48 protein-coding genes are annotated in these 50,735 nt (G+C 30.5%); 28 read left to right on the top strand and 20 right to left on the bottom strand.

Features of this window, described 5'->3' with window-relative positions:
* Positions 1-170 precede the first annotated feature (170 nt).
* Positions 171-1,502, top strand: a complete 1,332-nt coding sequence (locus B0A78_RS04915; RefSeq protein WP_014166472.1) for a T9SS type A sorting domain-containing protein — start codon at positions 171-173, stop codon at positions 1,500-1,502.
* A gap of 333 nt (positions 1,503-1,835) precedes the next feature.
* On the opposite strand, the gene B0A78_RS04910 is transcribed toward B0A78_RS04915, so the two are convergent.
* The 6 genes from B0A78_RS04910 to B0A78_RS04885 all read right to left on the bottom strand — a co-directional run bounded on the left by B0A78_RS04910 (position 1,836) and on the right by B0A78_RS04885 (position 6,766).
* Entirely contained in the window at positions 1,836-2,666 is an 831-nt protein-coding gene (locus B0A78_RS04910) for a GIN domain-containing protein (protein WP_041253283.1), read from the bottom strand.
* 118 nt (positions 2,667-2,784) lie between these two features.
* Positions 2,785-3,510, bottom strand: a complete 726-nt coding sequence (locus B0A78_RS04905) for a head GIN domain-containing protein (RefSeq protein WP_158308449.1) — start codon at positions 3,508-3,510, stop codon at positions 2,785-2,787.
* Positions 3,511-3,646: 136 nt separating this feature from the next.
* Entirely contained in the window at positions 3,647-5,377 is a 1,731-nt protein-coding gene (locus B0A78_RS04900; RefSeq protein WP_249030945.1) for a PspC domain-containing protein, read from the bottom strand.
* Positions 5,378-5,382: 5 nt separating this feature from the next.
* Positions 5,383-5,712, bottom strand: a complete 330-nt coding sequence (locus tag B0A78_RS04895) for a PadR family transcriptional regulator (RefSeq protein WP_014166468.1) — start codon at positions 5,710-5,712, stop codon at positions 5,383-5,385.
* A gap of 107 nt (positions 5,713-5,819) precedes the next feature.
* A complete protein-coding gene (locus tag B0A78_RS04890) occupies positions 5,820-6,302 on the bottom strand; it encodes a nuclear transport factor 2 family protein (RefSeq protein ID WP_065213241.1) in 483 nt (160 codons plus the stop codon).
* Positions 6,302-6,766 (bottom strand): DUF4870 domain-containing protein, encoded by a 465-nt coding sequence (locus B0A78_RS04885; RefSeq protein ID WP_014166466.1) that lies wholly within the window; start codon positions 6,764-6,766, stop codon positions 6,302-6,304. The genes B0A78_RS04890 and B0A78_RS04885 overlap by 1 nt, the downstream gene beginning before the upstream one ends.
* A 279-nt stretch (positions 6,767-7,045) precedes the next feature.
* On the opposite strand from B0A78_RS04885, the gene B0A78_RS04880 reads away from it, so the two are divergent.
* On the top strand, positions 7,046-7,501 hold the full coding sequence (locus tag B0A78_RS04880; RefSeq protein ID WP_065213242.1) for a DUF4442 domain-containing protein: 456 nt from the start codon (positions 7,046-7,048) through the stop codon (positions 7,499-7,501).
* A 76-nt stretch (positions 7,502-7,577) separates the two neighbouring features.
* Positions 7,578-8,483, top strand: coding sequence for a TIGR01777 family oxidoreductase (locus tag B0A78_RS04875; RefSeq protein WP_097609431.1), 906 nt, complete (start codon positions 7,578-7,580; stop codon positions 8,481-8,483).
* Positions 8,484-8,551: 68 nt separating this feature from the next.
* On the opposite strand, the gene B0A78_RS15055 is transcribed toward B0A78_RS04875, so the two are convergent.
* Positions 8,552-8,737: a hypothetical protein gene (locus B0A78_RS15055; RefSeq protein WP_354019040.1), complete on the bottom strand. Its 186-nt coding sequence runs from the start codon at positions 8,735-8,737 to the stop codon at positions 8,552-8,554.
* Positions 8,734-9,123, bottom strand: a complete 390-nt coding sequence (locus tag B0A78_RS04865) for a hypothetical protein (protein ID WP_014166463.1) — start codon at positions 9,121-9,123, stop codon at positions 8,734-8,736. Before B0A78_RS04865 ends, B0A78_RS15055 begins: the two co-directional genes overlap by 4 nt.
* A 157-nt stretch (positions 9,124-9,280) precedes the next feature.
* On the opposite strand from B0A78_RS04865, the gene B0A78_RS04860 reads away from it, so the two are divergent.
* The 10 genes from B0A78_RS04860 (at position 9,281) to B0A78_RS04815 (ending at position 20,311) form a co-directional block, all read left to right on the top strand.
* Positions 9,281-9,820 carry a nucleotide exchange factor GrpE gene (locus tag B0A78_RS04860; RefSeq protein WP_014166462.1) on the top strand — a complete coding sequence of 180 codons (540 nt, stop codon included), beginning with the start codon at positions 9,281-9,283 and terminating at the stop codon, positions 9,818-9,820.
* A gap of 71 nt (positions 9,821-9,891) precedes the next feature.
* A complete protein-coding gene (gene dnaJ / locus B0A78_RS04855; protein ID WP_014166461.1) occupies positions 9,892-11,007 on the top strand; it encodes a molecular chaperone DnaJ in 1,116 nt (371 codons plus the stop codon).
* A 159-nt stretch (positions 11,008-11,166) separates the two neighbouring features.
* Complete coding sequence (locus B0A78_RS04850) at positions 11,167-12,093, top strand: ABC transporter ATP-binding protein (protein ID WP_077225716.1); 927 nt, start codon at positions 11,167-11,169, stop codon at positions 12,091-12,093.
* 95 nt (positions 12,094-12,188) lie between these two features.
* The gene (locus B0A78_RS04845; RefSeq protein WP_014166459.1) at positions 12,189-13,496 is read left to right on the top strand and encodes an ABC transporter permease; all 1,308 of its coding nucleotides are present in this window, start codon (positions 12,189-12,191) and stop codon (positions 13,494-13,496) included.
* 80 nt (positions 13,497-13,576) lie between these two features.
* Positions 13,577-14,740 carry a sigma-54-dependent transcriptional regulator gene (locus B0A78_RS04840; protein WP_014166458.1) on the top strand — a complete coding sequence of 388 codons (1,164 nt, stop codon included), beginning with the start codon at positions 13,577-13,579 and terminating at the stop codon, positions 14,738-14,740.
* A 99-nt stretch (positions 14,741-14,839) separates the two neighbouring features.
* Complete coding sequence (locus B0A78_RS04835; RefSeq protein WP_065213245.1) at positions 14,840-15,478, top strand: DEAD/DEAH box helicase; 639 nt, start codon at positions 14,840-14,842, stop codon at positions 15,476-15,478.
* A gap of 110 nt (positions 15,479-15,588) precedes the next feature.
* A complete protein-coding gene (locus tag B0A78_RS04830; RefSeq protein ID WP_014166456.1) occupies positions 15,589-16,557 on the top strand; it encodes a Fic family protein in 969 nt (322 codons plus the stop codon).
* A 109-nt stretch (positions 16,558-16,666) separates the two neighbouring features.
* Entirely contained in the window at positions 16,667-18,355 is a 1,689-nt protein-coding gene (ggt, locus tag B0A78_RS04825; protein WP_065213246.1) for a gamma-glutamyltransferase, read from the top strand.
* Between the two features lie 12 nt (positions 18,356-18,367).
* Positions 18,368-18,583, top strand: a complete 216-nt coding sequence (locus B0A78_RS04820) for a putative signal transducing protein (RefSeq protein WP_014165368.1) — start codon at positions 18,368-18,370, stop codon at positions 18,581-18,583.
* 93 nt (positions 18,584-18,676) lie between these two features.
* The gene (locus B0A78_RS04815; protein WP_014165367.1) at positions 18,677-20,311 is read left to right on the top strand and encodes an ABC-F family ATP-binding cassette domain-containing protein; all 1,635 of its coding nucleotides are present in this window, start codon (positions 18,677-18,679) and stop codon (positions 20,309-20,311) included.
* 353 nt (positions 20,312-20,664) lie between these two features.
* Here the strand turns inward: B0A78_RS04815 and B0A78_RS04810 are convergent, their stop codons facing one another.
* Positions 20,665-22,218: a vWA domain-containing protein gene (locus tag B0A78_RS04810; RefSeq protein WP_307725302.1), complete on the bottom strand. Its 1,554-nt coding sequence runs from the start codon at positions 22,216-22,218 to the stop codon at positions 20,665-20,667.
* 299 nt (positions 22,219-22,517) lie between these two features.
* Between B0A78_RS04810 and B0A78_RS04805 the strand changes: the two genes are divergently transcribed.
* The 3 genes from B0A78_RS04805 to B0A78_RS04795 all read left to right on the top strand — a co-directional run bounded on the left by B0A78_RS04805 (position 22,518) and on the right by B0A78_RS04795 (position 25,410).
* Complete coding sequence (locus B0A78_RS04805) at positions 22,518-23,900, top strand: MATE family efflux transporter (protein WP_014165364.1); 1,383 nt, start codon at positions 22,518-22,520, stop codon at positions 23,898-23,900.
* A gap of 20 nt (positions 23,901-23,920) precedes the next feature.
* Complete coding sequence (locus B0A78_RS04800) at positions 23,921-24,148, top strand: hypothetical protein (protein ID WP_014165363.1); 228 nt, start codon at positions 23,921-23,923, stop codon at positions 24,146-24,148.
* 266 nt (positions 24,149-24,414) lie between these two features.
* Positions 24,415-25,410 (top strand): TerC family protein, encoded by a 996-nt coding sequence (locus B0A78_RS04795; RefSeq protein WP_065213247.1) that lies wholly within the window; start codon positions 24,415-24,417, stop codon positions 25,408-25,410.
* A gap of 70 nt (positions 25,411-25,480) precedes the next feature.
* Here B0A78_RS04795 and meaB read toward each other — a convergent pair whose 3' ends face one another.
* Positions 25,481-26,569 carry a methylmalonyl Co-A mutase-associated GTPase MeaB gene (meaB, locus tag B0A78_RS04790; protein ID WP_014165361.1) on the bottom strand — a complete coding sequence of 363 codons (1,089 nt, stop codon included), beginning with the start codon at positions 26,567-26,569 and terminating at the stop codon, positions 25,481-25,483.
* A gap of 121 nt (positions 26,570-26,690) precedes the next feature.
* Here meaB and B0A78_RS04785 point away from each other — a divergent pair, with 121 nt between their 5' ends.
* Entirely contained in the window at positions 26,691-27,278 is a 588-nt protein-coding gene (locus tag B0A78_RS04785; protein ID WP_014165360.1) for a Crp/Fnr family transcriptional regulator, read from the top strand.
* 54 nt (positions 27,279-27,332) lie between these two features.
* Positions 27,333-27,566, top strand: coding sequence for a hexameric tyrosine-coordinated heme protein (locus tag B0A78_RS04780; protein ID WP_014165359.1), 234 nt, complete (start codon positions 27,333-27,335; stop codon positions 27,564-27,566).
* A 146-nt stretch (positions 27,567-27,712) separates the two neighbouring features.
* Here B0A78_RS04780 and B0A78_RS04775 read toward each other — a convergent pair whose 3' ends face one another.
* Positions 27,713-27,925, bottom strand: coding sequence for a hypothetical protein (locus B0A78_RS04775; protein ID WP_065213248.1), 213 nt, complete (start codon positions 27,923-27,925; stop codon positions 27,713-27,715).
* A gap of 203 nt (positions 27,926-28,128) precedes the next feature.
* Here B0A78_RS04775 and B0A78_RS04770 point away from each other — a divergent pair, with 203 nt between their 5' ends.
* Positions 28,129-29,532 (top strand): FAD-binding oxidoreductase, encoded by a 1,404-nt coding sequence (locus B0A78_RS04770; protein WP_065213249.1) that lies wholly within the window; start codon positions 28,129-28,131, stop codon positions 29,530-29,532.
* Between the two features lie 91 nt (positions 29,533-29,623).
* Here B0A78_RS04770 and B0A78_RS04765 read toward each other — a convergent pair whose 3' ends face one another.
* On the bottom strand, positions 29,624-30,220 hold the full coding sequence (locus B0A78_RS04765) for an alpha-ketoglutarate-dependent dioxygenase AlkB family protein (RefSeq protein WP_097609430.1): 597 nt from the start codon (positions 30,218-30,220) through the stop codon (positions 29,624-29,626).
* A 407-nt stretch (positions 30,221-30,627) separates the two neighbouring features.
* A complete protein-coding gene (locus B0A78_RS04760; protein WP_014165355.1) occupies positions 30,628-31,524 on the bottom strand; it encodes an EamA family transporter in 897 nt (298 codons plus the stop codon).
* Between the two features lie 572 nt (positions 31,525-32,096).
* Here B0A78_RS04760 and B0A78_RS04755 point away from each other — a divergent pair.
* Complete coding sequence (locus tag B0A78_RS04755; RefSeq protein WP_077225718.1) at positions 32,097-33,584, top strand: DUF2254 family protein; 1,488 nt, start codon at positions 32,097-32,099, stop codon at positions 33,582-33,584.
* A gap of 11 nt (positions 33,585-33,595) precedes the next feature.
* On the opposite strand, the gene B0A78_RS04750 is transcribed toward B0A78_RS04755, so the two are convergent.
* Entirely contained in the window at positions 33,596-34,360 is a 765-nt protein-coding gene (locus tag B0A78_RS04750; RefSeq protein WP_065213251.1) for a hypothetical protein, read from the bottom strand.
* 113 nt (positions 34,361-34,473) lie between these two features.
* Between B0A78_RS04750 and B0A78_RS04745 the strand changes: the two genes are divergently transcribed.
* Together B0A78_RS04745 and B0A78_RS04740 are read left to right on the top strand one after the other, a co-directional pair.
* Positions 34,474-36,666: a tetratricopeptide repeat-containing hybrid sensor histidine kinase/response regulator gene (locus B0A78_RS04745; RefSeq protein WP_014165352.1), complete on the top strand. Its 2,193-nt coding sequence runs from the start codon at positions 34,474-34,476 to the stop codon at positions 36,664-36,666.
* A gap of 94 nt (positions 36,667-36,760) precedes the next feature.
* Positions 36,761-38,884, top strand: a complete 2,124-nt coding sequence (locus B0A78_RS04740) for an outer membrane beta-barrel protein (RefSeq protein WP_065213252.1) — start codon at positions 36,761-36,763, stop codon at positions 38,882-38,884.
* 526 nt (positions 38,885-39,410) lie between these two features.
* On the opposite strand, the gene B0A78_RS04730 is transcribed toward B0A78_RS04740, so the two are convergent.
* Positions 39,411-39,815 carry a DUF2721 domain-containing protein gene (locus tag B0A78_RS04730; protein WP_014165350.1) on the bottom strand — a complete coding sequence of 135 codons (405 nt, stop codon included), beginning with the start codon at positions 39,813-39,815 and terminating at the stop codon, positions 39,411-39,413.
* A 999-nt stretch (positions 39,816-40,814) separates the two neighbouring features.
* Here B0A78_RS04730 and B0A78_RS04725 point away from each other — a divergent pair.
* Positions 40,815-41,246, top strand: a complete 432-nt coding sequence (locus B0A78_RS04725; protein ID WP_014165349.1) for a cold-shock protein — start codon at positions 40,815-40,817, stop codon at positions 41,244-41,246.
* Positions 41,247-41,258: 12 nt separating this feature from the next.
* Positions 41,259-41,447, top strand: a complete 189-nt coding sequence (locus tag B0A78_RS04720) for a cold-shock protein (protein WP_014165348.1) — start codon at positions 41,259-41,261, stop codon at positions 41,445-41,447.
* Positions 41,448-41,495: 48 nt separating this feature from the next.
* Here B0A78_RS04720 and htpG read toward each other — a convergent pair whose 3' ends face one another.
* Positions 41,496-43,379 carry a molecular chaperone HtpG gene (htpG, locus tag B0A78_RS04715; protein WP_014165347.1) on the bottom strand — a complete coding sequence of 628 codons (1,884 nt, stop codon included), beginning with the start codon at positions 43,377-43,379 and terminating at the stop codon, positions 41,496-41,498.
* Between the two features lie 161 nt (positions 43,380-43,540).
* Here htpG and B0A78_RS04710 point away from each other — a divergent pair, with 161 nt between their 5' ends.
* Entirely contained in the window at positions 43,541-44,017 is a 477-nt protein-coding gene (locus tag B0A78_RS04710; protein WP_065213938.1) for a hypothetical protein, read from the top strand.
* Positions 44,018-44,031: 14 nt separating this feature from the next.
* On the top strand, positions 44,032-44,724 hold the full coding sequence (locus B0A78_RS04705) for an OmpA family protein (RefSeq protein WP_041253206.1): 693 nt from the start codon (positions 44,032-44,034) through the stop codon (positions 44,722-44,724).
* A 44-nt stretch (positions 44,725-44,768) separates the two neighbouring features.
* Here the strand turns inward: B0A78_RS04705 and B0A78_RS04700 are convergent, their stop codons facing one another.
* Positions 44,769-45,914 carry a hypothetical protein gene (locus tag B0A78_RS04700; RefSeq protein ID WP_014165344.1) on the bottom strand — a complete coding sequence of 382 codons (1,146 nt, stop codon included), beginning with the start codon at positions 45,912-45,914 and terminating at the stop codon, positions 44,769-44,771.
* Between the two features lie 94 nt (positions 45,915-46,008).
* Entirely contained in the window at positions 46,009-46,866 is an 858-nt protein-coding gene (locus B0A78_RS04695) for a helix-turn-helix domain-containing protein (RefSeq protein WP_065213255.1), read from the bottom strand.
* Positions 46,867-47,020: 154 nt separating this feature from the next.
* Between B0A78_RS04695 and B0A78_RS04690 the strand changes: the two genes are divergently transcribed.
* Complete coding sequence (locus tag B0A78_RS04690) at positions 47,021-47,956, top strand: ABC transporter ATP-binding protein (protein ID WP_014165342.1); 936 nt, start codon at positions 47,021-47,023, stop codon at positions 47,954-47,956.
* On the opposite strand, the gene B0A78_RS04685 is transcribed toward B0A78_RS04690, so the two are convergent.
* Positions 47,949-48,722 carry a sulfite exporter TauE/SafE family protein gene (locus B0A78_RS04685; RefSeq protein ID WP_014165341.1) on the bottom strand — a complete coding sequence of 258 codons (774 nt, stop codon included), beginning with the start codon at positions 48,720-48,722 and terminating at the stop codon, positions 47,949-47,951. The two genes, B0A78_RS04690 and B0A78_RS04685, sit on opposite strands and share 8 nt — an antisense overlap.
* Positions 48,723-48,952: 230 nt before the next feature.
* Here B0A78_RS04685 and B0A78_RS04680 point away from each other — a divergent pair, with 230 nt between their 5' ends.
* Positions 48,953-49,960, top strand: a complete 1,008-nt coding sequence (locus B0A78_RS04680) for a 3-oxoacyl-ACP synthase III family protein (protein WP_014165340.1) — start codon at positions 48,953-48,955, stop codon at positions 49,958-49,960.
* 127 nt (positions 49,961-50,087) lie between these two features.
* Here B0A78_RS04680 and B0A78_RS14430 read toward each other — a convergent pair.
* Positions 50,088-50,735, bottom strand: a 648-nt coding sequence (locus B0A78_RS14430; protein ID WP_097609429.1) for a hypothetical protein, incomplete at its 5' end; no start/stop codon positions are given.

The following is a 50,735-nucleotide window of genomic DNA, read 5'->3' as shown; positions in this document are numbered from 1 at the left end:
AGGCTATTTCAAAGAATAAAAAAGGAGTTTTTTTATTAGTTAAGATTACTATCTGATTTTAATCTGTCACGATAGAAGTTACAAACTAAATATTGATTTTGAACTTAGAGATAGTCTTCTTCCCTAGATTAAATAAAATACAACTAGAAAATAATTTAAAAACTATATATATGAAAGCAATAAAACTATTTTTATTGATGATTTTCAATTGGTCTGTTTACTCCCAAATAGCTTATAAACCAATTGTTGAAAAAATTAATTTGGGAGAGAACGGAGAAAACAAAGCTTATTATAAGCTAAATTCAGGAGTCATAAAAAACGCTAAGAACGAGATTAATTGGCATCTGGCTTTTCAAATAGATAATGATCGAGGTTTTGGAATTAGAGCTAATACGAGTAGTGCAATATGTACCGTTTATAAAACAGATAAAACAGAATTAAGTCAAGTAACGAAAGATAATTATAATTCTTTAGCAAGAGATAGTGATAATGAGTTGTATAATAGTACAGTAGATTGGAATATAGGAGCCTTAAATAATGATCACTGGGATGATCAATCCAATCCTCACAAATATTATATTGGTTGGGGAGCTTATGATATAAAAACGCATAAGGTTAACGGAAATCGTGTTTTTATTATACGACATTCTATTTTTAGAAATGGAACTTGGCAAGGGGATTATTATAAATTAAAAATTAATTCTCGTTTTAGGAATTACGTCTTCAGTTATTCAAAATTTAATGGAAGTGACTGGGGACCGGAAAAAACACAAGTAATAAACGATTTAGATTATAGATACTCTGGAAATAAATTTGTGTATTATAATTTAGATACTCATTCCGTTGTGGATGAAGAACCTCAATCATGGGATTTGCTATTTACTACTTATGATCAAAATTTAAATAAGGCTGAAATTAATCCTAGCGATAATATGTATACCGTAACAGGTTGTTTGCATAAGTATGGTCTTGTTGTAGCAGAAGTTTTAGAAGAAGATCAAGTTATTAATTCTAATTTCGAAAATTTAACGTATAAAGAAGATATGAATGTTATTGGGTATGATTGGAAGGAATTTAATTTTCAATTTTATAATCCAGGATATACAATGTCTAAAAAGAAATTTTATGTAAAAACGTTAGAAGGAGATTATTATAGAGTTTTTTTGAAATACAAAGTTGTTAATAGATATGAACGAGAAATGGAAATTTATAAACAAAAATTAGAAAAACAGGTATTATCTACTCAAGAATTTAGAAACGATTCTTTTAATATATATCCTACCGTTTTGACAAGTTCAAAAGTGACTATAGAAACATCAGAACCGAGAGTATTTAAAGAAATTGAAATGTTAAATTCTACAGGTCAAATGGTTTATCATAAAAATATTAATTCAACGGTTAATCAATTAGAAATAGATTTACCAGAAAATATGAATAAAGGTATTTATATAGTAAAAATAAACACAGATAACAAAGTTTTTACAACAAGACTTGTTAAGTAATCTTAGAATTAGTTTGAAAACCTTTTGGAATGGTTTATGGTGGTATTTCAGAATATTTATACAATTATAACAAAACTTTATTATTCTAAGAGGAGGCTCTTTTTAGAGAATTCTAATATATAAAAAAGAACTCTGGTGTTTAAATACTTTGGTTATAACAAAGAGAGAGGCTGTCCAAAAAGGACAGTCTCTTTGTTATTATTATTGTAAGAGTGTCTGTTTGAAAGAATCAATTCTAAAGGGGAAAACGACATAATTCTGACCATGGAACGTCTCCTGAGAGTGAAGGTACAACCAACTGCTGAGTTTGTTACCTTTAAGAACACTCAATAATTATTTCGTTTTTTTCATTAAGATCGCTTCGTCTGCAAATTTAATGATTTCAATTTTAGGTTCTCCATAAATGGCTAATTTACTTTTTCCTGATGCAGATATAGATAATTTACCATTTGTAGATACATCACAATCAGTATACCCCTCAACGGTTAATGCAGTACTTTTTGAAGTTAAATTTTTCCCTTCATATTTAGTATTATTGTCTAATCGTAGTTTTAGCTCATTTGTATCACCTTCTATAGTGGCTGAGGATTTTTGATACATATCTATTTTTAAAGAATTAGCATTTATCAAAGCTTTTAAATCAGCATTTTTGCTCATTTCTACAATTGCGTTGGTTCCTTTATAATTTAACTCTATTTTAGATTTGTCATTGCTAATTAAGGTGAAATTAGGAATTGTGGCATTTATAGATGCTTTTGAATAGTCTAACACTTTAACAGTAAGTTTTTTTACATTTAAATCATTAAAAGCGTTAAGTTTTGCATGGTGTTTTACATTGATTAATTTCAGACTATCTGTATAAAAAACGCGAACATCAATTTTTTTGTAAGTAGCTATTTCTTTATTGGTATTCAAACGCAGTGTTTTTCCGTAAATTTTACGATCTATAGCATCGTGTAGGTTATCGTCAGCCTCAATTTCAATAGCATTTTTTTCTGCTTTTATTAAGTATACTTCTAAATTATCCTCTATTTCGATTTCTTCAAATGCTTCGGTTTCGTATTTTTCAGTTTTCACCATTTTGGTTCCCTTAATTCTTTCTTTGTTTTGAGAGAAAGCAAGAGTGGTCATAAGGCTAATAAATAATAAGCTAATTTTCTTCATTTTTGTAGAATTTGGTAAAATACAAATATAAAAAAAAATCATTCTGATCTAAGGAATGATTTTTAAGGTTAATTCTTCTGTTTATTGGCTTTTTAAAAAGTACAGAAGAGATATTAAGTTATTGTTTTTCAATTGTTCCTTCAGAGGAATCCTTTAAAATTTGTATTTTGGGAGATCCAGAATAATAAATACTACTACTACTAGAAGCGTCTGCATGTAATGAAATTAGAGGATGAATTCGTATTTCACTACTACTGGAGCTACTCGCAAGAATATCATTAGCAAGTAAATTACGAGCGTCTACAGTACTACTACTAGATGATTCGATAGTTAGTTTTATGGCTTTACCCGAAACAGTTATATCGCTACTGCTACTAGCATCTATTGTTATTTTTTCAGATTCTATTAAAGCCGTTAGATCAGCGCTACTATCTGTAATTAATTTAATATTATTGCTTTTTATAATGCCTTTTGTTTTTAATTCAGCAGAACTAGAAGCTTCTAATTCTTCAATAAAAGGAAGCGTTATATAAATTTTATTTGATTTGACATCAATGCAGTTACCGTTTTTAGAACTTATTTTTAACGTATTATCTTCTACTTCGGTTAGTATATCGTCATGTATGTTCTGATCCGCTTCTATCATTACTTTAAAGTTAGGACCTTGCGTTATTTCACATTCTAAACCTTCTGAAATACAGATTTTACTAAACTCGGTTATTTTTCTTTCTTTTGTTATAACCTTCCCATTCCCTTTTATAGGCTTTCCACTGATATTTAAGTTACAAGAACCAAAAAGGAAAGCAATTATCGTAGTAACTATTATTTTTGCTAAGTGAATCATGAGTTTTATCATCGTGTTGTTTGTTATTATAAAAATTATATTTCTAGAAATAAAGGCATTGTTTTTTTGATCATAATTTTTTATTGAATACCATTTTTTAACCGAGGCTAAATTCCTATAGCCTCGGTTTTTGATTTTATTCAGTTTTAATGATAATACCTTCTTTACTAAATTTTAATTCTTTTATATCTTTCGTGTTTTTAATAGTAGTATCTTTTTTTATTTGTAAACCATCTTCATTTAAAATGACAGTTGTATTGTCGTCATCTGATTCTTCGTCTTCATCCTCTAATAAAGTAGTTGGACAATTTTTACATTTTATTTTATTTTCCTCAACTTTATAGATATAATCGTTTGAAGACGTGTAAAAACCAAAGTAATCACTATTTGTTATGTCATAATGTTTTAACGAACGATCAGGTTTTATATACATTCCTTTTGGAACAAATAAGAAAATTCGAACTTGATGATCACGAAACTTATATTTTGGATCTATTAAGAAATAGTTGTCAAGACTTAAAGTATCTGGATTTGTATCGTCATTTCTGAATTTATAAGTTATTCTATCTGCATTTTTTCTAGCTTCAGATAAAGTTTTACCTTTGGCTGTATACTCAATTTGTATATAAGGTTTCGTTTCATCAGTAGGCATTAATTCTAATTCAACATTATTAGAGTAAATGTATTCATGACCCAAAGAATCCTGTACCAATTCAAAGTCTGTCCTATCATCTACATCTTTAGAAAAATAGTCATTGTTTTTAAATTTAAGAGTCAAAGTATCATTGGATCTAAAAGCTTTATTTAAATAACTTTTGTAAACAACTTTGTTTTCATAGGCCAATTCACTAGAAGTAATAATTCCTAAAGTAATTAAAGCTATAATAGAACTTAACCAAATGGCAGATAAAGTTAGTTTTGCTACGTTTCCAATTGAATTAATAGTAGGAACTAATATTTTTAACCCTAAGATTAATAAAAAGAAAAAAGGAATAGCAACAGCAAAAAAGGATATCAAACAAATGATCCATAATGATGTACCAGTATAATTAAATGATTCAAAATATTCAATCCAAGGGAGTTTCATAAAAGACGTAGAACCCAAAGTAAATACCCCAACTAACAAGCCAATTATAGTAATTCCTCCAGTAAATACCATTATTGCACCTATGAACTTAGCAAATATTTTCATGATGTTTACAATAATATCGCCTAAAGAACTTCCTACCTTTTGTGCTCCTGATCTTACGTTTTCGCCCATTTGAGTGTAGTCCGCACTTTTAAATTTATCAGAAACCGACTCAAATTCTTCTTTTACTTTTTTCTCAATATTTGAAATCGTAATAGGTTCACCTTTCATTTCTAACTTTTCAGAAGTAGTTATCGCTTCTGGTGTAACAAGCCACAAGATAATATACGCTAACAACCCTACACCAAAACCAGCAAAAACCAATAGAACTAACGCTATTCTAATCCATACAGGATCTAGCCCGAAATAATGCCCTAAACCCGAACAAATACCAGCAACGATTCCAGTTTCTTTATCTCTGTATAATTTTTTGGTTTTTCCTGTATAAGAATAATTAGAACTTTTTGAAGGCTCTTCTTCTATCTTATAGTCTTCAGGTTGCCCCATAATATCAATAACATCATCTATATCATTTAAACTTAAAACTTGTTTACTACTGCCTAGTTTTTCAGAAAAGAGTTCTGCAATTCTACTTTCGATGTCATTCATGATTTCGTCTCGTCCTTCAATAGAAAGAGAGTTACGTATAGCACTGAAATATCTATTTAATTTTTGATACGCATCTTCATCAATGTGGAAGAAGAAACCACCTAAATTCATATTTACTGTTTTGTTCATAAGTCTTAGTTTTGTGATGTTATAGTATTTACTGCTCCTGCAAGTTCATTCCAGGTTATGCTTAGCTCTTTTAAAAAATTTTTTCCTTCCTCTGTTAAACCATAGTATTTTCTTGGTGGTCCAGAGGTAGATTCTTCCCATCGATAAGTTAATAAGCCGTCATTTTTGAGTCTGGTTAATAGAGGGTATACCGTTCCTTCCACAACTAATAATTTGGCTTTTTTCAGTGTATCAAGGATTTCCGAGGTATAAGCATCTTTTTCTTTTAATACCGATAAGATGCAAAATTCTAAAACTCCTTTGCGCATCTGAGCCTTTGTGTTCTCAATGTTCATAAGATTTTTTTTTTGTTGTTAAACTGTTCATTTCTGATTGATTGATTGATTGATTGATTGATTGATTGATTGATTGATTGATTGATTGATTGATTGATTGAAACTCTTTATTGTATGGACTGATGATCATAACTGTAAATTCTTTTCATCTTCCATTGGTTGTTTTCAAGTAACCAAAGATGCACGAATTTAGCTTTCCCATCAGCATATTCCTTATTGTTGTTGATTGTTAATAAAAAGAGATGTTCTCCACTGTGTAAGAGACCATAAGGGGTTCCTTGTTCGTATAATATTGAAAAATGTTCTGTTCCTTTAATCAATTCTCTTCTTATTTTGTAATTTTTATTTGAACACAAATTGGTTTTTATTGAGTTTATTAAATTTTTTTTCCCCAATGTAATTCCTCCTTTGTCGTGATAAAATTCTATGTCGTTACAAACATACTTTGTCATGTTTTTTGTGCTACAAGAATTGTAACTTTTCCAAAACTCAGCGTCTAAAGTTTGTATTTCTTGAAGGATCTCTGTTTTTGATTGACAATAAAAAGAAACATAAAAAAGGCTTAAAAATAGTGTTATTATAGCTCTCATTATTTAAAAAAAGAAATAGTTAACGGATATCTAAAATAAACACCTTCATTAGCCATAATTGCGCCATATATAATATAAAAAAATTCTATTATTTTTAACAAAATTATAACTCCAAGACATATTATCCCAAAAATACCGAGACCTAATAAGTGGTAGAAATCTAAATTTTCTAATAGGATATGTCCTTTTTCTATTTCTTCCCAACTAAAAGTACTTACTAAACTAGCTATTATGGAAGGAATAGCAAGAATAGCCATTATAATAGTATATAATAAAATGCTAAGTTGAAAATTAATGATTTGTTTACCATGAAAATTAATAAAAAAAGATTCCTTCTTTTTAGATCCCCATAGAACTATAGGTATAATATAATTTCCTAAAGGAAATATGAATTTACTAAAAGCGCTTAAATGTGTAATTGAAGCGTAATTTTTCTCTTGTTTCGTGATTGATGATGGTTCCATGATCGTATGGTTTTTGATTAATGATGTTTAAAATAGTTGTGTAATAAGAACAATACTCTTTTTTACTTATTAATTTCCTATACAAAGATAATGTAAAAAACAGGTACTATGTAAAACAAAGTAATGTAAATTAACAAAATATTAACATTTTAAAAAAAATAGGCGTGCATAGTATTTTTTTGTAGATTAGCAAAGTCAATACTCTAAGAAAGAGCGTAATCTTTATGAGTTTTTTTAAGTTTAAGAATTTACAGTATAACACTATAAGTCAAAATTGATATGAAATTTACACCAGCTAAATTGAATTTGTTTCTTTTTTTTAAATTACCTTCCGCTTTTTGGAGTGGAGTTAGAGTAAAATTAATAGACGATTGTATATGCCAAGCAACTGTTAAACATAGGTGGTTTAATCAAAACCCATTTAATTCTATGTATTTTGCAGTTCAGGCTATGGCAGCAGAATTAACAACAGGAGCTTTGGTTATGAAACAAATCAAAGAAAGCGGGAAAACCATCTCTATGTTAGTCGCAAACAACAAAGGGACTTTTACAAAAAAAGCTACTGGAAGGATTACATTTACGTGTAACGATGGACATTTAATTAAAGAAGCAATAAAAAAAACAATTGCTACAGGTGAAGGACAAACTTTTTGGATGAAATCTATTGGAACAGATCAAAAAGGCGATCAAGTTTCAGTTATGGATTTTGAATGGACAGTTCGTGTAAAGAAATAACCCCCTAAAGAGTTAAACTAATCCTAAATAAGATGAAGTACCCTTTTCCTATTGTTAAATTTGTATAAAAAAGATAGTGAAAGTTTTAGTTACAGGAGCTACAGGTTTAGTAGGTAAAGAAATTATAAAGATTTTGCATGCAAAAGGTATTTTTGTGCATTATCTAACGACTTCTAGGAATAAGTTAACACATTCGGATAATACCAAAGGTTTTTATTGGAATCCCCAAAAAGGTGAAATAGATTCAGCTTGTATAGAAGGAGTACATTCCATAATTCACTTAGCTGGAGCCTCTATAAGTAAAAGATGGACCTCAGGGTATAAGCAAGAAATAATAAACAGCCGTATACTTCCTATGCAAATGTTGTATAAACTTTTGCAAAACACCCCTAATGAAGTGAAAAATATAGTTACAGCTTCAGCTATAGGTGTTTATCCATCGTGTATTGAAAAATATTATACAGAAGATTTTCTGGATTTTGATGATTCTTTTTTGTCCAACGTAGTAAAAAAATGGGAAGAAAGTGCAGACAAGTTCATTCATTTAGGGGTAAAAGTTTGTAAGTTACGGATTGGTTTAGTTTTGTCTAAAAAAGGAGGCGTATTGCCCGAAATACTTAATCCGTTGCAAGTAGGTTTGGGAGTCCTGTTTGGATCAGGTCAGCAGTGGCAGTCTTGGATACACATAAAAGATTTGGCGAGGCTATTTGTTTTTGCATTAGATCTTCAATTACAAGGAATTTATAATGCTGTAGCACCAGATCCTGTAACACATAAAGAATTTATGTTTATATTGAATAGATTTTTAGAAAAACCTCTTATAGTAGTTAATCTGCCAAAATTTTTAATGAAATTAATACTCGGTGAAAAGCACGTACTATTATACGATTCACAGCGCGTATCATCTCTAAAAATTCAACAAAAAGGATTTCAGTTTTTATATGCAAATCTTGATGACGCACTCAATAATCTATTAAAGTAAATCAATTTCTTATCTTCTTAGCGACAATATTTACCTGTATCTGAATTTGATTGCTTATAAATTCGTCTTTAAGATTGTTGAAAATACTTTTTGAACCATAATTTTACGTTCCAGTATCTCCTATTCAGTTGCAAAGTATCGCTTCTTAAACTTATTTGGTTATCATCAATATGGATGCTAGTTGAAAAATTAACCGATTTTGTAATGCCTTTAATTGTTAAGTTTCCACAAAGAATTGTTTTGTCACCTTTTATTTCTGAATTAGTAATTCTAAAGTCAGAAACTGGAAATTTGAATACATAAAAAAAAGATCCTTAATATTTTTATCAACAAAACCCTTTAGGTGGCTTTCTAATCTATTTTGATCTTCCTTATTTTTTAAATCAGTCACTGTTATTGAACTCATATTCATATAAAAGCGTCCTAAGACAATAGAATCTTGATTACAAATAAGTATTCCTTCTCTAAATTTTAAAGTACCAGTATGTTTTCTAGAAGATTTAAAACCAGTCCAATAGATTACAGAATTTACTGTATCTACTTGATATTTTTCACCTTTAATTTTAGGCAAATGAGTTAGGTAACTATTCGTAGTAGTAGAGTCTTTTTTACAAGAAATAAATGAAGAAATGACAATCAAAGAAATGGAGGCTAGTAATTTTTTAATGATAATTAACGTATTGATTACTAGGTACTAATTTGTAAATTGTCTTGTCGAAAATAAAAAAAAAGTGACAATTTGGCATTTTTGATTTTTTGGCAATACTTTTGCAATCGCAATTCAAAATGATAAGACAATGAATGCCGAAAATACAGAAAAAGAATTAGAAATAAACAATACAGAAGAAACTCAAGAGCAACAAAAAGAAACCGCTCCAGCAACCGAAACAACTATTGAGGAAAAACTGCAAGAAGAGTTAGCAAACGAAAAGGATAAATTCTTACGTCTTTTTGCTGAATTTGAAAATTATAAAAAACGTACCTCAAAGGAACGTATTGAATTATTCAAAACAGCAGGGCAGGAAGTATTACAAGCTATGTTACCCGTTTTAGATGATTTTGATAGGGCTTGGACACAAATTTCAAAATCAGAAGATGAAGCATTGGTAAAAGGAGTTGAGTTAATTCATGAGAAATTTAAATCAACACTCATCTCAAAAGGATTAAATGAAGTAGAAATAAAACAAGGAGATCTATTTGATGCTGATTTTGCAGAAGCAATTACACAAATTCCCGCTGGAGAAGATTTAAAAGGAAAAGTGGTAGATGTAGTTGAAAAAGGATACAAATTAGGTGATAAAATTATTCGTTTTCCTAAAGTAGTAATAGGAAATTAATAATTTGAAATTAGAGATTTGAGATCAGTAAACAGTTTCAAATTTCAAACTTCAAATTTGAAATAAAAATTATGAGCAAGAAAGATTTTTACGAAATATTAGGCGTTAGTAAAGGAGCTTCGGAGTCAGAAATTAAAAAAGCATATCGTAAAAAAGCGATTGAATTTCATCCAGATAAAAATCCAGGAGATAAGGCCGCTGAGGAAAAATTTAAAGAAGCGGCTGAAGCTTATGAAGTATTAAGTGATGCTGATAAACGAGCAAAATACGATCAATACGGTCATGCCGCATTTGATGGAGCTGGAGGTTTTGGAGGACACCACATGAATATGGATGATATCTTTAGCCAATTTGGAGATATTTTCGGAAGTGCTTTTGGAGGAGGCTTCGGAGGTTTTGGTGGCGGTGGCGGTCAGCGTCGTGCAAAAGGAAGTAACCTTCGTATAAAAGTAAAGCTAACACTAGAAGAAATTGCTACTGGTGTTGAGAAAAAAATAAAAGTAAAAAGAAAAACACAAGCGGAAGGAGTTACTTACAGAACATGTTCAACCTGTAATGGTTCAGGTCAAGTTGTCAAAATACAAAATACCATTTTAGGTAGAATGCAAACAGCTTCACCTTGTCCTTCTTGCGGTGGTTTAGGTCAAATGATTGATAAAAAACCTTCTAATGCAGACTCACAAGGAATGATCTTAGAAGACGATACCGTATCTATCAAAATTCCTGCGGGGGTAGTAGATGGAATGCAGTTAAAAGTAGCCAGTAAAGGAAATGATGCACCAGGTAATGGAGTGGCAGGTGATTTGATTGTGGCTATTGAAGAAATTGAACATCCAACTTTAAAACGCGAAGGAGAAAACCTGCATTATGATTTATATATTAGTTATCCCGAGGCAGTATTAGGGGTGTCAAAAGATATAGATGCAGTTACGGGTAAAGTTCGTATCAAGCTAGAAGAAGGCATTCAGTCAGGAAAAATCTTGCGTTTAAAAGGAAAAGGAATCCCGAGTCTGAATAATTATGGTAATGGAGATATGCTAGTACATATCAATGTCTGGACTCCTAAAAACCTTTCAAAAGAACAAAAGAAATTCTTTGAAGAAAACCTTGAAAACCCAAATTTCAATCCAAAACCAGAAAAAACAGATAAGTCCTTTTTTGAGAAAGTAAAAGATATGTTCTCGTAATTTACAAATTCTTTAACATTGTAAATGAAAGATTCAAAAAAAATCCCAACTTTTACTGTCAAAAGTTGGGATTTTTTGTAACATGTTCTATTTATCAGAAACTAATTATTTACTTTTACAACTCTTATATAAAAGCAAAAAACAACTCAAACTCGCATAATGAACAATATTCTTGAAGTAAATAATGTAGTGAAGCAATATGGCGATTATACCGCGTTGAATTCTGTTTCATTACAAGTTCCAAAAGGGAGTATCTATGGTCTCTTAGGGCCCAATGGAGCAGGAAAAACCTCCCTGATACGTATTATCAATCAAATTACAATGCCTGATAAAGGAGAAGTGTTTTTAGATGGTGAAAAATTAGCACCTCATCACGTATCATATATTGGTTATATGCCTGAAGAACGCGGTTTGTATAAAACAATGAAAGTAGGCGAACAAGCTTTATATTTAGCTCAGTTAAAAGGAATGCCTCATGCCGAAGCAAAAAAACAACTCAAATATTGGTTTGAGAAATTTGGGATTGAAGGATGGTGGAACAAAAAAATACAAGAACTATCCAAAGGAATGGCGCAGAAAATTCAGTTTATTGTAACGATATTACATCAACCCAAATTACTAATATTAGACGAACCTTTTTCTGGCTTTGATCCTGTAAATGCTAATTTAATTAAAGATGAAATTATAGAATTAAACAAACAAGGAACATCTATTATTTTTTCTACCCATCGTATGGAAAGTGTAGAAGAAATGTGTGATTATATAGCACTTATTCATAAATCAAATAAATTAATTGAAGGAAAAGTAAGCGATGTGAAAAAAGAATATCGCACACACAAATTTCAAGTAGGTATCTTATCAGATAATGTAGAAGGATTAATGTATGATTTGACACAAAAGTTTACCGTTGGAAAAACAACTTTCAAATCGTTGAATAACGATCTTAAGTTAGAAATAGATCTAGGGCATAAAACCCAAAACGAATTATTGGAAGTTTTGATTAAAAACGGACAAGTAACCCATTTTGCAGAAAATATTCCATCAATTAATGATATTTTTATCCAAACAGTAACTAATAAAAAATAACAAAGACAAAAATTAAACAACAAATAATTTTCAAAATAAGATTTGAAACACATTATTTATTTGTTTTTACGATTGGAAATCGAAATTCACGAAATATGAATATATTGAGTTTAATCATAAAAAGAGAATTTATTGCTAAGGTTCGCAATAAATCATTTATTGTAATGACATTCTTGAGTCCTTTACTGTTTTTAGGAATGTCACTTTTAATTGGCGTTCTAGCCAATATAAATAAAGGAGAAATCAAAAAAATAGCTATTCACGATCAAGCGGGAATTTTAAAAAAAGACTTTAAAGATAAAAAAGATGTAAAATATACGGATTTGTCTCAAATGACTTTTGATATGGCAAAGAACACTGCTTCAAAAAGTTACGAAGGCTTGATTTTTGTTCCAAAAGTTGTAAATTCAAAAGAATTAATACAAAAAGTCCAATATATTTCAGACGAAAGCCCCAGTTTAGAATTTGTATCAGATATTGAAAAAGTAGTAGATGCACATTTAACTAAAGAAAATCTGAAAATCTTAGGATTTGATTCTGATAAGATTGAAAAAGCAAAGGTTGAGTCAGAACTCCATATAACGAAATTTTCAGGTGAAGAAGGATTAAAATATTTAAATGAAATAAAAGTATTCTTTGGAGGTGCTTTTGGATATTTAATAATGATGTTTATTATCATTTACGGCAACTTTGTAATGCGCAGCGTGATAGAAGAAAAAACATCAAGAATTATAGAAGTAATCATTTCTTCTGTAAAACCATATCAATTAATGATGGGGAAAATTATAGGTAATTCATTAGCAGGAATTTTGCAATTTACTATCTGGGTAGTATTAGGTTTATTGCTATTGTTTGGTTCTTCAATATTTTTAGGTAATTCAGCCGATGCCTCAACGGTACATAATGCAATGCAAGAATTGCCTTCACAAGCAGGAAATATAGCTTCTTTGATTGAAAAAATAAATCTTTACTACAATGAAATACCTGTATTGACTACGGTTATTTTCTTTTTAGTTTATTTTATTGGAGGTTATTTCTTATATAGTTCGTTGTATGCAGCCATAGGAGCTGCTGTTGATTCAGAAACGGATTCACAACAGTTTTTGTTACCTATTATTATGCCCTTAATGTTAGGTATTTATGTAGGGTTCTTTACAGTGGTAAATGATCCACACGGTACAGTGGCAACCATATTTTCTATGATTCCATTTACATCGCCAATTGTAATGCTAATGCGTATTCCTTTTGGAGTACCTATTTGGCAATTGGCAGTTTCTATAGTATTACTTTTCGGAACTTTTTTAGGTGTCGTTTGGTTTGCTAGTAAAATATATAGGGTCGGAATTTTGATGTATGGAAAAAAACCAACTTGGAAAGAGTTATATAAATGGCTTAAATACTAAAATTAGATGATTTGATTATTTCTTAATTTGATTTTGTAAATTCCGAATAATCATATAATATAGATCTTCAAATAAATAAAATGAGTAAAATATTAATAGTAGAAGATGAAGCGGCAATTCGTAGAGTTTTAGTGAAAATTCTTTCGGAAGAAAATGATTCATATAAAGTGGACGAAGCAGAAGATGGAGTACAAGGTCTTGATAAAGTTAAGAATGAAGATTACGACTTAATTCTTTGCGATATCAAAATGCCTAAAATGGATGGAGTAGAAGTCTTAGAGTCTATAAAAAAAATCAAACCTGAAATTCCTATGGTTATGATTTCAGGACATGGCGATTTAGAAACAGCCGTTAATACCATGCGTTTAGGTGCTTTTGATTACATTTCAAAACCACCAGATCTAAACCGCTTATTAAATACAGTACGTAATGCTTTAGATAAAAAGAAATTAGTCGTAGAAAATAAAATTCTAAAGAAAAAAGTTTCTAAGAATTACGAAATGATAGGAGAAAGTACAGCTATATCTCATATAAAAGAAATGATCGAAAAAGTAGCTCCTACAGAAGCACGTGTATTAATTACAGGACCTAATGGAACAGGAAAAGAATTAGTAGCACATCAAATACATCAACGCAGCGAACGTTCTTCTGGACCTATGATTGAGGTAAATTGTGCCGCTATTCCATCGGAGTTAATAGAAAGTGAATTGTTTGGTCATGTAAAAGGAGCTTTTACTTCAGCAGTAAAAGATAGAGCGGGTAAATTTGAGGCTGCTGATGGAGGAACTATTTTCTTAGATGAAATAGGAGATATGAGTTTATCAGCACAAGCCAAAGTACTACGTGCGTTACAAGAAAATTTAATCCAACGGGTAGGGGCTGATAAAGATATAAAAGTCAATGTACGTGTGGTAGCAGCAACCAACAAAGATTTAAAAAAAGAAATTGAAGAAGGACGTTTTCGTGAGGACTTATACCATCGTTTAGCCGTTATTTTAATAAAAGTACCAGCGTTAAACGAAAGAAGAGATGATATCCCAGCACTAATTGAGCATTTTACGAATAAAATAGCCCATGAACAAGGTAGTGCAACTAAATCTTTTTCTAATTCAGCAATTAAGTTATTGCAAGAATATGATTGGACAGGTAATATTCGCGAATTACGTAATGTTGTAGAACGTTTAATTATTCTAGGAGGTAATGAAATTTCAGAAAATGATGTGAAATTATTTGCTTCAAAGTAATAAAGATTCTTTAACTAATAAAACCATAAGCTCTTTTAACATGGTGCTTAGTGCTTCGTATTTAGTGCTTTGTACCATTAACCAAGTACTAAATATATTATGAACTTAAAAAAAATAAATCAAAATCTTCAAAAAGCCCTAATAGAAAATGATCTTATAGAGGCAAATGAAGTACAATTAGATTGTTGGGGAACTTTAAAAGGGGGGGCTGATGCTATTGTGATAATGAATGAAGGAGAAGGTAAATCATCTACTATAGCTTATACAGTTATTCAAAAGTTAGAAAAACCCATAGGCGAATCTACACGAGCATTGATTATTGTTAAAGACAAAGAGTCTGTTTTGCAAATGTTAGAGTATTTTGCAAAATTTGGAAAATATACAAATCTTAGGGTTATTGGAGTTAACGATAAGACGGATATAGACGAAGAAAAGAATACTATTTCGGCAGGAATGGATGTTTTAATAGGTACCCCCCATAAAATTAATGCTATGTTTTCGGGGGCTGGATTTAATATGAATACCATTAAAATTTTTGTTGTTGATGATGCAGATGTTATTTTTAAACAACGTTTGGATCCTATAGTTCAACGTTTGTCCTTGAGTGTGGAAAAAACACAACGCCTGTTCTTTACTACCGAATTAACAGAACGGGTTGAAATTTTAGCAGATAAGACAATGATTGAACCGTATCTTTTTGGATTAGAAGATGAAGAAGATGAGTATAATGAAGAATAATTTGATCATAAATTAAAATAAGCATCTGTTTTGATGCTTATTTTTTTATTCTAAATTTTAATATCGGATAATTTTTTTTTAATTTTAAACGATATTAATAAGTTTATGGTATGTGGGATATAGATTTGTCATATAGAAAAGAATTTCAATCAACTTTTGAAAGATTGTATGAAAAAAAGGAAATATTGGTAAAAGCCAGACCATTACCTAAAATGGCCATTGAAAAAATTAAAGAATCGCTTTCGATCGAATGGACTTATAATTCTAATAGTATTGAAGGAAATACTTTAACTTTAAGAGAAACACAAATGGTACTCCAAGAAGGAATTACAATAAAAGGAGTTTCACTTAGAGAACATTTTGAAGCAAAGAATCACGAAAAAGCAATAGATTATTTGTATGAAATAGTAAATGAAGAATATATTTTTAGGAGTATAGATATGCTTACCTTACACGGGTATGTTTTAAGATCTATAGAAGATGATTTTGCAGGACGTTTACGTAACGGAGGTGTTCGTATATCAGGTGCTAATTTTATTCCTCCTAATGCTAATAAAGTCTCATATTTAATAGATGAGTTAGTAGAATTTGTTAATAAAAATCCATTAATTTTAAATGACATAGAATTAGCTGCCATATTTCATCATAAATTTGTTTGGATACACCCATTTTTTGATGGTAATGGGCGAACGGTTCGTTTATGTATGAATTTATTATTAATGCGAAGAGGTTTTCCTCCAGCTATTATTTTAAAAAATGACAGGAAGAAATATTATGAAGCCCTAAATCAAGCTAATAAAGGAAACTATCAAAAGCTTGTCTTATTGATGTGTCAAGCTTTAGAGCGTACATTAAATATTTATTTAACCGTATTACCTAATAATGATAATCAATATGAGTCAATAGCTAATATTGTTAATGAGCCATCGTCATTATATGGATTTAGTCAAGAATATGTTAGTTTATTAGCCAGACAAGGAAAAATAGATGCTCATAAAGAAGGTAAAACTTGGTTTACGACTAGAAAAGCTCTCGAAGAATATATTGAAAACAGAAAGCGTAAAAGAACTTTAAGGTGATAGATGTGACGATGTTTGTTTGGGGATTTATTATAAAATCTCTTGTTTTTTTAGGAAATATTCTGTTTTATGAATAACTTGGGCTAAAAATGTAATAAATATTTAAAAAATGCAAAAGTATAGAGTAGTTCTGGTAGGCTTTTTCTTATTTAAAGGAATGTGCTTTTATGGGCAAAATACAAAAGGACTGGTGTCAGAGCAAGCAATGGTTGTATCCGCAAGGGAAGAAGCTTCTAAAATTGGTGTTCAAGTATTAAAGAAAGGAGGGAATGCTTTTGATGCTATGGTGGCAACTGAATTAGCATTGGCTGTCTGTTATCCGCAAGCTGGAAATATTGGTGGAGGCGGATTTATGGTATATAGAAAAGCTGATGGTGCTATTGGAAGTCTTGATTATCGAGAAAGAGCTCCAGCCGCAGCGCATTCAGAAATGTTTTTGGACAAGGATAAGAATGTAATAGAAGGATTGAGTACGGCTTCTGGCAAGGCTATAGGTGTGCCAGGAACAATAGCAGGGGTGTTAGAAGTGCATAAAAAAATGGGTTCTTTACCGCTAAAAGAAATTTTTAAACCCGTTATAGAATTAGCTGAAAAGGGATTTGTTGTTACAAAAAAAAATGAGGCTACATTTGCTTATTATAGGAACGACTTTATAAATGCAAATGGAGCTCAAAGTTTGTTTTCTAAACTCTATAAGGTTGGAGATACCATTAAACAAATACGGTTAGCTACAACCTTAAAAAGGATTCTTAAAAACGGGAAAAAAGAGTTTTATGAAGGAGAAACGGCTAAAAAAATAGTCGATTTTGTTAAAAAAAGGGGAGGTATAATTTCATTAGAAGATTTAAAAGAATATACTCCAATTTGGAGAAAACCAATAGTTTTTAAATATAAAGATTATAATTTAATAACGATGGCTCCTCCAAGCAGTGGAGGGATTACGTTATCGCAAATTCTTAAAATGATAGAACCTTATTCGTTAAGAGAATTTGGTTTTAATTCAGATAAAACAATTCAACTAATTGTAGAGGCAGAACGAAGAGCGTATGCAGATCGTAATTATTTTTTAGGAGACCCTGATTTTGTAAAGATTCCTCAAGATGAATTATCCAATGAAAATTATTTAAAAGAAAGGATGAGTACGTTTTCTTTTGATAAAGCGACTCCTTCAGCTGAAATAAAACACGGAGCAGTTCATTTTTCTAAAGAAAGTACTGAAACAACTCATTATTCTATAGTGGATCCTTTTGGTAATGCAATTGCTACGACTACAACATTAAATGATGATTTTGGAAGTAAGCACTATTCCGATGAATTAGGTTTCTTTCTTAATAACGAAATGGACGATTTTAGCATAAAATCAGGAGTGGCCAATTTGTACGGACTTGTAGGGGCTAAAGCTAATGAAATTCAACCTAAAAAAAGAATGTTGAGTTCTATGACACCTACAATAGTAGAGAAGGAAGGTAAATTATTCATGGTTTTGGGTACGCCAGGAGGATCAACAATTATTACTTCTGTATTGCAAACTTTTTTGAATGTTACAGAATTTGGAATGAATATGCAAGAAGCTGTAGACGCACCTCGTTTTCATCATCAATGGCTGCCCGATGAGGTAGTTTTTGAACCTAATAAATTTTCAGAACATTTGATTAATAATCTAATAGCGAAAGGTTATATAATTAATGAAAAGCAAAATAAGATCATAGGAAAAGTAGATGCAATATTAGTTCAGCCTGAAGGGAAATTAGAAGGAGGGGCAGATTATAGAGGAGATGATAAAGCTGTGGGGTTTTAGCAGAAAATAAATATGAGTTTGGTTATCGTCTTTTCTGGAAATGAAATAAGTGCCTTGGCTATAAAGGCAGAATTAGAAATAAATGGAATTTTGGTAATTTTAAAAAATGAAATTCAAGCTACGGCTATGGCTGGATTTTGGAGTCCTTATTCGGGTGTTGATGTTCTAGTGAATAAAAAAGATGTAATGCAAGCAAAATTATTAGTGGAAAAAATCATTAATTTTTAATTTTCTCATTTTCAAATTATTTAATTTAGCCATTAATTTTATCTTTGCACCTTCAAAAATTTAAGGAACCCCTTAAACTTTTAAACTTCAATTATGATTACAGTAAACGATATTGCCGTAGAGTTTGGCGGAACCACGCTTTTTAGCGATGTGACTTTTGCAATTAATGAAAATGATAAAATTGCCTTAATGGGCAAAAATGGAGCTGGAAAATCCACTTTGTTAAAAATCGTTGCAGGTGAAAACAAGCCTACACGTGGTAGTATTTCAGCACCTAGTGATGCTGTAATTGCATATTTGCCTCAGCATTTGTTATTAAATGATGACAGTACAGTAATGGAAGAAACTTCCAAGGCTTTTGCTTCCGTTTTAGGAATGAAAGCGGAGATAGATGAAATTAACGAGCAGTTAACTATTCGTACAGATTATGAAAGTGACGAATATATGAAGTTAATTGAACGTGTTTCAGAGCTTTCTGAAAAATATTATTCTATAGAAGAAGTTAATTACGAAGCAGAAGTTGAAAAAGTATTAAAAGGACTAGGTTTTGTTCGTGAAGATTTTACCCGTAAAACTTCTGAATTTTCTGGTGGATGGCGTATGCGTATTGAGTTGGCTAAAATTTTATTAAAAAAACCAGACTTAATATTGTTAGACGAACCTACCAACCACTTGGATATGGAAAGTATTCAATGGTTAGAGGATTTCTTAGTTACTCAGGCCAAAGCAGTAATGGTTATTTCCCATGACCGTGCTTTTGTAGATAGCATTACTAACCGTACCATTGAAGTAACGATGGGTAGAATTTATGATTATAAAGCAAAATATTCAGATTATTTAGTTTTACGTCAAGATAGAAGAATACAACAACAAAAAGCGTATGATGAACAACAAAAATTTATTGCTGAAAATCAGGCTTTTATAGAGCGTTTTAGAGGAACTTTTTCAAAGACAGAACAAGTGCAATCTCGTGTACGTATGTTAGAAAAATTAGTTTTAGTAGAAGTAGATGAAGTTGATACATCCGCTTTAAAACTAAAATTCCCACCATCACCACGCTCAGGACAATATCCTGTTGTTGTAGAAGAGCTTACAAAAAAATATGATGACCATGTAGTGTTTAATAATGCCAATATGGTAATTGAGCGAGGTCAAAAGGTAGCATTTGTAGGGAAAAATGGAGAGGGAAAATCAACAATGATTAAAGCTATTATGAAAGAAATTAATCATGATAGTGGTAAATTAGAAATAGGACATAATGTACAAGTAGGATATTTTGCTCAAAATCAAGCCGCATTATTAGATGGCGATTTGACCATTTTTGAAACTATAGACCGAATTGCAGAAGGAGATATTCGTACCCAAATTAAAAATATTTTAGGAGCCTTTATGTTTAAAGGAGACGATATTCAAAAGAAAGTAAAAGTCCTTTCGGGGGGTGAAAAAACACGTTTAGCTATGATTAAACTATTGTTAGAACCCGTAAATGTATTGATTCTAGATGAGCCTACGAACCACTTAGACATGAAAACGAAAGACATCATTAAAGAAGCTTTAAAAGATTTTGATGGTACATTAATTTTAGTATCTCATGATCGTGATTTTCTAGATGGTTTAGTAACTAAAGTATTTGAATTTGGAAATAAAAGAGTTCGAGAACATTTTGAAGATATTAAAGGTTTCTTGGCTTTCAAGAAAATGGAAAATCTAAAGGAAATCGAGAAATAAAATGATTACATACTTAAAAGAGGCTTTTTTCAATTTTAGAAAGAGCCTCTTTTTTTATGTGAAAAATCAATTCTATTCTAAATAAAATAGGTATATATAAAATATAACCATTTTATTTTTAAATATTTAGGTTACTATTGGTAAGAAAATGCTAAATATCTTGTCGCTTTTTTAACCCAGATTACCATTATAAGTATATTATAGATAAAAATGACTTTGAATTAAAAAAAAAATACTCTCAATATATATAATAAAGCTACAACTGTTGTAAAAAAGCCGTGTATTTCTACCTTCTTTGTTCTTTTAATCTTTATTTTAAAGGCTAACATATAATTTGGGTTTAAAAAAAAGGATTATAATTTGGCACTTTTAATGAGTCGAATAAATTCCGTTTTATAACCTTCCAAATCGTTATGTATACCTTTGTTAGCAAGAGCTATAATGTCTTCTGTTTGTTTGTTTTCAATATATTTAGAGTCTCTTAATTTCATGCCAAACCAAGCCACAGAAGAAGCAAATTTAAAATCGGAACTAGAAATTTTTAAAGGTTTGCTTAAATTAGAAACAGTTTGAATCATCTCTATACTTTTTTCACCATCAGGTCTTTTGTATCGAAATTTCACGGTAGCCAATTCTTTTGAAATTAAATTTTGAGAACCTTCTTTCGATGTGTATTTTAATTGGGTAGGAGAGTAAGAACTTTCAACGCCTGTAGGGATAATTTCATATAGAGCAGTTACGGTATGCCCGCTTCCTAATTCGCCTGCATCAATAGCATCATTTTTAAAATCCTCATCATTTAATTTTCTATTTTCATATCCTATTAATCGGTAAGACTGTATTTGATTTGGGTTAAATTCAATTTGAATCTTAACATCTTTAGCTATAGTAAACATAGAACCGTTGAATTCTTTGCCTAAAAAACGAGTAGCTTCCTGCATATTGTCTATATAAGCATAGTTTCCGTTTCCTTTATTAGCAAGGGTTTCCATTTTACTATCTTTATAATTTCCCATGCCGTATCCTAGACAGGTTAAGAAGATGCCTGTTTTACGTTTTCTTTCTATTAAGAGTTCCATTTCTTTGTCTGTTGAAGCCCCTACATTAAAGTCGCCATCAGTTGCTAAAACAATTCTATTATTGCCTTCTTTAATAAAGTTTTCTTCGGCAATTTTATAGGCTAATTCTATTCCTTCTCCTCCAGCTGTACTTCCTCCAGCCGTTAGTTCATCAAGAGCATTCATTATTTTATTTTTTTCATTTCCAGAAGTAGGAGGTAGTATCATTCCTGCCGCTCCTGCATATACAACCATTGAAACTTTATCTTGAGGACGTAATTCTTTTACCAGTATTTTCATGGATTCTTTTAGTAAAGGGAGTTTGTTTTCTTCTTCCATAGAGCCTGATACATCAATAAGAAAAACAATGTTAGAAGGAGGAAGATTGTTTTTGTCCATCTTTTTACCTTGAAGACCAATTTTTAATAATTTATGGTTGGAGTTCCAAGGACATTCGCTGTACTCTGTATTGATAGAAAAAGGGTGATTATCTTTAGGTTGAGGGTAAGTGTATGAAAAGTAATTAATCATTTCTTCTAGACGTACCGCATCTTTTGGAATTTCTTGACCGTTATTGATAAAACGACGAATATTGGTGTAAGAAGCATTATCAACATCAATGGAAAAAGTAGATAAGGGGTTTACGCTTGGGTTTTCAAATTTATTTTCTTCTATTTCAGCATAACTTTCTTCGTTTTTATTTTCTGGAATTTCTATCTCTGGATTGTTTATCATTAGGTCGCTAATTTCGGCTTCGCTGGCTACTTCTTCGGTCATCATGTCAGGAGATTGTTTGCAAGCGGTGAAAGATAATACGAATATAGATAGTATTAAAAATGTTTTTTTCATAGAGATAATTGTTTTTTGTTAGTTTATAACAAATTATGTGCCTTATTTTTTGTTATTATGTTAAAAAAGGTGTAAAAACAATAGGATAATTTCTGAAGAGATTTTTTTAAATAAATAATAACTGAATAAAAAACTATTAAACTTATAAATTCTGTTTTGTAGTTTTGAGTATTGTAAAAAATGCTTTTTGAAATGAATTATAGGGATAGGCGGATATGAATTTTATAAAAAGTAGGAGTTGTAATTACGATTCAATATTATCATTGTAATTGCCATTGAATGAATTATCTTTGCAAACTATGAAGCTTTCAACTTATACTCGCGAATTCAAAGAAAACATTAAATTGGCTTATCCTATTGTCTTGGGGATGTTAGGTCATACTTTAGTTTCTATTGTAGATAATATAATGGTGGGCAAACTAGGAGCAAAAGAGTTAGCAGCAGTTTCTCTTGCAAATAGTTTCGTATTTATTGGAATGTCATTAGGGTTAGGTTTTTCAACAGCCATAACCCCTTTAGTGGCAGAAGCAGATGGTGAAAATAGTTTGATTAAAGGACGTAGTGTTTTTCATCACGGATTGGTACTTTGTACAGGTTTAGGAATTGCTTTGTTTGGAATTATATACTTTGCAAAACCTTTAATTATATATATGGGGCAACCCCAAGAAGTAGTTGAATTAGCTAAACCTTTTTTAGATTTGGTTGCATTTTCATTAATACCATTGATTGTTTTTCAGGGATATAAACAATTTGCTGATGGTAAAAGTGAAACGAAATATGGCATGTGGGCTAACCTGCTTTGTAATGTAATACATTTGATTTTAAATATTGTACTAATTTATGGTGTTTGGATTTTTCCCAAAATGGGAATGCTAGGAGCAGCAGTAGGAACTGTTTTATCTCGGATTGTAATGGTAGTTTATATTCATTTTGCTTTAAAGTCAAAGAAAAAGTTTAAACCCTATTTTCAAGAATTCAACGTTAAGAATATCGGGAAAACAATGACTCAAAAAATAGTTGATTTAGGGTTGCCTTCTGCTTTGCAAATGTTTTTTGAAGTAGCTTTGTTTACAGGAGCCATTTGGTTATGTGGTAGTATTGGTACCACTAGTCAGGCTGCTAATCAAATAGCGTTAACTTTGGCTACTTTTACTTTTATGTTTGTTTCAGGACTAGGTGTTGCAGGAATGGTACGTATAGGCAATCAAAAAGGAATACAGGATTATAAAAAGTTGCAAATCATTGCACGTTCTATTTTTTTATTAGCTGTTTTTATTCAAGGTGTTTTTGCACTTGTTTTTGTATTGACAAACAATTGGTTACCAGAAATTTTTATAGATTCTGAAAATACATTAACTTTAAAAGATAATGGAGAAGTAGTAAGTATAGCGTCTAATTTGATTTTAATAGCAGCTGTTTTTCAAATTTTTGATGGAATACAAGTAACGGTGCTTGGCGCGTTACGAGGGATTCAGGATGTAAAAATACCCATGTATCTTACATTTGTCGCGTATTGGGTTATAGGTTTTCCTATATCTATCTATTTAGGACTATTCACTTCTTTGAAAGCTATTGGTGTATGGATAGGTTTGTTGTCAGGACTGATTGCTGCGGCATTACTCCTTTATTATAGATTTGAAAAATTATCCAAACGTATGATTCTTTTGAATCATACAACTTAAATACTAAAAATTATTATAAAATGACATTACCAAAATTTGTTTTAGCAGATAATTCTGATTTTCCAGATGATATTTTTATCATTCACTTAGAATTTCCTCGTTTTCTAATCAACTTAAAAGATGATTCTGTAGAATTTATAGAAGAATTAGATGATGAAGATGAAACAGAAATAGCAAGAGAAATGGAGCATTTAATTATCCTAGCAGGTGAGTTCTATGATCGCGAAATGGAGCGTTATGAAGAATAATAAGAAATAAGTTTATTGTATGTAAGAAGGCTGTCTAAAAAGGAAAAGTCAGATGGTTAGTTTGTCGCTTCTACGAAACAGAAATTAGATTACCAATATAATATAGTTTCTCCTGTTGGTAGGAATAACATCATACGATCTTTTTAGAGAGCCTCGTTAGTTTTTAAGTCCTATAAACAAGGGACAGACGTAAGCCCCCAGAATAGAAAATATATTTTCAAAAAGTAAGACAAAAGAGAGTAAATAAAACAATAAAATAGTTTGATATGAATGAACACCCAATTTTTGCAGAGCATCCTTGGTTAATTGCCACATTTGCAATTGTAATATTGTTTATGTTGTTACTAGACTTAGGAATCTTTAATAAAAAGAGCCATGAGGTATCTAGTAAAGAGGCTGTAACTTGGTCATTTGTTTGGATAGCCTTAGCAATGGGATTTAGTGGGCTAGTATATCATTTTGCAGGAGCAATTAAATTCTACGAATTTCAATCTGCATATTGGATAGAAAAAGCACTTTCAGTAGATAATCTGTTCGTGTTTATTATGGTTTTTAAATTTTTTGATGTAGCCAATCAAAATAAACACAAAGTTTTATTTTGGGGAGTTATTGGTGCATTGGTTTTAAGAGCAATATTTATATTTTCAGGAGCCTTTTTAATAGAGTTAACTTATTTGAATAAAATTTTAGGGCTTATAGGGGTGCAAGGGCTTAAATACGATATTAATCTAGTAATGACACTTTTTGGCGTGTTTTTAGTGTATGCGGGTGTTAAATCCTGGTTTGCCAATGAAGAGGATGAAAATCAAGATTATAATGATACCAAGGGAGCACGCTTAGTTCGTCAGTTTTTTAACGTTAGTGATGATTATGATGGAAATAATTTTTTTACAATTGAAAATGGTAAGAAAATAGCAACGCCTTTATTAGTTGTAGTAGCAGTCATAGAATTTACAGATTTATTGTTTGCTGTTGATTCTATTCCAGCAATTTTTGCCATTTCCAGAGATCCATTTATTTTATATACCTCTAATATTTTTGCAATATTAGGACTGAGGGCTTTATTCTTTTTATTAGATAACTTTATTTATTTATTTCATAAACTTCCGTATGGTTTGGCTATTATTTTAAGTTTTATAGGAATTAAGATGATTATAGCTCCTTTTTATCATGTAGATTCGGTAGTGTCGCTTATTATAATAGGTGTTGTGTTGGTTCTATCTGTACTTTTGTCTATCATTTTTCCTGAACCTAAAGAATAAGACTTCTAAATAGCAATTGTTGAATTGAAAGATATTAGAAAAAGGGGGCAAAAAATCTTGAACCCCTTTTTTATTTATTGTTGAAATAATTGTCTAATAATTTTTGTGCAGAAATAAAAGGGGAACTCTGGTTGTTTCGTACGGCTATTTTTTCAGTTTCTAAAAGAGATAAAGTTGTAGGATGATTGAAAAAATGATTTTTCAGTTGTTCATTTATAGTTTCTAAAAGCCAGTATTGATTTTGGTTATTTCTTTTGTTTTCAAAATAACCATTTTCTTTGGTTAGTGTAATGTATTCTTCTATGGTTTGCCATATAGAATCAACTCCTTTTTTTTCTAATGCGCTACAGGTTGTAACTTTAGGAATCCAGCCTGAATTTTTTTCAGGAAATAGGTGCAGTGCTCTGGTGTACTCTGTTTTGGCTAGTTTGGCTTTTGTAGTATTATCTCCATCGGCTTTATTAATTACTAACAAATCAGCCATTTCCATAATGCCTCTTTTTATGCCTTGTAATTCGTCTCCAGCTCCAGCTAAATTTAATAATAAGAAAAAATCAGTCATGCTATGCACAGCGGTTTCACTTTGACCTACACCAACCGTTTCAACAAGTATTGCGTTAAAGCCACAAGCTTCGCATAGGATGATACTTTCTCGTGTTTTTCTAGCTACACCGCCCAAACTCTCACCAGAAGCACTAGGACGAATATAAGCATACTCATCTTTTACGAGTTCTTCCATACGGGTTTTGTCGCCTAAAATGCTTCCATGGCTAATACTAGAACTCGGGTCGACAGCTAGTACAGCTACTTTTTTTCCTAATGCTGTTAAGAGTTTTCCAAAAGCTTCTATAAAAGTGCTTTTTCCGACTCCTGGTACACCTGTAATACCTATTCGGATAGAATTATTGCTGTAGGGAAGGCAATTTTGAACAATGATATTGGCTTTTTCTTGGTGTTCTATATTTGTGCTTTCAACCAATGTAATGGCTCGGCTAAGTGCTGTTTTATCCCCTTTTAGAATACTTTCTGTAAGTGACTCTGTGTTAAGAGCTGCTTTCCTGTGCTTTTTAATCTGGTTGATTGCTCTTTGATTGATACTTTCAGGTTGTTCGATGCCTTCGTTTTCTTTTAAAGCTGATTTTTTTCTGTAAGCATTCAATGGATTTCGTTTTTTAGTAAAGGTAATTATTTTTTTAATAGTAATAATAAATCTTAAAGGGTAGGATTGTAAAAATATTAGTTAATTTGTTTATTTTGTTGGAACTGAAATATATTTCGCTATGAGTGATAAAAGGATAGATATAGATTGTCAATCAATTGAACAACTTCTTAGGTTGAAACCATTTGAACAAAGAATTGTTAAAAAGAGTTTCGAAGTAGGAGATTATTTAGTTTCTCAGGGGGATTCTTTTTTGTATTTACCTATTGTTAAATCAGGAGTTGTTAGACTAGATTGTACTTCTATTGTAAAGGATGTATTGTTGGATTATGTAGTGGCAGGAGAGGTTTGTATGGTAAGTTTTTCGCATTATAACGCAATGGATAAGTTATTGTTTGCAGCTCAAGCTTTAACTAGGGTAGAGGCTTGGTTATTGCCAAGAGATATAATTAGTGAACTGTTAGAAAAAGATAGAGACTTTGTAGGTTCTCTTTTAAATAGGTTGTCTTTTGAATTTCAGCACATACTTCAATTGTATATAGGTTTGCAAAACGATGACTTAGAAAAAAGATTAGAAAGATATTTGCAAAAATACAGTCGTAAATTAGAGTTAAATGGTGTTAAACTCACTCATCAACAAATAGCTATTGATCTAGGAGTTAGTAGAGAAAGTGTTTCACGAATAATGTCTAAAAAAGGGAACTTGTGATTTAGATCACAAGATGTTTTAGATTGCAAAAGTATTTTTGTTTAAAAATATTTTATGGATACTTTAATACCTAATAACTCTTTGATTACGGCTACGCCTGAAGAAGGTAGACAATTAGCGGTAAAAATGGCTAGATTAATCATTAAGCACACACAACCTGATGCGTCAGTGCGCGAAAAATTACGACCAATTTATGCTGAAGATCCTGCTATGCTTATAGCTATTGGTCAGACAGTAGCTATAGAATTTGCTACTATAGCAAAAGCAAATAATTATTGGAAAAAATAAGCGTGTTAATTTTTATTTTTTAAAGGCTGTTCAGTTACTTTACCGCTTTGTTCTAGGGGTCAATACAAACTAACTATTGTTTTAATAGTTAAAATTTGAGAACAAGGAGGTATTTTACTGGACAGCCTCTTGCTTAAAATTAAAATTTAATAAAGTAGATTTCTATTATAGGCAGTATCGTTTTGAAGGTTTTTTAAATGCGGTTTGTCTTTTGTGAAATGAACAAACCATTTCGCTAACTCGTCAATCTCAGATGAAATCAGGATCTTAATGGACTGATTTAACTCTTCGTTAAATTGCTCTGGATTTAAACTTGCTCTTTCTAACTTTCTTTGAATATAGGTAGACATTGTTCTCATAGGTTGTTTTTTTTATTAGGGTTACTAAAATTAGTAAAAAATATCTTACTAAACAAAAAAAAGACCTTTTTTTATAAAATAGTTTAAAAAAATGGTATTTGAAAATATTTTGACTTTATCTTTTCAACAAAATTTAGTTAATAATTAAGGCATGTTAGATGATTTAAATATTCTTAATTTTACATAAAATAAATTCGATTGGTATGCCTGTTTCGAAAGAATTAATTCAAAAGTTAATAGATGTTGTTGGAGTATCTTCTGTTTTTACAGATATAGAAACTCGAAAGAGGTATGGACATGATGAAACTGAAGACTTTTGTTTCCCCCCAGCTGTAGTAGTTAAGCCCAATAATGTAGAGGAAGTTTCGGCTGTTATGAAATTAGCAAATGAGTTTTATACACCGGTTGTTCCTATAGGCGGACAAACAGGTTTAAGCGGAGGGGCATTATCCGTTTTAGAAGGAATAGGTCTTTCAACAGAGCGATTGAATAAAATTATTGAGATAGACGAAAAAAATCTCCAGATTATTACTGAACCTGCTGTTGTTACTCAGGTGTTGCGAGAAGCTGTTGCGGAAAAAGGACTTTTTTACCCAGTAGACCCTAGTAGTATGGGAAGTTGCTTTATTGGAGGGAATATAGCTGAAAATTCAGGAGGTGCTAGAGCTGTTAAATATGGATTGACGAAAGATTACGTTTTGAATTTAGAAGTTGTTTTGCCAAATGGAGAAATTATTTGGACAGGTGCTAATACATTAAAAAATTCTACAGGTTATAATCTGACCCAATTAATGATAGGGAGTGAAGGGACATTAGGAATTGTTACTAAAGCCGTTTTAAAATTACTACCCAAAGTGTCTTTTAATATACTAATGTTGGTTCCTTTTTATAAAGCCGATGAAGCTTGTGAGGCTGTTTCTGCTATTTTTAGAGCAGGGATAGTACCTAGCGCTTTAGAGTTTATGGAGCGGGATGCTATTGATTGGAGTTTGAAATATATAGAAGGAATAGCTATTGAAGTAAAAACAGATCATCAAGCTCATTTATTGATTGAAGTAGATGGAAATTACCCGGAAATTTTGATGCTGGAAGCAGAAAAAATTATGCGCGTTTTAGAAAATTTTCAAATTGATGAAATCCTTTTCGCTGATACAGAAGATCAAAAAAAGGCCTTATGGAAAATGAGAAGAGGTATTGCGGAAGCAGTTAAAGCAAATTCAATTTATAAAGAGGAAGATACCGTTGTGCCTCGGTATGAATTACCTAAATTGTTAAAAGGAATTAAAAAAATTGGAGCTAAATATGGTTTCCAGTCGGTTTGTTATGGACATGCAGGAGATGGTAATTTACATGTAAATATAATAAAAGGTTATTTAACGGATGCACAATGGACTGAAGAGGTTCCAAAAGGTATTCGTGAAATTTTTGAGCTAACAATTTCTTTAAAAGGAACTTTATCAGGAGAACATGGTATTGGTTGGGTGCAAAAAAACTACATGGATATGGCTTTTTCAAAAATGCACCTAGAGTTAATGGAGCAGATTAAGTATATTTTTGATCCAAATAATGTTATGAATCCAGGGAAAATATTACCCGATAAGTTTTAGTTAAAATTCCTTGGTGCGAAATACTGAGTGAAATGATTTTTTCCATTGTCTCAAAAAACTTATTTTATATTTGAAGTGAAATATTAATACCTTATTTAATAACTCGGAACGTTAAATTTATTCTAGAACCTATGTTCTTTTGAGTTTTTGGTATTTGATGTTTCCAAAAATGTTGCGTTGAACCTTTCATAATAAGCAAGCTTCCGTGTTCTATATTCATGTTTTGTTTAGCTGTTTCAATGGTATTATGTTTGAGTTGAAAGTTTCTTTCAGCACCAAAACTTACAGAGGCAATGACAGGATTACGACCTAATTCCTTTTCGTTATCAGCATGCCACCCCATACTATCCTGTCCGTTCCGATAGTTATTTAATAAAACAGTTGTAAAGTAAGTATCGCAAACTCGTTCAACTTCATCTTTAATATGAGTTAATAGAGGTGTCCATTGGTGCGGATTCATTACAATATTAGAATACCCATACGGTTTTCCTTCATTGCCAAATAAAGCTGTTAATCGTGGTTGTAAATGTTCTTTTCCATAGACCGTTATTTTGTCTTGTTGCCAAGGTATTTCGGATTGTAATTTTTGAAAAAAATCATTCGCTTGTTCTAATGAAAAAAAGGCTGGATAATAAATGAGTTCCGCATCCGGAAGGTTGAATTCTATTATTTCATCAGGAAAAAGCATTTTGTTAGATGTTTAGAGTTGTTTTTTAGATTAATAATAAAAGAACAAAACTTGAAATAGGTAAGTCTTACTTTTAGTAAGTCTGACAAATATAAGATAAATTCAGACTGAAAAGATTACTAATATAAAGACATTTTTTAATCATGATATGTATATGCTATGATTCAAAAGGTATGATTTAAAAATATCTTTTGGTTTTCTAATAGAGCATTAAAGTAAGAAAAGGGTGTCTAAAAAGCAGCAACTTAATGTTTAACTTATCACTTCGACGAAAAAAGAACTAGCGTTACATATTATGTGATTTGGTTTCGCCTATTCACTTCATTCGAGCCTTCCTTTGGTCGAAAGTAAAGATTGTGAACTTTTAGGACACCCTCTTTTAAAATATTTAAATAGCTGAGAGATCGTTATTTTTTAACGCCACTATTTATATTCATTATTATAATAGCTAATACAATCAAACCTATTCCAATCCATTGTGATAGAACAACAGTTTCATTTAATATCATAAATGCCATCATTACAGAAACAGGTAATTCTAATGAAGAAACAATACTTCCTAAGCCAATTCCCGTGTGAGGGAATCCTGCATTCATCAAAAGAGGAGGGATAATCGTTCCAAACAGAGCCAAAAATATTCCCCATTTAGCAAAAATTGCTAGATTAAAAGGGGTTATTTGTGTAGCTATGGAAAAACCAAAAACAATAACGGCACCACCTAAAAGCATATACAAACTGCGTTGTGCAGAGGATATTCCCAGAGCAATTCGATTAGCAGTAAACATTGTAGTGGTAAATGAAGCAGCAGCTAAAAGGCCCCACATAATTCCTCTCCAATCTAAATCAAGCGATTTGCTGAATAGGTTGGTTGCTAAAGCAGTTCCTAACAAAACAATTGCAACAGAAACTATTTTTTGAACAGAAGGGGCTTTTTTATCTAAAAACCATTCTAATAACACTCCCATCCAAACAGTTTGCATCAACATGACAATTCCTATAGAAACAGGAATGTATCTTACGGCTAAGTAATAAAAAACACTCGTCATCCCAAGTGAAGTTCCTGCTAACATCAAATGTAAAATATTAGCAGAAGTTGCTTTTACAACCTCCTCTTTCTTTTTTATTTTTTGGAAAGCATTGATTAACAATATACCCAAAATACCATATATAAATTGTGAGGACGTAACCTCTGCTGTAGTAAAGTTTTCTGTATAGGCTAATTTTACAAAAGTAGCTAACATTCCATAGCTAGTCGCGCCTAAACCTACCAAAACGACACCTTTTAAAATACTATTTTTCAACATTTTTTCAAAATTAAGGGCGGCAAAGATACAACAAGTTAAATGCTAAATAGTATAATTTGTTAGTTTTTTTAAAAAAACAGCAAAGAACAAAAGCTTTTAAGAGATCAAGAGGAATAAATAGAGAGACATGGTTCTTGGATAATACAGAGCGAAAGTTTATTGCCTAGCGCTATTTTGCCAAATAGTAAAAAAAATAACCCAGATTATGCGTTAGCCTTTGTGCTGAATAAAAAAAGGATAAAGAAGGTAAAAAGACACGTAAATTTCTCTCCGAAGCTATCTTTTAGATTCAAAGTAGTTTTTATTTGTAATAAATTTCTAGTGCGTAATCTGGGATAATGAAGTATCTTTAGAGTAGTTTTTTGGTTATAGTTTCTAAAAGGCAGTGTGTGCTAGTTTGTGGATCAACACTTTTTCTATTGTTTTATACGGTAATTCAAATTAAATAAAAACAGATTAGGGTAGTTTTTTAAATTATTTTTAGTGGTATAAAAAATAGAAATACTATCGAATTCAAAAGCCCAAATAAATCAAGCAAAGTTTTAATTAAATTTACCGCACAAATAAATAATATGTCAACTTTTAAATTCAAATTATACCAACAGTTAGAACACAAAATAAAACATTTAGGAACAGTAATGAGTAGCGTGTATGCGTTATTTTTAGGAGCTGTATTATTGTTTTTAGACTTTCAGATTAATTGTAGTAATTATTTTTCTATTCATTCATTAGAAATTTATTCTAGGTTAATTCCTGTATCTAACATTTTGGTCTCTATTATTATTGGAATTTCCTTAACAACGTTTTCGGTCATATTTGTAGTCATGCAATTAGCCTCTTCTCAATTTTCTCCGAGAATTTTAAGGCATTTTTTAGCTAATGATTTTAGAATACAGGCCTTTATAGGTTTGTTTGTAGGAACCATAGCCTTGTGTGTATTGCCTCAAATAATGTCTGTTTTTTATCCTAATCAACCCTTTTTAACAACCTTACTCGTAGGTACTTTTTTAGCCATTAGAGGCTTAGTATGGTCTTATCCATCTATGATTACATATTTAAGTATAAACATGAATGTATCAAGTATTACACATCATATTAAAAAAGAAGTGGTAGATGAAATAACTATTTTATACAGTCAAAAATGGGAAAAAGGAAATGATTTAACCTATGAACGAGAACAGTGCTTGACCAATAGAAATGTATTAAAAATAGTGAGTCCGTTTCAATCAGGTTATTTAGAAAGTGTTGATTATGCTCTGTTAAAGAAAGGGTTATTAGAATTAAAAGAAACAAATCATTGGAAAGAAGTATATCAAAAACCCGTGATTGGCGAATTTATAATGAAGGATACAACGGTTTTGTTACAAATTGTTGTTGATCAAGTTTCAGAAAAACAAAAAGAAACCTTTCAGAATTTAGTTTCTAAAGCGTTTAAAGTAAACCGTTTTAGAAGTCATACACAGGATATAAATTTTGGTGTACGTAAATTAGTTGACATAGGCATAAAAGCAATATCACCAGCAGTAAATGATCCTACAACTTGTTTAAACTGTATTGATCAATTAGGCGAAATTGTAAAAGTTTTATCGGAAAGACAATTTCCTTCTACAGATGCTCGAGAATTAATTAAAAACAATATCCATATCAATGAGTTTAATTATGACGAGTTTATTGATTTTTGTTTTGATCAAATTTACCAATGGGGAAAAGAAGATCCAATAATTGTAAAACGAATTTTACGTACCATTAGATCTATTTTACCAACGGTTCAAAATCCATACCACTTAAAAGTGTTAATTCAACAAGTGGAAGAAATGGAGTTAGCCTCTATTTATAACCTAGAAAATTATCAAAATAGATATTTGAAAATTTCCAAGGAAAAATTAAGTACAATAGAAAAAGAACTTCAAGGCTTTAGAGAAAAAGCCTTGAAGCAAATTGAGATTCTTAGAGATTTAGGGTTTCTTGAAGTTTATTTGTCAGAAAATCAATTAGATAATCAGTATGTTGACGAATCAATAATAAAAACAATAAACTATTTAAACACGTATTTAAAATAGAAGGAGAGGTTTTACCTTCTATGTCTTTTTTCTCTAATATTATGTTGTATTTTTCTTGTTCTGACAAACGAAGCTCTAGCTTTTTTTCTGGAAAGGTATTTTATATGGGGTCTTATAATATGGGTTTTTGTTCTATGAAAGTGAATTCTGTGCTTGTGAATGTGTGTGATAAAAAGGGTATGTGCCATAGGACGCCAAGGTTTCCACCAACGCGGATATAATGACCAGCGTACAGGCGATACCCAAAGATGATACCCTGGAGCATAAATAAATCGAATACAAGGCCATGACCAAACATTAACAATTACCCGCGCTGGAATTATATCCAAAATAGAAGGACCTTTGTCTTCTATTGTTTTTTCATAAACATCATAGGGTTCAACAATCGTGTTTTTATCAAATAAATCATCATCGCCAATAATTTGAAGGTATGCCTCTTCATTGCCCCTTTTTTCTATATTTAAGGTGGCAATATCCTGTTTTTCAGAATTGCCTACTAATGCACTTAAAATAATAACATGGTCAGAACCATCTATAAAATCTTCAACGGTAACATAATCAGTAGCACCATCGTTATTTAGGTCAAGATTATTTACATTGTTGTTTTCTTCGTTTATAGCTCTTTCAAAATCTTCTAATGAAGTTGAGTTTCTAAACATTGCTAAAGCCCCTTCTAGGCTAAAGTTTTCTTGATTTGTTTCGTTTGCCTCTGTATTTTGAGCATATTTTGGCGTCAAAAAGAAAAGGGTTAATAATAGAAAAAGAAATTTTTTCATAATAATTGGATTTATAGGTTTGTTTATAGGACTTATAAAAAATTAAAAGGTTTAATGAGAGTTTTATAAAAAAGTTTCTGTTTATTTGTAAGGTATAAATAATTGGGGAATTTATGCTGAATTCAGTTAATACTATAGAGCAAAAGCTAGTAGAGGCTTATTCTATTAGGATTAATAATCTTACCAAAAGTATTGTAATAGCTAATCAAGCTCTAAAGGCTTCTTTATTTATAAACAATAAAGCTCTTATTGGAAAAAGTTATAGCCAACTAGCCTTATATCACATGATAGTTGGCGAAATGCAAAAAGCTAAACATTATTCTGAAAACGCAATAAGAATTTTTAAAGAATTAGGAGAAGACAAAGGATTAGCCGATGCTAAATATGGTTTAGCAGGGGTTTACTACAAAACCAATCAATATCATTTAGGTCTTATTCATTTTAGCGATGCCTTAAAGATTTATAAAAAATACGATGATTATTGCAATCAATCCCGTACAGAAAAATCATTGGGGACTATCTTTGAATGTATAGGTGATATAACAAGCGCATTTAAAGTATATAAAAGTGCAATTCGAAATGCTAAAAAAGCTAATGACCTAAATTTAGAATCCAATGTTTATAATAATCTTTCTGGAATCTTGATTAAAAGAGGAAAGATAAATTTTGCCAATCAAATCATTGATAAATCTATAGAACTCAAAACCCAAACAAATGATATACGAGGAATGGCTTACGCATTATATGGTAAGGGAAAAGTATATCATTTTTATAAAGAATATAGTAAAGCAAAAGAATTTTATAATAAATCTCTGAATATTCATAAAGAAATGGGAGAAAATGCAGGAATTGTTATGGTTATGACAAAACTAGCAGCTCTTTATTTTGAAACTCAACAAATAGATAAAGCACTTCAATTTGCAAAAGAAGGATTGTTGTTAGGAGCTTCTTTACAGTTTTCAATATGTACAATCAAGTTAAATCGTATACTTTATTTGATATACAAAAGTTTAGGCGATTTTGAAAAAGCTTTATGTTATTTTGAAAGACATCTGTTAGAAAAAGAAACGGTTATTAATACTCAAACATTAAAAGTAATTGAAAGTTATGAGTTAATAGCAAAAATGGAAAAAATAGAAAATGAAGTCATTTTACAAAGAGAAAAACAAAAAATATTAGAAAAGAAAAATTTAGATGAACTAGAAAATTATAAAAGGAAACAAGAGTTTTTATCTATAATGAGTCATGAAATAAGGACACCATTAAATGCTATCGTAGCTTCACTGGTTCTCTTAGATGATAAAATTGTAAATGAAGGCAAAAAAATTATAAGAAATTTAAAATTTGCATCGGACAATCTAATTAGCGTTGTAAATGATGTTTTGGATTTTAATAGATTAGACGGACAAAATGTAAAGTTAGAATTAGTATCCACGAATATCAATTTTTTATGCCAAAACACCGTTGAAGTGTTTGAGCGTTTTGCAAATGCTAAAAATATAGAATTACAATATATTTCAACAGTAAGTTTGGCTAATTATTATTTGATAGATCCCACCAAACTAACCCAAATTTTAAATAACTTAATAAGCAATGCTATAAAATTTACAGATAAAGGAAGCGTACAGTTAGAACTAAATATAGTCAATTGCGGAGAAAAAACAGATCTAATTTCATTTAGAGTCACGGATACAGGAGAAGGAATATCAGAAGAAAATCTGCCTCGTATATTTGAAAGCTTTTCACAACTCAAACCTTATTTAACTCGAAAACATGGCGGAACAGGTTTAGGATTGGCAATCGTAAAACGATTGATAGAATTACACAAGAGTACAATAATCGTAGAAAGTGAACTGTATAAAGGAACTTCCTTTTATTTTGAACTTGAATTAGAAAAATCAAAAGAGATTTTAATAAAAGTAAATGAAAAAAAGCAATTAATAGGTAAAAAAGTATTGATAGTAGATGATACTAAAATGAATGGAATGCTACTTTCTAAGTTGTTAAGTAAATGGAGTATGGAAATTCAATACATTAATACAGGTAAAAAGGCAATTGAAATAGTGAAAAACCAAAAATTTGACTTTATTTTAATGGACATACACATGCCTGAAATGAATGGCTTTGAGGTTTCTAAAGAAATAAAAATGACCGATAATCTAAATGTTCAAACACCTATTTTTGCACTTACAGCTGATGTCTTAGCAGATGCAGATGCAGATTTTAAAAAGTACTTTTCAGGCATCATCTTTAAACCATTTGACATAGATAAACTTTATAATTTATTAGTAGCCTACGGAGATTAAAAAAAAGCTAATTTTAAATTTCTTAAAATAAAAGTTAAAATCTGTAACAAATGCCAACAAAAGGGGTCTATTAGAATAAAAGATTTTTACATACATGAAAACAACTAAATTCACTCTTTTGTTATTCTCTTTTTTATCATTTGCTACCTATGCACAAGAAAATAAAGATAAAACCAATGAATTGAAAGAGGTAGCAATTGTTAAAGAAAAAAAAGCAGTTGAACAAAGATCAGACCGCACTATTTTTGAATTAGCAAGTCAAGCGCATTTAAATTCAGGTTCAGTTCTGGAAGGAATGAAAAAACTACCAGGCTTGGTAGCCTCCGATGTTGCAGGTATGATGTATCAAGGAAAACAATTAGATGTGTTTCTAGATGGAAGGCCCCTTGCTATTTCAACAAACGAATTAAATGCTTTTTTAGAAGGGTTGCCCGCTAATTCAGTTGAAAAAATAGAGGTTATTACCAATCCAGGAGCTGAATTTCCCGCTACCTCAGGAGGAGCTATTCTTAATATTGTTACTAATAAAAGAGCAAAGAGCTATCTAACAGCCACATACACTAATAGTAGTAGTTTTACCTCTTATAGTAAAAATCGTTGGCGTACGAATAATAGTATACTCTTAAGTTCTAAAAATAAATTCTTCGGATGGCAGTTAAACTTTGGGCAAAATTATGCTGAACGAGGGATGTGGTCTGAAGTGCTTAAAAAGGAAGACAATCTATCAACTTTATTAACCTCTAGTAGTTCAGATCGTATTTTACGAACACTTTTTGCTAAAACAGGTCTTACGTTTGATATAGGTAAAAATAGATTATTATTAAATTATGATATTTATTCGAACAACAATACCAGTGCAACAGATGCTATGGGATTGTTACCTAATTCAACTTTGTTTTCTACAATAGATGATAGTAAAACGCTAACACTACGTCAAGATGCAGTAGCAACGTATCAAATGCGTTTCTTAGATTCCGATAAAAAATTGGACTTTAAATTTAATTTTAATAGTGTTGTAAATGATTTTAATTTATTTTCAAGAAACTTAAATCGTAATACTTTGAGTAATGGATCTGATCAACGTCTTTATAATTTTAAAATAGATTATAATCAATCCGTAAAACTATTGGAAGAAGGAAAAATTAGTATAGGAACTCTATATGAAGAACTCTATTTTAATACGTTTAATAAAAATGTGAATAATTTAGAATATAGAAGAATGACTGCTTCTACTTATGCCGAGTTGCAAACTAAATATAAAAAGTTTGAGTTTACTCTAGGACTAAGAGGAGAAAATTATGATATTTCAGGAAAAACAGAAACACAACCCTTGATTCCTTTTAAACAATACAGATTATTCCCTAACGGAAGTATTCAATATAGTTTAGCTAACAAAATAATTTTATCAGGGAGTTATAATAAAAAAATAACATTACCAAGTACCTCTTCTCTTAATCCTAATAATACAAATTATCAAAATCCAAATGTTGGATATTTAGGAAATCCACAATTACAGCCTACACTGTTTAATAATTATGAATTTAAATTGTCTGTTTTTGAATATGCTTTTGTAGGGTATAATATAAGTGAGGGACTCAATCAAGTAGCTCAAAGAATGTATTTAAACGGAAATAGAATGGTTAACACCAATGAAAATATTTCCTCAATGAAGATTCATACCTTTAATTTAGGTTTGCCTATACCTTATATGTTGTTTACAAAAGGATTAAAAGAAACAGCTAAATTTAATTTTAATCCAGACAAAATTAATTTCATGTTTTTATATGCGGGAAGACAAAAACATGATATTCCAAACGCTGATACAAACGCATTTTGGATTTTTAATATTATGTCACAAGTGGTATTGCCAGGAGATATAAAATGGGTGACAAATTATAGCCATATTACAAAAGGAGGTAATTATTTTTATTTTGTAGCACAAAGACCTTTTAATCATAGCTTGGATATGACATTCTCTAAAAAGTTTTTATCCAATCAGTTGACTGTTTCAGTAAATGTAGACGATGTATTTAATTTCAATAAATCTTCATTCAATTCTTTAAATACACCACTTTATATGTCTAATAAAAACGATACACGTAGGATAGGATTCACTTTAAATTATAAGATTCCTACCAAGAACAAAATAGCAAAAGAAGATCCTAATATGTTAAATAAAGAAAAGAAAGAAGATAACGGAACCCTAATCGTAAATTAATACCATTTAAACTTTAAATTTTCTTTTTAAAAATAGGACATCTACAAAAACAACAAAAATTAGTGTTGGTTCTCGATGCGCTTCGCGCTCGAACGAACGATGCTTTCAATTATATAACTCAACCGTCTGTTCGAGTTGTTTTTAAAATGAAAAAAAACGTATCGAGAACTTTACTTTTTAATCCAGTGTATTTTGAGTTTAAATGGTATAAAATACCTTTTATAATGTATATAAAAAGACTTAGATTGCTATTTGTATTAAAAGAGGCTGTTGGGACAGCCTTTTTTTATTGACTGAATTTAAGTTTTAGGTAGAACCCAGATTGAGCATTAGAAAAATATTACAAATAAAAAAGGAATGTAGCAAAAGGATAGCTTTGGTAAAAATTTCCGCGCCTTTTTATCTTTTTTGCCCTTTTATTCTTCATTACAAAGTTTAACGCATAATCTGGATTTAATACAAATGAATGCTTTTTGGTAAAAAACAAAAAGTAAAGTAAATCGGGTATTGATTAAGATCTAAATACTTAATTCTTTTTTGAAAATTCTTCTAAATCGCTCAAATGAAGTCTTAAAGCATGTACAGAAATACTAATTTCCCAAAAAGAAATGCCTAAAGAAACCAATAGACTAAAAAGACTAAAAACGAAGAAATAAATGGCAATGTATTGTAAATCAAAAAATAATAATAACATTGCAAAAACAGATAAAAATAAACAAAGTACTCCCATAAGTTGCATAAAACGTATTAAGGTTAGCCGGTTGTTTAAGTTTTTAATTTCAAGGATAATAGATTTGTTATGAGCCTCTTCATAATTCTTTTTCAAATTTCTAATAATTTGGGCAATAGTTAAGAAACGATTTGTATAGGCTAATAAAATTAAAGAACTGGCTGAAAATAGTAAGGCAGGTGTTTCAATTGATAAGGTCATATTCTTATTTTGTTTGTTAGTTAAAAAGGATATAAAATGTTTACTTAATTTTATCTATTCTATAGGGTTGAACAAAATATGTTTTTAGAGTTAATGATCAAATAATAACATAGGAACGGCTATTATTAATAGGATTCAATCTTTCGTTACAGATCATTAGTTAGCAAACTAGTTAAAGGTAATATAAATTAATAGTTTTTATCTTTTTTGGAGCCATAGAATAGAAACGGCTAAATTTTTCTTTTTTAAGTTTTATGCTATTTGAATATTACCAATCTTCTCAGATTTGATTCTGACTTTAGAATAGACTCTGTCAAAGTTACTAAAAATACTTAACGGTTTTTAATGTCTGATTATTTTAGGGATTAAATTTATCTTAAAAAAAAGATCTTGTTTTCCGTGACAATCCGGTAAACGTTACGGGATAAAATTAGTTTTGAGTGCTTATTTTTGGATAATTTTGTACGGATCTTCTATAAATATTCGTTGCTATTATATAAAAAACAAAAAGTAAAGGAGGGGAATTATGATATTATAAATTAGAATGTATTCAGATAAGAAAGCGTATGCCGAGGATGGTTTTAGGCTTAAAAACAATGAATTAAGAACATTAATTCGTTTGTTTTGACTAAGATTGACCTTTTGAATAGATTAAAAAAAGTCAAAATGTTTATTTTAAAACAGAATTTTAATAGAATTGAAAGTAATAATGTTGTTTTGGGTGTGTTTTTTTGATAAAAATAAAATTTTGATAACAAAGAATAAAAAAAACTTTATTTATAAATAAATAGACGTACATTTGCCTTTTAATTTAAAGGTTACTGCTTTTTGATTTTCTGTTCAAGTACTTTTTTAACTTCCTCAGTAATTACTTTCCAGCTGCCATTTTTTTAAAATCTATTTTTTAATTAGAAGTTATGTACCCGTAGTACTAAGATACTATGATTTATATCTATATGATTAATTAATGGTTAATGATACAAGTAAATCGAGATATATATGGCAGATTCTTATTCTAAAAAAGAAAATAATAAGAAAAAAGTAAAAAAACAACAAGATAAAGCGCTTAGAAGGAACGAGCGTAAAGTCAATAATAATAAAGGGAAAACCCTAGAGGAAATGTTCGTATATGTTGATAAAAATGGAAAGTTAACTTCCGTTCCGCCTCATTTACAAACTGTTGAAACAGATAAGAATAGTGAAAATATAAATAAGAATACGGGAGAGATAAGAAAAGATTTTTCTACAGGTCTTATTACTTTTATAAAAGAAACAGGTTTTGGCTTTATAACCGAGGATGAAACCAGAGATAATTTATTATTTCATTTTGAAGCTTCTAATACTAAATTTAAAAGAAATGTAAGAGTAAGCTTTAAGAAAGAAGTCACCCCTAAAGGTTTTAGGGCTACACATCTCATAATTATTAATTAAATATAAATAGAAATGCAAGAAGGTACAGTAAAGTTTTTTAACGAAACAAAAGGTTTTGGATTTATTACTTCTAATGATGGACAAGAAATTTTTGTTCATACTACAGGTTTAACACAACGTGTAAGAGAGAATGATGTAGTCGTTTTTGAGGTTGAGCGTACAGCTAAAGGATTAGCTGCTGTTAATGTGAAAAGAAAATAATAAGATTGTTTTAAAAGCCTGATTCTCATCAGGCTTTTATTTTGGTGTCTACTTTAAAGATTCAAAACTTCTTTTCACAAACGAAGTTAATTCTTCACCTTTTAATAAACCTTGTGATAATTTAGCTATATCTAAAGCCTGTTTTACTAAGTCTTTTTGTGCGTTTTCATCGCTATTTAGAATAGATGTAGCTAACTCAGAGTTTGTATTTACTACTAAGTTATACATTTCTGGGAAATTGCCCATCCCAAACATACCACCACCGCCAGTTTGACTCATTTCTTTCATACGACGCATAAACTCTGGTTGTGTAATCATAAATGGGGCAGAAGTGCTTTCTAAAGCTTCCATTTGAACGGTATAGTTTTCTTTAGGAACTACTATTTCAATCGCATTTTTTAACTTTTCCTTTTCTTCTTCAGACAATTTAGAAATTGTAGCATCCTCTTTTTGAATTAATTTATCAATATGATCAGCATCGACACGAGTAAACATTACATTTTCATTATCTGCTTCTAGTTTTTGAATCAAATGCGAAACAATAGGTGAATCTAATAATAATACTTGATAGCCTTTTTCCTTGGCAATATCAATATAGCTATGTTGAGCATCTTTATTAGAGGTATAAAGAATAACTAATTTGCCATTTTTGTCAGTTTGGGTGTCTTTTAAAGCTTCTTTTAATTCTGTTAAAGTGTAATATTTATTATCAGTAGTAGGATACAATACAAAATCACCTGCTTTTTCATAGAATTTAGCCTCTGATAGCATACCATATTCTAAAACCACTTTAATATCATTCCATTTTTTTTCGAAATCTTCACGATTTTCGTTGAATAACGATTTTAATTTATCGGAAACTTTACGCGTAATATAGTTGGATATTTTCTTTACATTGCCATCTGCTTGCAAGTACGAACGAGAAACATTTAATGGAATGTCTGGCGAGTCTACCACACCTTTTAGCATCATCAAAAATTCAGGCACGATACCTTCTACGTTATCTGTTACAAATACCTGATTTTGGTATAATTGAATTTTATCTTTCTGAATCTGCAAATCGCCAGTCAATTTAGGGAAGTATAAAATACCAGTTAAATTGAAGGGATAATCTACATTTAAATGAATATTGAATAAAGGGTCTTCAAAATTCATTGGGTATAATTCGCGGTAGAAGTTTTTATAATCTTCCTCGGTTAATTCAGATGGTTGTTTTGTCCATGCAGGATTTGTGTTATTAATAAAATTATCTACTTCTGTATATTCTGTCTTGTAATCTTCAGGAGCATCTTCAGGTTTTGGTAGAGCCTCTTGTTTAGTGCCAAATTTAATAGGAATAGGCATAAACTTGTTGTACTTTGTTAATAATTCGCGAATCTTGAATTCTTCTAAAAATTCTACAGAATCATCAGCAATATGAAGGATAATTTCAGTTCCTCTTTCTGTTTTATCATGAGGTACAAGAGTGAATTCAGGACTTCCATCACAAGTCCAATGTGCTGCCGATTCGTCTTTAAAAGATTTGGTAATGATTTCTACCTTATTAGCTACCATAAAAGCAGAATAAAAACCTAAACCAAAATGACCAATTACACCTGAATCCTTAGCTGAATCTTTATATTTCTCTAAAAATTCTTCAGCACCTGAAAAAGCAATCTGATTAATGTATTTTTCTACTTCTTCAGCAGTCATCCCTAAGCCTTGATCGATGATGTGAAGTTTTTTGCCTTCTTTGTCTACTTTTACCTCAATTATAGGATTTCCGTATACTGTTTTAGCTTCACCAATACTGGTTAAATGTTTTAATTTTAAAGTAGCATCTGTAGCATTAGAAACCAATTCGCGTAAAAAGATTTCATGGTCACTATATAAAAACTTTTTGATTAAGGGAAAGATGTTTTCTACTGAAACATTAATTTTTCCTGTTGTCATACGTTATTTAAATTTAAGTTTGATGGTTTATATCTTTTCAAATAAGATACCAATTCTTGAAATATGACAAATTGACGGTTTTCGTAGTAGATTTTCTACTAAAAAATTGCTAAATTGGTATTAAATTTGCCTCGTTGGCAAACGTAAAAAATCAAAATAAAATGAAAAAACTAGTTTTAATGGCCACTGTGTTAGGAATTATGGTTTCCTGCAAGCCTAAACAATCATTAGTTACTACAAGTGTAAATAGAAAAACACAAGTATCACTAAAAGGGGATTGGGTAGTTAGTGGAGTAGAATATGCAGGGTCTGAATATTTTAAGGTAACCTCTTTTGAAATTGCAGATGCAAAATGTTTTGAAGGAAGTGAATGGCATTTGGTGTCTAATAATGATTCGGGTAATGTGGCTTTAAATAAAGCGGGTTGTTCCTCGTATGCTTCTGATATTAAATGGTATGTAACTGACGAAAACCAAATGGTTTTGAAGTTTATCAAAGAAGGTGAAAAACCAAGAAAAGTGACTTCTGGATATATTTTGATTGTATCAAATGTAACACAAAACTCATTTGATTTAACAAGCAAAGTACAAGTTGGAAATAATGGAGGTAAGGTAGTTTACCATTTTAGAAGAAAATAAAAAAACATAGAAAGATGAAGAAAATAGCAATATATACCCTGTCAGGAGCCTTTTTGATTAGCGGAATGACAAGTTGTGAAGCAATTAAAAACACAAATAATACACAAAGAGGAGCTGCATTAGGAACTGTAGCAGGTGCTGTTTTAGGAGGCGTGTTAGGAAATAACATAGGAAAAGGAGGGAATGGTGCTTTGGGAGCTGTTCTTGGAGGTGTTATCGGAGGTGTAGCTGGTGGAGTTATTGGTAACAAGATGGATAGACAAGCACGCAAAATTAGCGAATCATTACCAGGAGCACAAGTAGAAAGGGTAGGAGAAGGAATTAAATTAACTTTGGGGGAAAACTCCGTTAATTTTGATTTTAATAAAGCCACTTTAACTGCTAAAGCTAAAGCGAATTTAGATAAATTAGTGCCTGTTTTTAAAGAATATCCAGATACCGATATTAAAATTTATGGTTATACTGACAGTAAAGGATCCGATGAGTATAATTTGAAATTATCTGATGATCGTACAAGAGTAGTAAAAAGCTATTTAGTTTCTAAAGGCTTAAATACAAATCGTTTTATTACAACAGGTATGGGAGAAGCGGATCCATTAGTAAGTAATGATACGGATGCTGGTAGAGCTCAAAATCGTCGTGTTGAATTTGCTATTACAGCCAACCAAAAGATGATTCAAGATGCTAAAAACGAAGCAGGACAATAACAAACTATAAAAAGGGGCAGTCTATAAAAGAACTGCCCTCATTTTTATTGAATTGTAAATTCGGATTTTTTAGTAGAAACAATTTTTCTATTTTCTAAATCATATAAATCCAAAATTAATTTGTGTGTTCCTGTTCTGCTTAATCCTTCTAAAACTTTTGGTACCCATTTTTCGTTTAAAAAAGGTGTTTGATCTAAGGTAATTCTAACAGTGTATTTTTTAGAATCAACGTTTATCTTAGAAGCTTCTGTTAAAATATAATCAATTAAAATCCTTTTAGCGTCAGTTGTAGAATAAGATCCTCTAGGTCTGCTGGCAAAAATGTCTGATTGATTAGTACTATTTATTCTAGCAATTTCTTCTCCATTCTTAATTGTGCTTTTTACTGCAATGATTGCTTCAGGATTTTTATATATTTCATGATAAGAACGTCCCGCAGCAATTACAATACTGTGTTCACCATCCGTTAAATTGTATTTAAAAGGATTACTAGCTACTCCTACATAAGGAGCATCATCTACAATTAAGTGTAAGTGTTGCCCCATTGGTGAAAAAGGCAGATTAACGATTGCTTGATCAGGTGTAGAAACTCCCAATTGATAATTATTTAACGAAAAATTAAATTCACCTCCTCTGTAAGTCCATGGTTTAATACTAGGTGTGTTTGTAGGTTGGTGGGTCATAACGTCAGTTAATGTCAATAACTCAAAAGGAAGAGAGGTTTTAGGTTCTAAATTCTTTTGAAATGAGTTAGACAACCTTTTGATAACAGCATCTTTCACATCTAGATTAGAAGGGAATATCGTAACAGATTTGACTTTTACCATGTGTTTGTTTGGAGCTAATTCTGTTTTTAAGATGATTTTTTCTAATTTTTGGTTCGACCATAAATGAGCTAAGTTTGATTTTTTTACATTAATGATAACCTCCCCATTTGTAGTGGTATAATCTCCTTCTACAGCAAAGTTGTTAGCATAAGATTGGTCAGTAGCTATCCATCGTTGAGCTGTGAATTTTCCATCTTGTGAAAAGGAAATCCTTACAGTGTCTTGTTTGTCCCATGTTCCTATAAAATCATTTTGAACGGAGGGAGTTATCTCTGAAGGAGAAAGATTGTTTTTTTCACAAGATAGAAGGCTCAAAATACTAAAGCCACTGAATAAAGCAAATTGGAATAATTTTGATTTCATTGTTAATTAAAATTGGTTAAACATTGTTGAAACAAAACTACTTTTTGCTAAGGAATGATAGAATAGACAAAAAAACAGAGATATGGATAAAAAACTAAACTTTTATTTGAAAATCTTCAATATGATTTAGCTTTAAGTTTATCCGAAAATCTTTTGGAGAAACAAGGGTATGTTGTTTGAAAATACGACTAAAGTATAAAGGATCTTCAAAACCTAATTCATAAGCAATTTCTTTTACACTCAAGTTAGAATTAAAAAGTTTACTTTTAGCCAATGCAATGAGTTTCTCATGTAGGACTTTTTGAGTGGTTTTGCCCGTTTTGGATTTAATAAGAAGAGTTAGTTCTCTAGTTGTTAGATTAAGTTTTTGAGCATAGAAATTAGGTTGATGTTCTGAAGTGATGTATTGATCTATTAATATTTTAAAACGATTCAAATCAGGATCTAATAGGATTTCTTTTTGAGCGGTTATACTTCTTAAACATAGAAGTAATAAAATACTTATGTAGTTTAATATTAAAAAGTAAGTTCCAATTGAAATGTGTTGTATTTCTTCTTCAATTAAACTTAATTGATGTGCTATCTTGTGAAAATCTTGAGCGGGAAGTTGCATAATACGAGTTTGTAATATGTTTTGAAAAACAACTCCTTGACAGCCATATTCCTTTGCGTGTATGTCTAAACAAAAATAATTGGGATGAAATAAAAGTAATTTACCAGAAAGACCAGAAGTAAATTTCAATTGTTGATAAGGATAAAAAAACAAAATACAATTTAAAGTTATTTCATGTTTTGCATTTTCAAACAATATAGGAGAAGATATTTCGTTATTAAAAATGAAAATGCCATAAAAGTTTTTATTTATTATATAATCCCAAAAATCAGTATTGTTAAAATTTATAATAGAAACGAGTATTTCATTCTGATTATTTTTAAAATCAATTCTTTCCATTCTTTTTTTTTGAAATTTATTGTTATGATTTTAAAAAAAATGGTTTTATATATCAATTTTTCTTTTCAAATCATAATTGAATCTTATTATTTATGCTTAAAAAATATTTGCGTCTTAGATATTCTTGTTATTTTTGTGACCCTAATTTGAGAAAATGCTTCAAGTAAAAAATATTTCGTTCGGATATACAGATACGGCTATTATAAAGGCTATAGATTTTGAGGTTCAAAGAGGACAGAACATTGCATTAATTGGTGAAAGTGGTTGTGGAAAGAGTACTTTATTGAAATTGATTTATGGATTATATGATGTAAATGAAGGAAGTCTTTTTTGGAATGAAACCCCTATTACAGGACCTAAGCAAAATTTAGTTCCAGGGATGCCATTTATGAAATATATGGCACAAGACTTTGGACTAATGCCTTATGAAACCGTATCTGAAAGTGTAGGGAAGTTTTTGTCAAATCAACTGTTAGCAATTAAACGATTGCGCATCCAAGAACTATTAGACATAGTAGAAATGGGTGATTTTTCAAGACGTAAAGTGAGTGAACTAAGTGGAGGACAACAGCAGCGTGTAGCTTTAGCCAGAGTCTTGGCTTTAGAGCCCGAAGTGTTACTTTTAGACGAACCTTTTAGTCATATTGATAATTTTAGAAAAAACGCATTAAGACGTAATTTATTTGCGTATTTAAAAACCAAAGAAATTACTGTAATTATTGCTACTCATGATAGTACAGACGCATTGGCTTTTGCTGACGAAACCATAGTCCTGAGAGGAGGAGAATTAGTCGTTAAAGCGCCATCTAAAGAAATTTATACGAATCCGAAAAATAAATACGTTGCCTCTCTATTTGGAGAAGTTAATGAATTAGTTATTAATAAAAATGGATTGTCAGAAACCATACTATTATATCCACATCAGTTAAGGGTTTCAGAGGAAGGACAGTTAAAAGCCACAGTCAAGCAATGCTACTATAAAGGAGGGTATTATTTGATTAAAGCAGCCTTTAATGGACGACCAATTTTTTTTGAACATCGTGATCTTTTAGAGCTACAGTTAGACGTAAGTTTAGAAGTTCTTATATAAGCCCTATTATAAGTGCCATGCCATAAAAAAAAAGTAAAAAAGCTACAACTTGTTGGACAACAGTAAGTGTAGTCTTTTTTACTATTTTATTACCCCAAAAAACCCCAATAAAAGCAGATAGTGTAGCAATTACAACCAATCTAAAATCTAGGTTTAAATCATTGTTAATAATTCTAGGGATATAAATACTTATCCTTGAAATATCTATCAAACAAGCTATTACCACTCCCGTAGCAATAAATGATTCTTTTGTTAGGCCAGCTCGGATTAAAAAAGCACTTCGTAAAGCTCCTTGATGACCAGAGACTCCACCAAAAAAGCCACTTACAATCCCGCCAAGGCTTAAATATTTGTTATTAAACTCCAACCTCTTTAGTTTAGGTATAATGTCAAATAAAGCAAAGAAAATAAGAAGAAAACCAATGAGGATTTTCAATAGAGTTATTTGAAAAGTTTTGTTTTCTAATTTATATTCAAACAAGCTATTTTGATTCGTTAATAATGTAAGAAAATAAGCACCAATGAAGGCAAATATTATTGCGGGTATCCCAAATTTTAGAATTACGTCTTTATCGGCGTTTTTACCCAATAAAAAAAGTTTAAAAACATTATTTAAAAAATGTACAAGAGCCGTTAATGTAATTGCTATTTCAATAGGAAAAAATAATCCAAAAACAGGAAGTAAAAGAGTTCCTAATCCAAAACCTGAAAAGAGCGTTAAGCCAGCTCCTATGAATGCAACGATACAAATTATGATATAATCCATAGTTTAAATAGTAAAAAAATAAAAAGAGGAAATCAATTCAATACAAAGATCAAATAAAATTAGTATACACAAGCAAGTTATATTTTAAAAATCAAAGCTTCCTATTTTGAGATGTGTTATTTTTAATGCGTTTTTTTAAATTGTTGATTTATAAAAAAAGAGTTGTAAATTTTGTTAATACTGTAAGTTAGGTTAACTTTGTTGGCTGGTTTTTAACTAAAATTTTAAGTATGTATCATTCTAGAATTTCAGGATTGGGTTATTATGTTCCAGAAAATGTCGTAACCAATGACGATTTATCTAAAATTATGGATACCAATGACGAATGGATCCAAGAAAGAACGGGAATCAAAAGAAGACACCATGTAAATAGTCCTGAAGAAACGACTACTTCAATGGGAGTAAAAGCAGCTGAAATAGCTATAGAAAGAGCAGGAATTAGCAAAGACGATATAGATTTCCTAATTTTCGCAACGCTAAGTCCAGATTATTATTTCCCAGGGCCAGGGGTACTAGTACAACGTGATTTGGGACTAAAAACGATTGGAGCATTAGATGTTCGTAATCAGTGCTCTGGATTTGTGTATGCTATTTCTATTGCAGATCAATATATAAAAACAGGGATGTATAAAAATATATTGGTTATTGGTTCAGAAGTTCATTCTAGAGGATTAGATATGACCACTCGTGGACGAGGAGTATCTGTTATTTTTGGAGATGGAGCAGGAGCAGCGGTTTTAACACGCGAAGAAGATTTGTCTAAAGGTATTTTATCTACTCACTTACATTCTGAAGGACAATATGCAGAAGAATTAGCTCTTATTGCGCCAGGTATGGGAAAACGTTGGGTAACAGATATAATTGATGATAATGATCCAAATGATCAAAGTTATTTCCCTTATATGAATGGACAATTTGTATTTAAAAATGCAGTAGTTCGTTTTAGTGAAGTAATTATGGAAGGATTAAAAGCTAATAACTTACAAGTGTCTGATATAGACATGCTTATTCCTCATCAGGCTAATTTACGTATTTCTCAGTTTATTCAGCAAAAATTCCAATTGACAGACGATCAAGTATATAATAATATTATGGAGTATGGAAATACTACAGCAGCTTCCATTCCTATTGCGCTAACAGAAGCTTGGGAACAAGGTAAGATAAAAGAAGGGGATACTGTTGTTTTAGCCGCTTTTGGTTCAGGTTTTACTTGGGGAAGTGTTATTATAAAGTGGTAATCTATAAAAAAAAGAACACTTTAGCGTTTAGTTACTTCGATATTAGGAGAAATCATATTATTAGTACTATTATGATTTCTCCCTTTGATCGAAATGACAAGGTTGAGGTCTTTTAGGAAATCTCTCTTTATAGAGAGAAAATCTTTTGTACCCAGTTCGTTAACTTATACTGTTTCATAATTGACTCATCAATTTTTGTATCAGAATTAAGGAAATCTTCAATATTATCAAGTTCATTAAGGTCGTTTAAATGAAAAATAGAATTAATTTTAATCAAATCATATTTTTGTATAGAAGGATTGTTTGTAATTATTTTTTTATTAAGACCCAATGCTTCAAAAATCCTAAAACTCAAACCGCTTTGGTTTTTTCGTATAATGTCTATTATAACAGAACTTTGTTTGTATAAGTTTAATGTTTCAGATTGACTAAAACGTTTTCTTTTAAAAATAATATTAGGATAACGACCTAAACATCTCTTTTTAAAATTATAAATCCAAGATTTTTTACCAATACTGTAAAAGCTAAAAGAAAGTTTTTTTCTTTTTAATATTTCACCTATTTGATTCAATAAGTCAATTCTTTCGTCAATAGAACCAATGTAAATGAAATTCTGGGTTATATTCTCTGCGGATTTATTTTCTACAGTATAAATATAATTGGATGTTTTGACAAAGCAATGTTCTTTGCAATTTTTAATATCAAAAGAATATATTTTATCAAAAATATTAGACGGTAAATGGTCAATCGGATTTCGTTCTATGCTATCATATAG

The sequence above is a fragment of the Flavobacterium columnare NBRC 100251 = ATCC 23463 genome, from assembly GCF_002530675.1.
Lineage (GTDB): Bacteria > Bacteroidota > Bacteroidia > Flavobacteriales > Flavobacteriaceae > Flavobacterium > Flavobacterium columnare.
Note: the sequence above shows the minus strand (reverse complement) of the source record. Positions and strands in the feature narration are given on the sequence as shown.

Excerpts from the sequence above, each read along its gene's own strand:
- B0A78_RS04915 (WP_014166472.1), top strand. The coding sequence starts at position 171 with ATGAAAGCAATAAAACTATTTTTATTGATGATTTTCAATTGGTCTGTT.
- B0A78_RS04910 (WP_041253283.1), bottom strand. The coding sequence starts at position 2,666 with ATGAAGAAAATTAGCTTATTATTTATTAGCCTTATGACCACTCTTGCT.
- B0A78_RS04905 (WP_158308449.1), bottom strand. The coding sequence starts at position 3,510 with ATGATTCACTTAGCAAAAATAATAGTTACTACGATAATTGCTTTCCTT.
- B0A78_RS04900 (WP_249030945.1), bottom strand. The coding sequence starts at position 5,377 with ATGAACAAAACAGTAAATATGAATTTAGGTGGTTTCTTCTTCCACATT.
- B0A78_RS04895 (WP_014166468.1), bottom strand. The coding sequence starts at position 5,712 with ATGAACATTGAGAACACAAAGGCTCAGATGCGCAAAGGAGTTTTAGAA.
- B0A78_RS04890 (WP_065213241.1), bottom strand. The coding sequence starts at position 6,302 with ATGAGAGCTATAATAACACTATTTTTAAGCCTTTTTTATGTTTCTTTT.
- B0A78_RS04885 (WP_014166466.1), bottom strand. The coding sequence starts at position 6,766 with ATGGAACCATCATCAATCACGAAACAAGAGAAAAATTACGCTTCAATT.
- B0A78_RS04880 (WP_065213242.1), top strand. The coding sequence starts at position 7,046 with ATGAAATTTACACCAGCTAAATTGAATTTGTTTCTTTTTTTTAAATTA.
- B0A78_RS04860 (WP_014166462.1), top strand. The coding sequence starts at position 9,281 with ATGAATGCCGAAAATACAGAAAAAGAATTAGAAATAAACAATACAGAA.
- dnaJ (WP_014166461.1), top strand. The coding sequence starts at position 9,892 with ATGAGCAAGAAAGATTTTTACGAAATATTAGGCGTTAGTAAAGGAGCT.
- B0A78_RS04850 (WP_077225716.1), top strand. The coding sequence starts at position 11,167 with ATGAACAATATTCTTGAAGTAAATAATGTAGTGAAGCAATATGGCGAT.
- B0A78_RS04845 (WP_014166459.1), top strand. The coding sequence starts at position 12,189 with ATGAATATATTGAGTTTAATCATAAAAAGAGAATTTATTGCTAAGGTT.
- B0A78_RS04840 (WP_014166458.1), top strand. The coding sequence starts at position 13,577 with ATGAGTAAAATATTAATAGTAGAAGATGAAGCGGCAATTCGTAGAGTT.
- B0A78_RS04835 (WP_065213245.1), top strand. The coding sequence starts at position 14,840 with ATGAACTTAAAAAAAATAAATCAAAATCTTCAAAAAGCCCTAATAGAA.
- B0A78_RS04830 (WP_014166456.1), top strand. The coding sequence starts at position 15,589 with ATGTGGGATATAGATTTGTCATATAGAAAAGAATTTCAATCAACTTTT.
- ggt (WP_065213246.1), top strand. The coding sequence starts at position 16,667 with ATGCAAAAGTATAGAGTAGTTCTGGTAGGCTTTTTCTTATTTAAAGGA.
- B0A78_RS04820 (WP_014165368.1), top strand. The coding sequence starts at position 18,368 with ATGAGTTTGGTTATCGTCTTTTCTGGAAATGAAATAAGTGCCTTGGCT.
- B0A78_RS04815 (WP_014165367.1), top strand. The coding sequence starts at position 18,677 with ATGATTACAGTAAACGATATTGCCGTAGAGTTTGGCGGAACCACGCTT.
- B0A78_RS04810 (WP_307725302.1), bottom strand. The coding sequence starts at position 22,218 with ATGAAAAAAACATTTTTAATACTATCTATATTCGTATTATCTTTCACC.
- B0A78_RS04805 (WP_014165364.1), top strand. The coding sequence starts at position 22,518 with ATGAAGCTTTCAACTTATACTCGCGAATTCAAAGAAAACATTAAATTG.
- B0A78_RS04800 (WP_014165363.1), top strand. The coding sequence starts at position 23,921 with ATGACATTACCAAAATTTGTTTTAGCAGATAATTCTGATTTTCCAGAT.
- B0A78_RS04795 (WP_065213247.1), top strand. The coding sequence starts at position 24,415 with ATGAATGAACACCCAATTTTTGCAGAGCATCCTTGGTTAATTGCCACA.
- B0A78_RS04785 (WP_014165360.1), top strand. The coding sequence starts at position 26,691 with ATGAGTGATAAAAGGATAGATATAGATTGTCAATCAATTGAACAACTT.
- B0A78_RS04780 (WP_014165359.1), top strand. The coding sequence starts at position 27,333 with ATGGATACTTTAATACCTAATAACTCTTTGATTACGGCTACGCCTGAA.
- B0A78_RS04775 (WP_065213248.1), bottom strand. The coding sequence starts at position 27,925 with ATGAGAACAATGTCTACCTATATTCAAAGAAAGTTAGAAAGAGCAAGT.
- B0A78_RS04770 (WP_065213249.1), top strand. The coding sequence starts at position 28,129 with ATGCCTGTTTCGAAAGAATTAATTCAAAAGTTAATAGATGTTGTTGGA.
- B0A78_RS04765 (WP_097609430.1), bottom strand. The coding sequence starts at position 30,220 with ATGCTTTTTCCTGATGAAATAATAGAATTCAACCTTCCGGATGCGGAA.
- B0A78_RS04760 (WP_014165355.1), bottom strand. The coding sequence starts at position 31,524 with ATGTTGAAAAATAGTATTTTAAAAGGTGTCGTTTTGGTAGGTTTAGGC.
- B0A78_RS04755 (WP_077225718.1), top strand. The coding sequence starts at position 32,097 with ATGTCAACTTTTAAATTCAAATTATACCAACAGTTAGAACACAAAATA.
- B0A78_RS04750 (WP_065213251.1), bottom strand. The coding sequence starts at position 34,360 with ATGAAAAAATTTCTTTTTCTATTATTAACCCTTTTCTTTTTGACGCCA.
- B0A78_RS04745 (WP_014165352.1), top strand. The coding sequence starts at position 34,474 with ATGCTGAATTCAGTTAATACTATAGAGCAAAAGCTAGTAGAGGCTTAT.
- B0A78_RS04740 (WP_065213252.1), top strand. The coding sequence starts at position 36,761 with ATGAAAACAACTAAATTCACTCTTTTGTTATTCTCTTTTTTATCATTT.
- B0A78_RS04730 (WP_014165350.1), bottom strand. The coding sequence starts at position 39,815 with ATGACCTTATCAATTGAAACACCTGCCTTACTATTTTCAGCCAGTTCT.
- B0A78_RS04725 (WP_014165349.1), top strand. The coding sequence starts at position 40,815 with ATGGCAGATTCTTATTCTAAAAAAGAAAATAATAAGAAAAAAGTAAAA.
- B0A78_RS04720 (WP_014165348.1), top strand. The coding sequence starts at position 41,259 with ATGCAAGAAGGTACAGTAAAGTTTTTTAACGAAACAAAAGGTTTTGGA.
- htpG (WP_014165347.1), bottom strand. The coding sequence starts at position 43,379 with ATGACAACAGGAAAAATTAATGTTTCAGTAGAAAACATCTTTCCCTTA.
- B0A78_RS04710 (WP_065213938.1), top strand. The coding sequence starts at position 43,541 with ATGAAAAAACTAGTTTTAATGGCCACTGTGTTAGGAATTATGGTTTCC.
- B0A78_RS04705 (WP_041253206.1), top strand. The coding sequence starts at position 44,032 with ATGAAGAAAATAGCAATATATACCCTGTCAGGAGCCTTTTTGATTAGC.
- B0A78_RS04700 (WP_014165344.1), bottom strand. The coding sequence starts at position 45,914 with ATGAAATCAAAATTATTCCAATTTGCTTTATTCAGTGGCTTTAGTATT.
- B0A78_RS04695 (WP_065213255.1), bottom strand. The coding sequence starts at position 46,866 with ATGGAAAGAATTGATTTTAAAAATAATCAGAATGAAATACTCGTTTCT.
- B0A78_RS04690 (WP_014165342.1), top strand. The coding sequence starts at position 47,021 with ATGCTTCAAGTAAAAAATATTTCGTTCGGATATACAGATACGGCTATT.
- B0A78_RS04685 (WP_014165341.1), bottom strand. The coding sequence starts at position 48,722 with ATGGATTATATCATAATTTGTATCGTTGCATTCATAGGAGCTGGCTTA.
- B0A78_RS04680 (WP_014165340.1), top strand. The coding sequence starts at position 48,953 with ATGTATCATTCTAGAATTTCAGGATTGGGTTATTATGTTCCAGAAAAT.